The 54,948-nt window shown below is 60.7% G+C and carries 59 protein-coding genes and 1 pseudogene (2 of these 60 only partly in view); 31 read left to right on the top strand and 29 right to left on the bottom strand.

Annotation, left to right across the window (positions count from 1 at the left end; all coding sequences use genetic code 11):
• Window positions 1–605, bottom strand: partial view of an ATP-binding protein gene (locus tag J2X71_RS23800; RefSeq protein WP_310385667.1) — the beginning only. Its footprint begins 2,782 nt before the window's first position; 605 of the gene's 3,387 nt are visible here — the first part of the coding sequence; the start codon lies at window positions 603–605; its stop codon lies beyond the left edge, outside the window.
• A gap of 179 nt (window positions 606–784) precedes the next feature.
• On the opposite strand from J2X71_RS23800, the gene J2X71_RS23795 reads away from it, so the two are divergent.
• The 19 genes and pseudogenes from J2X71_RS23795 (at window position 785) to J2X71_RS23705 (ending at window position 18,778) form a co-directional block, all read left to right on the top strand.
• On the top strand, window positions 785–2,689 hold the full coding sequence (locus tag J2X71_RS23795; protein WP_310385665.1) for a phosphatase PAP2 family protein: 1,905 nt from the start codon (window positions 785–787) through the stop codon (window positions 2,687–2,689).
• 165 nt (window positions 2,690–2,854) lie between these two features.
• Window positions 2,855–4,147, top strand: coding sequence for an urea ABC transporter substrate-binding protein (gene urtA / locus J2X71_RS23790; RefSeq protein WP_310385664.1), 1,293 nt, complete (start codon window positions 2,855–2,857; stop codon window positions 4,145–4,147).
• A gap of 194 nt (window positions 4,148–4,341) precedes the next feature.
• Window positions 4,342–5,961 (top strand): urea ABC transporter permease subunit UrtB, encoded by a 1,620-nt coding sequence (urtB, locus tag J2X71_RS23785; protein WP_310385662.1) that lies wholly within the window; start codon window positions 4,342–4,344, stop codon window positions 5,959–5,961.
• A pseudogene (gene urtC, locus J2X71_RS23780) lies at window positions 5,958–7,049 on the top strand (urea ABC transporter permease subunit UrtC); the annotation flags it as partial. The gene urtB and the pseudogene urtC, both read left to right, overlap by 4 nt.
• A 76-nt stretch (window positions 7,050–7,125) precedes the next feature.
• Window positions 7,126–7,881, top strand: a complete 756-nt coding sequence (gene urtD / locus J2X71_RS23775) for an urea ABC transporter ATP-binding protein UrtD (RefSeq protein ID WP_113185400.1) — start codon at window positions 7,126–7,128, stop codon at window positions 7,879–7,881.
• Between the two features lies 1 nt (window position 7,882).
• A complete protein-coding gene (gene urtE, locus J2X71_RS23770; protein WP_007816041.1) occupies window positions 7,883–8,578 on the top strand; it encodes an urea ABC transporter ATP-binding subunit UrtE in 696 nt (231 codons plus the stop codon).
• A gap of 176 nt (window positions 8,579–8,754) precedes the next feature.
• Window positions 8,755–9,579: an urease accessory protein UreD gene (locus J2X71_RS23765; RefSeq protein ID WP_310385658.1), complete on the top strand. Its 825-nt coding sequence runs from the start codon at window positions 8,755–8,757 to the stop codon at window positions 9,577–9,579.
• 20 nt (window positions 9,580–9,599) lie between these two features.
• Window positions 9,600–9,902, top strand: coding sequence for an urease subunit gamma (locus tag J2X71_RS23760; protein WP_310385656.1), 303 nt, complete (start codon window positions 9,600–9,602; stop codon window positions 9,900–9,902).
• Window positions 9,903–9,912: 10 nt separating this feature from the next.
• Window positions 9,913–10,164, top strand: a complete 252-nt coding sequence (locus J2X71_RS23755) for a DUF1272 domain-containing protein (protein WP_113321645.1) — start codon at window positions 9,913–9,915, stop codon at window positions 10,162–10,164.
• 10 nt (window positions 10,165–10,174) lie between these two features.
• Window positions 10,175–10,480, top strand: a complete 306-nt coding sequence (locus J2X71_RS23750; protein ID WP_113321646.1) for an urease subunit beta — start codon at window positions 10,175–10,177, stop codon at window positions 10,478–10,480.
• A 27-nt stretch (window positions 10,481–10,507) separates the two neighbouring features.
• On the top strand, window positions 10,508–10,918 hold the full coding sequence (locus J2X71_RS23745; RefSeq protein WP_310385651.1) for a lysozyme inhibitor LprI family protein: 411 nt from the start codon (window positions 10,508–10,510) through the stop codon (window positions 10,916–10,918).
• A gap of 16 nt (window positions 10,919–10,934) precedes the next feature.
• Window positions 10,935–11,558 carry a Urease operon accessory protein gene (locus J2X71_RS23740; protein WP_310386180.1) on the top strand — a complete coding sequence of 208 codons (624 nt, stop codon included), beginning with the start codon at window positions 10,935–10,937 and terminating at the stop codon, window positions 11,556–11,558.
• Window positions 11,559–11,561: 3 nt separating this feature from the next.
• Complete coding sequence (gene ureC / locus J2X71_RS23735) at window positions 11,562–13,274, top strand: urease subunit alpha (protein WP_310385649.1); 1,713 nt, start codon at window positions 11,562–11,564, stop codon at window positions 13,272–13,274.
• A gap of 21 nt (window positions 13,275–13,295) precedes the next feature.
• Window positions 13,296–13,970: a TIGR02117 family protein gene (locus J2X71_RS23730; RefSeq protein ID WP_310386179.1), complete on the top strand. Its 675-nt coding sequence runs from the start codon at window positions 13,296–13,298 to the stop codon at window positions 13,968–13,970.
• Between the two features lie 406 nt (window positions 13,971–14,376).
• Complete coding sequence (locus tag J2X71_RS23725) at window positions 14,377–15,240, top strand: GGDEF domain-containing protein (protein WP_113321649.1); 864 nt, start codon at window positions 14,377–14,379, stop codon at window positions 15,238–15,240.
• 85 nt (window positions 15,241–15,325) lie between these two features.
• Window positions 15,326–15,892, top strand: a complete 567-nt coding sequence (ureE, locus tag J2X71_RS23720) for an urease accessory protein UreE (protein ID WP_310385646.1) — start codon at window positions 15,326–15,328, stop codon at window positions 15,890–15,892.
• A gap of 6 nt (window positions 15,893–15,898) precedes the next feature.
• Entirely contained in the window at window positions 15,899–16,570 is a 672-nt protein-coding gene (locus tag J2X71_RS23715; protein WP_310385644.1) for an urease accessory protein UreF, read from the top strand.
• Between the two features lie 87 nt (window positions 16,571–16,657).
• Window positions 16,658–17,269 (top strand): urease accessory protein UreG, encoded by a 612-nt coding sequence (gene ureG / locus J2X71_RS23710; protein WP_007816053.1) that lies wholly within the window; start codon window positions 16,658–16,660, stop codon window positions 17,267–17,269.
• A 75-nt stretch (window positions 17,270–17,344) separates the two neighbouring features.
• Entirely contained in the window at window positions 17,345–18,778 is a 1,434-nt protein-coding gene (locus tag J2X71_RS23705) for a DUF6880 family protein (protein ID WP_310385640.1), read from the top strand.
• 2 nt (window positions 18,779–18,780) lie between these two features.
• Here the strand turns inward: J2X71_RS23705 and J2X71_RS23700 are convergent, their stop codons facing one another.
• Together J2X71_RS23700 and J2X71_RS23695 are read right to left on the bottom strand one after the other, a co-directional pair.
• Window positions 18,781–19,467: a Crp/Fnr family transcriptional regulator gene (locus J2X71_RS23700; RefSeq protein WP_310385638.1), complete on the bottom strand. Its 687-nt coding sequence runs from the start codon at window positions 19,465–19,467 to the stop codon at window positions 18,781–18,783.
• 111 nt (window positions 19,468–19,578) lie between these two features.
• Entirely contained in the window at window positions 19,579–19,776 is a 198-nt protein-coding gene (locus J2X71_RS23695) for a hypothetical protein (RefSeq protein ID WP_310385636.1), read from the bottom strand.
• Window positions 19,777–19,932: 156 nt separating this feature from the next.
• On the opposite strand from J2X71_RS23695, the gene J2X71_RS23690 reads away from it, so the two are divergent.
• Window positions 19,933–20,994, top strand: coding sequence for a LacI family DNA-binding transcriptional regulator (locus J2X71_RS23690; protein WP_310385633.1), 1,062 nt, complete (start codon window positions 19,933–19,935; stop codon window positions 20,992–20,994).
• A gap of 58 nt (window positions 20,995–21,052) precedes the next feature.
• Here the strand turns inward: J2X71_RS23690 and J2X71_RS23685 are convergent, their stop codons facing one another.
• The 6 genes from J2X71_RS23685 to J2X71_RS23660 all read right to left on the bottom strand — a co-directional run bounded on the left by J2X71_RS23685 (window position 21,053) and on the right by J2X71_RS23660 (window position 29,847).
• The gene (locus J2X71_RS23685; RefSeq protein ID WP_310385631.1) at window positions 21,053–24,373 is read right to left on the bottom strand and encodes an efflux RND transporter permease subunit; all 3,321 of its coding nucleotides are present in this window, start codon (window positions 24,371–24,373) and stop codon (window positions 21,053–21,055) included.
• Window positions 24,374–24,385: 12 nt separating this feature from the next.
• Entirely contained in the window at window positions 24,386–25,588 is a 1,203-nt protein-coding gene (locus tag J2X71_RS23680) for an efflux RND transporter periplasmic adaptor subunit (protein ID WP_310385630.1), read from the bottom strand.
• 411 nt (window positions 25,589–25,999) lie between these two features.
• The gene (locus J2X71_RS23675; RefSeq protein WP_113321658.1) at window positions 26,000–26,971 is read right to left on the bottom strand and encodes an ABC transporter substrate-binding protein; all 972 of its coding nucleotides are present in this window, start codon (window positions 26,969–26,971) and stop codon (window positions 26,000–26,002) included.
• Between the two features lie 54 nt (window positions 26,972–27,025).
• A complete protein-coding gene (locus J2X71_RS23670; RefSeq protein ID WP_310385628.1) occupies window positions 27,026–28,153 on the bottom strand; it encodes an ABC transporter permease in 1,128 nt (375 codons plus the stop codon).
• Window positions 28,150–29,034 carry an ABC transporter permease gene (locus J2X71_RS23665; RefSeq protein WP_310385626.1) on the bottom strand — a complete coding sequence of 295 codons (885 nt, stop codon included), beginning with the start codon at window positions 29,032–29,034 and terminating at the stop codon, window positions 28,150–28,152. Before J2X71_RS23665 ends, J2X71_RS23670 begins: the two co-directional genes overlap by 4 nt.
• 30 nt (window positions 29,035–29,064) lie before the next feature.
• Window positions 29,065–29,847 (bottom strand): ABC transporter ATP-binding protein, encoded by a 783-nt coding sequence (locus tag J2X71_RS23660; protein WP_113321661.1) that lies wholly within the window; start codon window positions 29,845–29,847, stop codon window positions 29,065–29,067.
• Window positions 29,848–29,941: 94 nt separating this feature from the next.
• Here J2X71_RS23660 and J2X71_RS23655 point away from each other — a divergent pair, with 94 nt between their 5' ends.
• The gene (locus J2X71_RS23655; protein ID WP_310385623.1) at window positions 29,942–30,355 is read left to right on the top strand and encodes a cupin domain-containing protein; all 414 of its coding nucleotides are present in this window, start codon (window positions 29,942–29,944) and stop codon (window positions 30,353–30,355) included.
• Window positions 30,356–30,357: 2 nt separating this feature from the next.
• Here J2X71_RS23655 and J2X71_RS23650 read toward each other — a convergent pair whose 3' ends face one another.
• Genes J2X71_RS23650 through J2X71_RS23635 form a run of 4 tightly spaced genes read right to left on the bottom strand, consistent with a single transcriptional unit; the run spans window position 30,358 to window position 33,723 of the window.
• A complete protein-coding gene (locus J2X71_RS23650) occupies window positions 30,358–30,735 on the bottom strand; it encodes a hypothetical protein (RefSeq protein WP_310386177.1) in 378 nt (125 codons plus the stop codon).
• 5 nt (window positions 30,736–30,740) lie between these two features.
• Complete coding sequence (hydA, locus tag J2X71_RS23645) at window positions 30,741–32,195, bottom strand: dihydropyrimidinase (RefSeq protein WP_310385622.1); 1,455 nt, start codon at window positions 32,193–32,195, stop codon at window positions 30,741–30,743.
• Window positions 32,192–32,473: a hypothetical protein gene (locus J2X71_RS23640; protein ID WP_310385621.1), complete on the bottom strand. Its 282-nt coding sequence runs from the start codon at window positions 32,471–32,473 to the stop codon at window positions 32,192–32,194. The genes hydA and J2X71_RS23640 overlap by 4 nt, the downstream gene beginning before the upstream one ends.
• Window positions 32,470–33,723: a Zn-dependent hydrolase gene (locus J2X71_RS23635; RefSeq protein WP_310385619.1), complete on the bottom strand. Its 1,254-nt coding sequence runs from the start codon at window positions 33,721–33,723 to the stop codon at window positions 32,470–32,472. The genes J2X71_RS23640 and J2X71_RS23635 overlap by 4 nt, the downstream gene beginning before the upstream one ends.
• A 300-nt stretch (window positions 33,724–34,023) precedes the next feature.
• Between J2X71_RS23635 and J2X71_RS23630 the strand changes: the two genes are divergently transcribed.
• Entirely contained in the window at window positions 34,024–34,674 is a 651-nt protein-coding gene (locus tag J2X71_RS23630) for a TetR family transcriptional regulator C-terminal domain-containing protein (protein ID WP_310385617.1), read from the top strand.
• Between the two features lie 29 nt (window positions 34,675–34,703).
• Here the strand turns inward: J2X71_RS23630 and J2X71_RS23625 are convergent, their stop codons facing one another.
• The 3 genes from J2X71_RS23625 to J2X71_RS23615 all read right to left on the bottom strand — a co-directional run bounded on the left by J2X71_RS23625 (window position 34,704) and on the right by J2X71_RS23615 (window position 38,478).
• Window positions 34,704–37,277 (bottom strand): HWE histidine kinase domain-containing protein, encoded by a 2,574-nt coding sequence (locus J2X71_RS23625; protein WP_310385615.1) that lies wholly within the window; start codon window positions 37,275–37,277, stop codon window positions 34,704–34,706.
• Window positions 37,277–37,810, bottom strand: coding sequence for a biliverdin-producing heme oxygenase (locus J2X71_RS23620; RefSeq protein WP_310385613.1), 534 nt, complete (start codon window positions 37,808–37,810; stop codon window positions 37,277–37,279). The genes J2X71_RS23625 and J2X71_RS23620 overlap by 1 nt, the downstream gene beginning before the upstream one ends.
• A 257-nt stretch (window positions 37,811–38,067) precedes the next feature.
• Complete coding sequence (locus J2X71_RS23615) at window positions 38,068–38,478, bottom strand: rhodanese-like domain-containing protein (RefSeq protein ID WP_310385611.1); 411 nt, start codon at window positions 38,476–38,478, stop codon at window positions 38,068–38,070.
• Between the two features lie 72 nt (window positions 38,479–38,550).
• On the opposite strand from J2X71_RS23615, the gene ftrA reads away from it, so the two are divergent.
• Window positions 38,551–39,552 carry a transcriptional regulator FtrA gene (gene ftrA, locus J2X71_RS23610; RefSeq protein ID WP_310386175.1) on the top strand — a complete coding sequence of 334 codons (1,002 nt, stop codon included), beginning with the start codon at window positions 38,551–38,553 and terminating at the stop codon, window positions 39,550–39,552.
• 64 nt (window positions 39,553–39,616) lie between these two features.
• On the opposite strand, the gene preA is transcribed toward ftrA, so the two are convergent.
• The 4 genes from preA to J2X71_RS23590 form a co-directional block, all read right to left on the bottom strand.
• On the bottom strand, window positions 39,617–40,930 hold the full coding sequence (gene preA / locus J2X71_RS23605) for an NAD-dependent dihydropyrimidine dehydrogenase subunit PreA (RefSeq protein WP_310385609.1): 1,314 nt from the start codon (window positions 40,928–40,930) through the stop codon (window positions 39,617–39,619).
• A 15-nt stretch (window positions 40,931–40,945) separates the two neighbouring features.
• A complete protein-coding gene (locus tag J2X71_RS23600; RefSeq protein WP_310385606.1) occupies window positions 40,946–42,307 on the bottom strand; it encodes an NAD(P)-dependent oxidoreductase in 1,362 nt (453 codons plus the stop codon).
• A 457-nt stretch (window positions 42,308–42,764) separates the two neighbouring features.
• Window positions 42,765–43,760, bottom strand: coding sequence for a sensor histidine kinase (locus tag J2X71_RS23595; RefSeq protein WP_310386173.1), 996 nt, complete (start codon window positions 43,758–43,760; stop codon window positions 42,765–42,767).
• 193 nt (window positions 43,761–43,953) lie between these two features.
• Complete coding sequence (locus tag J2X71_RS23590) at window positions 43,954–44,748, bottom strand: response regulator (RefSeq protein WP_113185377.1); 795 nt, start codon at window positions 44,746–44,748, stop codon at window positions 43,954–43,956.
• Between the two features lie 274 nt (window positions 44,749–45,022).
• Between J2X71_RS23590 and J2X71_RS23585 the strand changes: the two genes are divergently transcribed.
• Both J2X71_RS23585 and J2X71_RS23580 read left to right on the top strand, forming a co-directional pair.
• Window positions 45,023–45,229 (top strand): NepR family anti-sigma factor, encoded by a 207-nt coding sequence (locus J2X71_RS23585; RefSeq protein WP_007815242.1) that lies wholly within the window; start codon window positions 45,023–45,025, stop codon window positions 45,227–45,229.
• Window positions 45,230–45,239: 10 nt separating this feature from the next.
• Window positions 45,240–45,794, top strand: coding sequence for an RNA polymerase sigma factor (locus tag J2X71_RS23580; protein WP_007815244.1), 555 nt, complete (start codon window positions 45,240–45,242; stop codon window positions 45,792–45,794).
• A gap of 225 nt (window positions 45,795–46,019) precedes the next feature.
• Here J2X71_RS23580 and J2X71_RS23575 read toward each other — a convergent pair whose 3' ends face one another.
• The 7 genes from J2X71_RS23575 to hemP all read right to left on the bottom strand — a co-directional run bounded on the left by J2X71_RS23575 (window position 46,020) and on the right by hemP (window position 51,021).
• Window positions 46,020–46,421: a hypothetical protein gene (locus J2X71_RS23575; RefSeq protein ID WP_113321672.1), complete on the bottom strand. Its 402-nt coding sequence runs from the start codon at window positions 46,419–46,421 to the stop codon at window positions 46,020–46,022.
• Between the two features lie 8 nt (window positions 46,422–46,429).
• Window positions 46,430–46,774 carry a hypothetical protein gene (locus J2X71_RS23570; RefSeq protein WP_310385601.1) on the bottom strand — a complete coding sequence of 115 codons (345 nt, stop codon included), beginning with the start codon at window positions 46,772–46,774 and terminating at the stop codon, window positions 46,430–46,432.
• Window positions 46,775–46,908: 134 nt separating this feature from the next.
• Window positions 46,909–47,703 carry a heme ABC transporter ATP-binding protein gene (locus J2X71_RS23565; protein WP_310385599.1) on the bottom strand — a complete coding sequence of 265 codons (795 nt, stop codon included), beginning with the start codon at window positions 47,701–47,703 and terminating at the stop codon, window positions 46,909–46,911.
• Between the two features lie 9 nt (window positions 47,704–47,712).
• Entirely contained in the window at window positions 47,713–48,822 is a 1,110-nt protein-coding gene (locus J2X71_RS23560; RefSeq protein WP_310385597.1) for an iron ABC transporter permease, read from the bottom strand.
• 2 nt (window positions 48,823–48,824) lie between these two features.
• A complete protein-coding gene (locus J2X71_RS23555; RefSeq protein ID WP_310385595.1) occupies window positions 48,825–49,754 on the bottom strand; it encodes a hemin ABC transporter substrate-binding protein in 930 nt (309 codons plus the stop codon).
• Between the two features lie 11 nt (window positions 49,755–49,765).
• On the bottom strand, window positions 49,766–50,815 hold the full coding sequence (locus tag J2X71_RS23550) for a ChuX/HutX family heme-like substrate-binding protein (RefSeq protein WP_310385593.1): 1,050 nt from the start codon (window positions 50,813–50,815) through the stop codon (window positions 49,766–49,768).
• 20 nt (window positions 50,816–50,835) lie between these two features.
• On the bottom strand, window positions 50,836–51,021 hold the full coding sequence (gene hemP, locus J2X71_RS23545) for a hemin uptake protein HemP (RefSeq protein ID WP_037104648.1): 186 nt from the start codon (window positions 51,019–51,021) through the stop codon (window positions 50,836–50,838).
• Between the two features lie 180 nt (window positions 51,022–51,201).
• On the opposite strand from hemP, the gene J2X71_RS23540 reads away from it, so the two are divergent.
• The 6 genes from J2X71_RS23540 to J2X71_RS23515 all read left to right on the top strand — a co-directional run bounded on the left by J2X71_RS23540 (window position 51,202) and on the right by J2X71_RS23515 (window position 54,528).
• A complete protein-coding gene (locus J2X71_RS23540) occupies window positions 51,202–51,633 on the top strand; it encodes a hypothetical protein (RefSeq protein WP_310386171.1) in 432 nt (143 codons plus the stop codon).
• Between the two features lie 55 nt (window positions 51,634–51,688).
• Window positions 51,689–53,056 (top strand): TonB family protein, encoded by a 1,368-nt coding sequence (locus J2X71_RS23535; protein WP_310385591.1) that lies wholly within the window; start codon window positions 51,689–51,691, stop codon window positions 53,054–53,056.
• 108 nt (window positions 53,057–53,164) lie between these two features.
• The gene (locus J2X71_RS23530; protein WP_310385590.1) at window positions 53,165–53,572 is read left to right on the top strand and encodes a DUF2325 domain-containing protein; all 408 of its coding nucleotides are present in this window, start codon (window positions 53,165–53,167) and stop codon (window positions 53,570–53,572) included.
• Window positions 53,569–53,841 (top strand): hypothetical protein, encoded by a 273-nt coding sequence (locus J2X71_RS23525; RefSeq protein WP_310385588.1) that lies wholly within the window; start codon window positions 53,569–53,571, stop codon window positions 53,839–53,841. The genes J2X71_RS23530 and J2X71_RS23525 overlap by 4 nt, the downstream gene beginning before the upstream one ends.
• Window positions 53,842–53,851: 10 nt before the next feature.
• On the top strand, window positions 53,852–54,166 hold the full coding sequence (locus tag J2X71_RS23520; RefSeq protein ID WP_113321676.1) for an antibiotic biosynthesis monooxygenase: 315 nt from the start codon (window positions 53,852–53,854) through the stop codon (window positions 54,164–54,166).
• Entirely contained in the window at window positions 54,163–54,528 is a 366-nt protein-coding gene (locus tag J2X71_RS23515; RefSeq protein ID WP_310385585.1) for a VOC family protein, read from the top strand. The genes J2X71_RS23520 and J2X71_RS23515 overlap by 4 nt, the downstream gene beginning before the upstream one ends.
• Window positions 54,529–54,531: 3 nt before the next feature.
• Here J2X71_RS23515 and J2X71_RS23510 read toward each other — a convergent pair whose 3' ends face one another.
• Window positions 54,532–54,903 carry a DUF423 domain-containing protein gene (locus J2X71_RS23510; RefSeq protein WP_007815276.1) on the bottom strand — a complete coding sequence of 124 codons (372 nt, stop codon included), beginning with the start codon at window positions 54,901–54,903 and terminating at the stop codon, window positions 54,532–54,534.
• A 2-nt stretch (window positions 54,904–54,905) separates the two neighbouring features.
• Window positions 54,906–54,948 carry the 3' end of a group II truncated hemoglobin gene (locus tag J2X71_RS23505; protein WP_310385583.1) on the bottom strand. It continues 359 nt past the right edge of the window, so 43 of the gene's 402 nt are visible here — the last part of the coding sequence; the start codon falls outside the window, past its right edge; the stop codon is at window positions 54,906–54,908.

Raw genomic sequence — 54,948 nt, 5'->3', positions numbered from 1 at the left:
TCGAATTGGCCCCAGTCCAGAAAGGCGATGAAGATGAAGGGCAGGATATTCAGGATGATCCAGAAAGGCTGGGTCATCAGCTGGAATTTGCTGATCAGCCGCACGCCGTGGGTGACGAGCGGGATCACCATCACGGCGCTGATGATGTAGCCGATCCAGAGTGGAATGCCGAGCGTCAGCTCCAGCGCACCCGACATGATCGAGGCCTCGATCGCAAACAGCATGAAGGTGAAGCTGGCGTAGATCAGCGAGGTGATGGTCGAGCCGATATAACCGAAGCTTGCACCGCGCGTCAGCAGGTCGATATCGACGCCGTGGCGAATGGCGTATCGGCTGATCGGCAGGCCGATCGCCAGCATGGCGACCGAGGCAACGATGATGGCATAGAAGGCATTGGTGGTGCCGTAGGACAGTGTGATAGCGCCGCCGATCGCCTCCAGCGCCAGGAAGGAGATAGCGCCGATCGCCGTCTGCGAGATGCGCTGGGAGGAGAAACGCCGGGCGCTCTTTGCGGTGAAGCGCAGCGCGTAATCTTCAAGCGTCTGGTTGGCGACCCAGCGATTATATTCGCGTCTCACCGGAATGATGCGTTGGCGCGCTGTCATGCCCTCTTTCCGGCGTTCCGGTCAGCTTATCGTCTCCCGAGCCACTTTTGGCGGGATGGACGGGAAAGGCAAGAGGCGGAACGCCGGCAGATTCACAGAACGGCAATATTTTTGAAACCGGTCTGTCACATAAGGGCTCTAACTCTCGCGCCGTCCGTTCAACCATTTCGGGTATCACCATGTCTGTTCCAAGCCTTTGCCGCCTGAGCACCGCGCTCGTCTGCCTTCTTTCGCTCGTGCCATCGCTTGCCGCCGCCGAGCAGGCCACGGCGGCGAAAGCGCCTTATGTGGAGGCTGGAAACACCAACAAGCGTGGCGACGCCTGCTTCTCGACGGTGGACACCAATGCCGCCGTCCATCTTCTCTCCGGCTTCCTCGAAGTCTGGACGCCGCGCACGCCGTTCGTCGACGCCGGTGTAGAGGCCCCGGCCAAGGACAATTGCCCTGCGGTTGCCAAGACGGATTGGGACGGCATTCCCTCAAGCAAGACAGACGGCCAAGTCGTCAACAAGCTCGTCCATGACGCGAACATTGCCTATGTCGTCAAGGCGACGCGAGCACGGACGGCCGATCAGGCGGTTGCTGCTTATCTCGACGATCGGCGGGGCAAGAATGCCAGCATTGTCGATGGCCTCGGCCCGCTGACGGATGCCTGGAAGGCGGGCTCCAAGCAGACCACTACGATCACCGCAGTCGCGGCCGATGCGACGACGGTGAAATACGACGACAAGGGCAACAATCGCGGCGCCGGCAGCAAGCCGGACACGGAAAACAAGACCGATGCCAATCCGGACATGGGCCTTGCCATCGATTTCATCAATGCCGCGAGCGGTGATGGCTCGACGGAGCCGGCCAAGCGCTATTTCAAATATGCCCGTCCCTATCGTTGGAGCCAGGACGTCTCGGTCGTCCCGACGCTCGAGCCCGCCAAGAACGGCAAGCCGGTCGAGGACGGCGGCTTCCCGAGCGGGCATACGGCGGAAGCCTGGCGCGATGCGCTCGCCATGGCCTATCTCGTGCCGCAGCGTTTTCAGGAAATGATCACGCGCGCCAGCGAATTGGGCGAAGACCGTATCCTTGCCGGCATGCATTCCCCCCTCGACGTGATGGGCGGCCGCATGCTCGGCACCGCCGTGGTCGTCTACAATCTGAACAAGGCCGACAATTCAGTGCTGAAGAGCGATGCTTACGCCCAAGCGCAGTCATGGCTCATTGCCAAGTCGGGCGTTGCGGATGCGGGCGCGCTCGAAGTCGCGGCCCATGCAGCGCCGCCCGCCGCAGACCGTTTCGCCGATCATGACGCCAACCGTGCTTACGTGCTGCAGCGCCTGAGCTATGGCCTGCCTACCATCCATGGGACCGACCAGCCGGCGCGCGTGCCGCAGGGCGCCGAAGCGCTTCTCGAAACGCGTCTGCCCTATCTCGACGGCGAGCAGCGCCGCGACGTGCTTGGCACGACGGAGATCGCCTCGGGCTATCCGCTGCTCGATGATGCTGAAGGTTATGGCCGCCTCAACCTGTTTGCCGCGGCAGACGGCTATGGCGCCTTCGATCAGGACGTGACCGTGACGATGGATGCCGCAAAGGGCGGCTTCAATGCGATCGATACCTGGCGCAACGATATCGGCGGCAAGGGCAAACTGGCGAAGCGTGGCAGCGGCATTCTCGGCCTTTCCGGCGCCAACAGTTATGCCGGCGGCACGGTGCTGGAAGAAGGCGTGCTGGTGGCAGGCTCGCCCTCGGCCTTCGGCACCGGCGGACTGTCCGTGAACGGCGGTTCTCTCGTCCTGGCAGCCGATAAGCCGCTGACCGTAGGCGGTGATTACCAGCAGCTCGCCAATGCCGTGGCGAAACCGACGCTCGGTGCTGACGGCGCGGGCACGCTGGTCATCGCGGGCAAGGCGGCACTCTCCGGCGACCTCGACGTCACACTTGCCTCGGGCTACGCCCCGGCGCCCGGAACGAAGATCGAGATCCTGAAGGCGGGAGCCATCACCGGCATCTTCGACAGGTTCACCATCTCCGGCCACAAGGCGACCCTTTCCTATGGCCCGACATCCGTCACCTTGACGATCGGCGGATAATATCGAACTGACAGGGCATCCTCTCCGTGGGATGCCCTGTTTGCCCCTGCCGCCTACGTCATTTTGCGTATGTGTTTTTGCGCTGCAGCACCCGATAGTCCCCTCGGCAACAGTTAATTTCCGTTTCCGGCCTGTTGCGGAACAAGAAGAGGGGAGTTCAACCAGATGAATCTCAGGTCCACTATCACGGGTGCAGCGCTCGGCGCGGTCATGGCCGCATCGGCCGCCTTCCATGGCGCGGTTGCTGCCGACGACACGATCAAGGTCGGCGTGCTGCATTCGCTTTCCGGCACGATGGCGATTTCCGAAACGACGCTGAAAGACGCCATGCTGATGCTCATCGATGAGCAGAACAAGAAGGGCGGTCTCCTCGGCAAGAAGCTCGAAGCCGTCGTCGTCGACCCGGCTTCCGACTGGCCGCTGTTTGCCGAAAAGGCACGCGAACTGATCGAAAAGGACAAGGTTGCGGCCGTCTTCGGTTGCTGGACCTCGTCTTCGCGCAAGTCGGTCCTGCCGGTTTTCGAAGAGCTGAACTCGCTGCTTTTCTACCCGGTCCAGTACGAGGGTGAAGAATCCTCGCGCAACATCTTCTATACGGGTGCCGCTCCGAACCAGCAGGCAATTCCGGCCGTCGACTACCTGATGAACACCGAAGGCGTTAAGCGCTTCGTGCTCGAAGGCACCGACTACGTCTATCCGCGCACGACCAACAAGATCCTGGAAGCCTATCTCGAATCCAAGGGCATTCCGAAGGAAGACATTCTGATCAACTATACGCCGTTCGGCTTCTCCGACTGGCAGACGGAAGTCTCGAAGATCAAGGAATTCGGCGCTGCCGGCAAGAAGACCGCCGTCGTCTCCACCATCAACGGTGATGCTAACGTTCCCTTCTACAAGGAACTTGGCAACCAGGGCGTCAAGGCAACCGACATTCCGGTCGTCGCCTTCTCGGTCGGCGAAGAAGAGCTTGCCGGTCTCGACACCAAGCCGCTCGTCGGCCATCTGGCAGCCTGGAACTACTTCGAATCGGTCGATACGCCGATCAACAAGAAGTTCATCAAGGAATGGCACGCCTACACCAAGAACGACAAGCGCGTGACCAACGACCCGATGGAAGCTGCCTATATCGGCTTCAACGCTTGGGTTAAGGCTGTTCAGGCCGCCGGCACGACCGATACGGATGCGGTCCTCGACCACATTATCGGTGTTTCCGTTCCGAACCTTTCCGGCGGCACCGCGACCGTCATGCCGAACCACCACATCACCAAGCCGGTGCTGATCGGTGAAATCCAGGCAAACGGCCAGTTCGAAATCGTCCAGCAGACCCCTGAGGTCGTCGGCGACGAATGGTCCGACTTCCTGCCGGACTCCAAGGATCTGATCTCCGATTGGCGCAAGCCGATGAACTGCGGCAACTTCAACGTTGCCACCGGCAAGTGCGGCGGCAAGGGTTCCTGAGTTAGCCGATCCGACACGAGCCAGAAGAACTTCCGTCCGGATTTCAAATCCGGGCGGAAGCTCCGTCCCCAGCGGGTTGGCGAACAGGCCGGCGCTGGAGCAATTCCAGAAAGACTGCGCAGCGTTTGCGTCCGGAATTGCGAAAACAGGGGGATAGAGCATTTCGAAATGCTCTAGTTTAGGCGGGAAAGCCGATGTATCGCGCCATCAAGATCTTTCTTTTGACCATTTGCCTGACGCTCACGGGGCTGACGACCGGCCTCAAGGCCCAGGACGACGTTCATGCCCTTGTTGATGCACTTGGCGTCGGCGGTTTTCCAGAGCGTGAAGCGGCCATCAAGGCGCTCGTCGCTTCCAAGGATGCGCATGTCAGCCAGATATTGCAGCAGCTGAGCGACGGCCTGCTTTACGTCAATTCCGATGAGGGTGGTCCCGTGCTCCTGCAGGGCGGCACCGATGACGAGCCGACCTATTCCGATCCGCTCACCGGCGAGGCTGTGGCCGACATCGATCCCGACACGATGTCCAAGGTCAGGGTCAACAATTCGGTGCGCACGCTCATTGCCACCCAGATGAGCCAGCTGACGCTGCTGAGCCCCGATCGCGGCGCTCGCCTTGCGGCTGCCCAGGGCCTTCTGAAAGATGCCGATCCCGCCAATCTCGATCTGCTGAATTCCGCTCTGGCCGATGAAAAAGACGCCGATATCAAGAGCACCATGGAAGCGGCTCGCGCCGTGATGGTGTTGAAGAGCGATATGAGCGCCGACGAGAAGAGGGCTGCCATCGATACGGTTGCCGCCCGCGGCGGCCGCGATGCGCTGACTATTCTGACCACGGCGCTGGCAACCGCGCCCGATGATCTCAAACCTGCCATTCAGGCGCATATCAGCACCATCAACCGTAGTCTGGCTCTCTGGAATATCGTTCAGAATGTCTGGTACGGGCTGTCGCTCGGCTCGGTGCTGCTGCTTGCGGCCATCGGCCTTGCCATCACCTTCGGCGTCATGGGCGTCATCAACATGGCGCATGGCGAGATGGTGATGATCGGCGCCTACACCACCTATGTCGTGCAGGAATATATCACCGCGAATTTTCCCGGCATGGCGGATTATTCGCTGGCCTTTGCCGTGCCTGCTGCCTTCGTCTTCACCGGTTTCGTCGGCCTTATCATCGAACGCGTCGTCATCCGCTATCTTTACGGCCGGCCGCTGGAAACGCTGCTGGCTACCTGGGGCGTCTCGCTGATCCTGCAGCAGGCAGTGCGCACTGTCTTCGGCCCGACCAACCGCGAAGTCCGCAACCCGAGCTGGATGTCGGGGGCTTTCGAGTTCGGTGGTCTGTCGATCACCTGGAACCGGCTCTGGATCATCGTCTTCTCGATGGCGGTCTTCGTGGCGCTGCTGATGCTCCTGAAGCGCTCCGTCTTCGGCCTGCAGATGCGCGCCGTCACCCAGAACCGGCGCATGGCCTCGTCAATGGGTATCCGCACCGGCTGGGTCGATGCCTTCACCTTCGCGCTCGGCTCCGGCATTGCCGGCATGGCGGGCGTGGCGCTCTCGCAGATCGATAACGTCTCGCCGAACCTCGGCCAGAGCTACATCATCGACAGTTTCATGGTCGTGGTCTTCGGTGGTGTCGGAAATCTCTGGGGCACGCTGGTCGGCGCATTGTCGCTTGGTGTCGTCAACAAGTTCCTCGAGCCCTTTGCCGGCGCCGTGCTCGGCAAGATCCTGGTGCTCGTCCTCATCATTCTCTTCATCCAGAAGCGTCCACGCGGGCTCTTCGCACTCAAAGGAAGGGCGGTGGAAGCATGATTACGGCCTTCCTTCTCCGGTCTCTCGATCGCCGGATCTCCATTGCCATCGCCATCCTGCTGGTGATCGCGGTTCTGGTGCCGGTGCTCAATCTGGCGACTTCGGCGGACAATCCGCTGCATGTACCAACGTATATCATGGCGCTGTTCGGCAAATACCTGACCTACGCGCTGCTGGCGCTGGCGCTCGATCTCGTCTGGGGTTTCTGCGGCATCCTTTCGCTCGGCCACGGCGCGTTCTTCGCGCTCGGTGGTTATGCGATGGGTATGTATCTGATGCGCCAGATCGGTTCGCGCGGCGTCTATGGCGACCCTGTTCTGCCCGATTTCATGGTCTTCCTGAACTGGAAGGAACTGCCCTGGTTCTGGTACGGTTTCGATCAGTTCTGGTTTGCCGCGCTGATGGTGGTGCTGGTGCCCGGCCTGCTTGCCTTCGTCTTCGGCTGGTTCGCCTTCCGCTCGCGCGTCAACGGCGTGTACCTGTCGATCATCACCCAGGCCATGACTTATGCGCTGCTGCTCGCCTTCTTCCGCAACGATATGGGCTTCGGCGGCAATAACGGCATGACCGATTTCAAGGATATCCTTGGCTTCAATGTGCAGGCCGATGGTACGCGTGCGACGCTCTTTGCTGCAACCGCGATCTTCCTGGCGCTCTCGCTGATGATTGCCTCGGCGATCGTGCGTTCGAAATTCGGCAAGGTGCTGGTTGGCGTGCGCGATGCGGAAAGTCGCACGCGCTTCCTCGGTTATCGCGTCGAGCATTTCAAGCTCTTCACCTTCGTCGTTTCGGCGATGATGGCGGGTATTGCCGGCGCGCTTTATGTGCCGCAGGTCGGCATCATCAATCCCGGTGAATTCGCACCGGCCAACTCCATCGAAGTCGTCATCTGGACGGCCGTCGGCGGCCGCGCGACGCTGATCGGACCGATCATCGGCGCCATCCTCGTCAATGGCGGCAAGACGATCTTCACCGGCCTCTTTCCCGATTACTGGCTGTTCGCGCTCGGCGGCCTCTTCGTGCTCGTCACGCTGCTGCTGCCCAAGGGCATCGTCGGCACGATCGCCCAGTATCTCGGCAAGCGGAAACCGGTTTCGAATGGCGTGCCGCCGGCGGCTGTCGAAGAAGGCGTCGACGCGAAAATCCAGGCTGCGGAGTAGACCCATGATCCCCGACGTCAAACCCAACAGCGTGCTCTATCTCAACGGTGTCTCGGTCTCCTTCGATGGCTTCAAGGCACTGAATTCGCTCTCCATCGTCATCGAACCCGGTGAACTGAGAGCAATCATCGGCCCTAATGGTGCCGGCAAGACGACGATGATGGATATCATCACCGGCAAGACCCGCCCCGACGAGGGTGAGGTTTTCTTCAACGGCACGATCGATCTCACCAAGAAGGATGAGGCCGATATCGCCCAGCTCGGCATCGGCCGGAAATTTCAGAAGCCCACGGTCTTCGAAAGCCATACGGTCTGGGACAATCTGGAGCTGGCGCTGAACCGCCGGCGCACGGTGTTTTCAACGCTGTTTTATCGCCTCTCCGGTGAGGACAAGGCGCGTATTGAGGAAATCCTGGAAACGGTGCGGCTGACGCATCGCCGCGACGAATTCGCCGCCAATCTCTCGCATGGCCAGAAGCAGTGGCTGGAGATCGGCATGCTGTTGGCGCAGGAGCCGAAACTTTTGCTCGTCGATGAACCGGTGGCGGGCATGACCGATGCCGAAACGGCGGAAACGGCGATCCTGCTCAAGGATATCGCCAAGACACGTTCGGTCGTCGTCGTCGAGCACGACATGGGTTTCATCCGCGATCTTGGTGTCAAGGTAACCTGCCTGGCGGAAGGTTCGGTATTGGCCGAAGGATCCATCGATTTCGTCAGCAACGATCCGAAGGTGATCGAAAACTATCTGGGGCGCTAATATGCTGACCGTTGAAAACGCAAATCTTCACTATGGTGCTGCGCAGGCGCTGCGCGGTATCTCGATCAAGGCCGAGATGGGCAAGATCACCTGCGTGCTCGGACGCAATGGCGTGGGCAAGAGCTCGCTGTTGCGCGCCGTGACCGGCCAGCACCCCATATCGGCGGGAACCATCACCTTCAACGATGCGAAGCTGAACGGCCTGCCGCCTTTTGCCCGCGCCAAGCAGGGCATCGGCTATGTGCCGCAGGGGCGTGAAATCTTCCCGCTCCTGACAGTCAAGGAAAATCTCGAGACCGGCTTTGCTCCGCTTGGCCGCCGCGACCGTAACATCCCAGACGATATCTTCAGTCTCTTCCCTGTGCTGAAGTCGATGTTGTCCCGTCGCGGCGGCGATCTCTCGGGCGGGCAGCAACAGCAGCTGGCGATCGGTCGCGCCATGGTCACGCGGCCGAAGATCCTCGTGCTCGACGAGCCGACGGAGGGTATCCAGCCGTCGATCATCAAGGATATCGGCCGGGCAATCCGCTACCTGCGCGATTCCACCGGCATGGCGATCCTGCTCGTCGAGCAATATCTCGATTTTTGCCGCGAGCTTGCCGACTATGTCTACATCATGGATCGCGGCGAGATCGTTCACGAGGGCCTTGCCGAGACGCTGGATACGCCGGAAGCACGTCGCCATCTGACCGTATGACCTCTTTGGCGATCGCGCTGGCAGATGCCGCATTTTGCGGCAAATGCCTTCCGCGTCATCCTTATAGCCCGTGGGGGCACGGGCTTTCGGAAAGCGGCACGGGACTTGCTTTGTTGCAGTCAACAGACACATTCAACGCAAGTTGCCAGACAGGATGGCATCTGCACGGGGGTGGCATGACAGGCGCGGCGGCGGGCATCACAAGACCGCAGAGAGCGGAAGGACGCGGGCATCTTGCTGCCAAGGTGCAGGATGGGCGTACGCGAATCCGTGAGCTTTATCAGGAAGGTGCAGCGAAGATCCGCCTGCCGGATACGTTCGATGCCTCGATGGAGGCTGTTCTCATCAATACGGCCGGCGGGCTGACCGGCGGCGACCGGATGAACTGGAGCGTCTCGGCTGGGGCAGGGACGCGCATCGATGTGACGACGCAGGCCTGCGAGAAGATCTACAAGGCATCGGCCGGAACGGCAGAGGTGACGACGCAGATCGAGGTTGGGCCGGGCGCCCGCGTCGACTGGCTGCCGCAGGAGACCATTCTTTTCGACCGCGCTTCATTGTTTCGCCGTCTGGATGTTGATCTCGACGACAGCGCGGAGTTCCTGGCCGTCGAGGCTATCCTGCTCGGGCGCAAGGCGATGGGCGAGACGATGGAGACGGGGCTGTTTCGCGATCGCTGGCGTATCCGCCGGTCGGGCCGGCTGATCCATGCCGAGGAGTTGCGCCTTTCCGATGCCGTGGCGCTGCTTGCGGCAGAGCAGGCGGTGCTCGGCGGGCAGGTGGCTTTTGCGACGGTGCTTTATGCCGGACCGATGTCGGAAGCCTATCTCACCAAAGTACGGCCGCTCGTGGACGGGCATATGGGCGGGGCAAGCGCCTGGAGCGATAAGATCGTCGTGCGCCTTGCCGCAGCCGATGGCTTTGCGCTGAGAAAAATCCTCATCCCGGTCATTTCCGCCTTGCGCAATGGAGCGCCTGTGCCGAAAGTCTGGAATCTATGAGTTCAACAAGCGGATAGACGATGAACCTCACCCCGAGAGAAAAAGACAAGCTGTTGATTTCCATGGCCGCCATGGTGGCCCGCCGGCGGATGGAGCGCGGCGTCAAGCTGAACTATCCGGAAGCTATCGCCCTCATCAGCGATTTTGTCGTCGAGGGTGCGCGTGATGGCCGCCCGGTTGCCGAGTTGATGGAGGCCGGCGCCCATGTGATCAGCCGCGACCAGGTGATGGAAGGCATTGCAGAGATGATCCATGACGTGCAGGTCGAGGCGACATTCCCCGATGGCACGAAGCTGGTGACCGTGCACGAACCGATCCGCTGAGGATTACGCCATGCTGGAGCTTCGACCCAATTGCGAATGCTGCGACAAGGATCTGCCGCCTGAGAGCGCGGAAGCGATGATCTGCACATTCGAATGCACGTTCTGTGCGGATTGCGTTGAAAATGTCCTCAAGGGTGAGTGCCCGAATTGCGGCGGCAATCTCGTTATCAGGCCGATCCGGCCTGCGGCAAAACTTGCGAACAATCCGGCCTCCACGAAACGTGTTCTGAAGGCCGAGGGCTGCGCGCCCAAGGCGGCTTAAGGAGAGATAGATGATCCCTGGCGAAATCATTGCTGCGAGCGGCGAGATCGAGCTCAATGCCGGCGCACCGACTGTGATGCTCGAGGTTTCCAATACCGGCGACCGCCCGGTGCAGGTTGGCAGCCATTATCATTTTGCCGAGACCAATGCCGGCCTGTCCTTCGATCGCGACAAGGCCCATGGCATGCGGCTCGATATTCCCGCCGGCACGGCCGTGCGTTTTGAGCCGGGCCAGACCCGCTCGGTGACTCTCATTCCTCTGTCCGGCAAACGTGAAGTCTACGGCTTCCGCCAGCTCGTCATGGGCCGGCTCTAATTAAAAGAAAATGACGGGAGGAAATTCATGCGCTTGAAGATCGGGCTCATCGGTGGAGCGTTTATGCTGCTTGCCGCCGGTGCTGCCCATGCCGAGGACGTGGACTGCGACAATGCGCAGACACAATCCGATATGACGAGCTGCGCGGAGGCGCGCTATGAAGAGGCCGACAAGGCGCTCAATGCCCAGTACAAGCAGACGCGTGCCGCCATGGTGGCGATCGACGGCGATCTCGAGGGTGACATGAAGGGTGCCGAACAGGCGCTTCTCAAGGCACAACGCGCCTGGATCAGTTATCGCGACGCTCAATGTGAGAATTACGGCTTTCAGGCGCGCGGCGGCACGATGGAGCCGATGCTGGTGGCGGGCTGCCTTGCTGACCTGACGGATCTCAGGACCAAGGAGCTCAAAGAACTCGCCAATGGAATGGGCCAGTAAGGTGGGCAGGACGATCATGATCGTGGGCAACGGCGAAGTGGGAGAAGGAGGGGCTGAGATCATCGACGCCGCCGACTTTGTCATCCGCTTCAACGAATGCCGCTCCTATGGTGCTGGCGGCACGCGCACCGATGTGGTTGCTGTGTGCAATACCGGCCGACCCGCCAAGGCCATGCTCGGCTCGGAAAGCTGGCGCATACATCCCGGTGTTGTCGAAGCCTCGGAAATCTGGAGTGTGCGCAATCCCGAAAAATTCGCGGCGATGCGCGCACCTCTTGCGGCTTCGCATCCGGAGCTCGATGATTTCTGCGACGATTACACCAACCAATTCAGCGCTTTCTGTGCTGAAGCTGGCAAGGTGCATCGGATCGTTGACAAACAGGTTCACGAAGCCGTCGATCAGGCGCTGTCTGCCTTCTCGCCGGCGCCTTACATCGTGCCGAGCAGTGGCATGATCGTCATCGGCGAAGTGCTCGACAGATTTCCCAACGACGAGGTGACGCTCGGAGGCTTCGGCCATGTGGGCTGGGAATGGCATCCCTTCGCCGCCGAGAAGCAGCTCGTCGACTCCCATATTGCGGCCGGCCGTCTCAGACGGCTTGCCGGAAAACCATTCGTCTCTTCCTCCCAAGGAGCCTGATAGATGCCCTACAAGATCTCCCGCAAGGCTTACGCCGGCATGTTCGGTCCGACCACCGGCGACAAGGTCCGCCTTGCCGATACGGAGCTTTTCATCGAGATCGAAAAGGATTTTACCACCTATGGCGAAGAGGTGAAGTTCGGCGGTGGGAAAGTCATCCGTGACGGCATGGGCCAGAGCCAGGTGACGCGGGCAGATGGCGCGGTCGATACCGTCATCACCAATGCCGTCATCATCGACCATGCCGGTATCTACAAGGCCGATATCGGCTTGAAGGACGGTCGTATCGCGGCGATCGGCAAGGCCGGCAATCCGGATATGCAGCCGGGCGTCAATATCATCGTCGGTCCGGGCACGGAAGCGATTGCCGGCGAAGGCAAGATCATCACGGCCGGCGGCATGGACAGCCATATCCATTTCATCGCGCCGCAGCAGATCGAGGAAGCGCTGATGAGCGGCCTGACCTGCATGCTCGGCGGCGGCACGGGGCCGGCGCACGGGACACTTGCGACGACCTGCACGCCTGGCCCTTGGCATATTGCGCGCATGATCGAGGCAGCCGATGCTTTCCCGATGAACCTCGCTTTTGCCGGCAAGGGCAATGCGTCGCTTCCGGGTGCATTGCAGGAAATGGTGCTCGCCGGCGCCACCTCGCTGAAGCTGCACGAGGACTGGGGCACGACGCCCGGCGCCATCGACTGCTGCCTGTCGGTTGCCGACGAATATGATGTGCAGGTGATGATCCATACGGATACGCTGAACGAGAGCGGCTTCGTCGAGGATACGATCGGCGCCATCAAGGGCCGCACCATTCATGCCTTCCATACGGAAGGGGCCGGCGGCGGTCACGCACCCGACATCATCAAGATCTGCGGCCAACCGAACGTCATTCCTTCGTCCACCAATCCAACGCGGCCCTATACGGTCAACACCATCGCCGAGCACCTGGACATGCTGATGGTCTGCCATCACCTGTCGTCGTCGATCCCCGAAGATATCGCCTTTGCCGAAAGCCGTATCCGCAAGGAGACAATCGCGGCCGAAGACATCCTGCACGATATCGGCGCTTTCTCGATCATCTCGTCGGATAGCCAGGCCATGGGCCGTGTCGGCGAAGTGCTGATCCGTACCTGGCAGACGGCCGACAAGATGAAGCGCCAGCGCGGCCGCCTGAAAGACGAGAAGGGCGACAACGACAATTTCCGTGTCCGCCGCTATGTCGCCAAATACACGATCAATCCGGCGATCGCCCATGGCCTGTCCCATGAGATCGGCTCCATCGAAGTTGGCAAACGCGCCGACCTCGTTCTATGGAACCCGGCCTTCTTCGGCGTGAAGCCGGACATGGTGTTGCTCGGTGGCTCGATTGTCGCTGCACCGATGGGCGATCCGAATGCCTCGATCCCGACGCCACAGCCGGTGCATTACCGTCCGATGTTTGCCTCCTTCGGCAAGAGCCTGACGAACTCCTCGGTCACCTTCGTTTCTCAGGCTTCGCTCGACGCCGGTCTCAAGGGCCGCCTCGGCGTCGCCAAGAATCTCGTTGCAGTGAAGAATACCCGTGGCGGCATCTCCAAGGCGTCGATGATCCACAACGACCTGACACCTGATATCGAGGTCGATCCGGAGACCTATGAGGTGCGGGCGAATGGCGAATTGCTGACCTGCGAGCCGGCGACGGTGCTGCCGATGGCGCAGCGTTATTTCCTGTTCTGAGCCCCATCTTTCATGCGCGGTTTGAAGCTGACAGCGCGATGGCTTATAGGGGCGATCGCGCTGTTTTTGTTGTTGGTGGCCGGTGGCACCTTCATTCCAAGGCCTATGCTTGGGGCAGCCGAGGCTTCTCCCGATATGACGTCCTCGCAACGCATTCTGCTGCTTTCCGGCCCGATCCATACGGATATTGCGATCCCGCTCGACGATCGGCTTCGGGGTTCGTTTTCATTCCTTGAGGATGCCGGCATTCCGGTGAGCGATCCTGCCGCACAATGGCTGATTTTCGGATGGGGCGGTCGCTCATTCTATCTGGAGACACCGACCTGGGCCGATCTGAAGCCGATGCCGGTATTTCGGGCGCTGACGATCGACGGATCGGTGATGCATGTGGATGTTGCCGGAGGCATCTCCGAAACCCATCCGGCCGTGACGGTTCTCAATGTCGATGGTGGGCGCTTCGAGCAATTGCTCGGCTTCATCAATGACAGTTTCATCCGGGAAAATGGAGCGGTCGTGCCGGTCGGCGACAGGGGATATGGCGACTACGACAGGTTCTTCGAGGCGAGGGGGTATTTCAATGCGCTGTTTGGTTGCAATACATGGACTGCCGCTGCGCTACGGACAGGCGGCTTGCGAACGGGTTTCTGGAACCCGTTGCCGCAGACGCTGGTGCTTTCGCTTAGTCTCTATAATTGAAGTATAGAGGATCTTCTGCAGCTTGGCGCTGCTGACGGCGCGGCGTTATTTTCCGTTTTAACCCTTGTGTTTTAGAGACACTATTCCCCATTGTTGCCCTTAAAGTGAAATCTGAGCATCATTCCCCGACTGGTTGTGAAAATCGGTGGATAGACTGTGATTTTTAATCCATAGTTCATTCTGGAACAGGCGCCGATTGTCCCCTGTAAAATCCGTTTGAAATCAAGTTTTTAGATGTGTTTCCCATCGTGGACATGCCTGTCCCGAAAAGTTGCACTCCCTGCTAGAAAAAACAGAACGGCTGAATCCCTGAAATCACTCGAATTTTAGCGATTGGATTAAGACCCCCGCAGCAATTGCAACCCTATCAATGGCCTGAAGACGCTAGGCAGGAAGGCCGATTCTCATGGAAAACTGGATATCGCTTCAGGCTGAGCTAGGCAGTTTCGAGCATCGCAAGACCGTTTATACTTTTGCGCTGAAGATGAGTTTTCTGGCGGTTATTCTGTCCGGCTTCATCATCGTGATCACGCTGCCTCCGCTCAACTTCATGGGGGTGCTGCCGATTACCCTCGGGCATGCCATGATCTTTGCCATCATCCTCTCCTGGTTGATCGGCGGAATGGTGTCCGGCGTGCTGTCGCTGGTGGCGGGTTTCGCCATTCATGACCTGACCGTCTCCCGTGCCAAATTCGAAAAGCTCAGCCGGACCGACACGCTGTCGGGGCTTCTGAACCGGCGTGCTTTCACCGATGCCCTGGAGAGGGTAGAGGGGGATGCCTGTCTCGCCATTTTCGACGTCGACCGTTTCAAGGCGATCAACGACCGTTTCGGCCATGGCTGTGGTGATGCCGTCATTACTGCCGTCTCAGCCATGCTTTCTGCGGCTTTCGATGGCGCGTCGGTCGTGGCGCGGCTCGGCGGCGAGGAGTTCGGTGTTGTCGTTCAAGGCGGGACGCGGGAGGAGCGGGTGGCGCGCATTGAAGGGGTGAGGGCACAGATTGCCGCGCGGCCGATTCCGGCGGATGGGCATGACGTCACCATCACGATATCAGGGGGTATTGCCGATCTCCACGAGGGACGCGACAAGGAGGCGGTCTATGCCTCCGCCGACAAGGCGCTCTATCTCGCCAAGGCGCTCGGCCGTAATCGTGTCGTCCATGAGCGGGAAGGGCTGAACCACGCCTGGCATGGCCTCGTCGAAAACGGCCTTGGCGTGCAGGGTGTCGGACCTGACGAGGGGAGCCTGCTGCAGGCATATGGAATCTAGGCTAGCGCGTTACGAAACGTGCATTGGTGCTTGCATCGCGAAGGGCTATTTTGCATGGTCTAGGTCCCAGTTTAATGGATATGTCATGCAGCGCGTCACATCTTACCTTCCCGCCGGCACCCCTTCCTCCCATCCGACCGCACAGGTCAAGCTGCCGCACGATCTGCGGCACCTGCGCCGCAAGCTCCTGCATCTGGAGAACGGCGAGATGGTGATGCTCGATCTCAAGGATCCGGTGCTTTTCGCCAATGGTGACATGCTGGTGCGCGAGGATGGCGAGCTGATCGAAATCCTTGCCGCCGACGAGAAACTGTTTGAAGTGCGCGGCCGTGACCGCGCGCATCTGATCGAACTTGCCTGGCATCTCGGCAACCGTCATCTCTCGGCGCAGATCGAGGAGGATCGCATCGTGATCCTGCGCGATCACGTCATCCGCACCATGTTGCAGGGGCTGGGCGCGATGGTGCTCGATATTAACGAGCCCTTCCAGCCTGCCCGTGGCGCCTATCATTCTCACGGCGGACATTCGCACGGGCATGACCATGATCACGGGCATCACGACCACGAGCATCATGACCATGGGCACGATCATCACGACCATGATCACGAGCATGGTGATAACCACGGCCACCACCATCACAAGCACGATTGACGCCTGATGGCTGAGGATCGCGAGCTGCAGGCTTTGCTGCGCCTGACGGCATGGCTTTCGCCGGCTTTTCCCATCGGTTCCTTCGCCTATTCAGGCGGGCTGGAGCGGGCGGTGGCGGATGGACTCGTCGGCGATGCGGATATGCTGCGGCGCTGGCTTCAGACGCTGATCGGCAACGGTTCGGTCTGGAACGATGCTGTGCTCTTTGCCGAAAGCCATCGTGGTCATGACAAAGGCGATCGCCTTGCCGAGCTGGCCGAACTGGCGGCGGCGCTTGCCGGCTCGCGCGAGCGGCATCAGGAGACGATGCTGCTTGGCGAAGCCTTCCTGATGGCTGCGCAGGCCTGGCCCGATGACGTGTTCAGCCGATTGCCGAAGAAGACGGCCTATCCGGTGGCCGTCGGTGCGGTGACGGGCGCGCACGGGATAGCAATCGAGAAAGCGCTGGCTGCCTTCCTGCATGCCTATCTCTCCCAGGCGGTCTCCTCCGGTATCCGGCTCGGTGTCACGGGACAGAAGGACGGCGTTGCCGTTCTCGCCGGGCTGGAGGAGCATGTGATGGATATTGCCGCGCGTGCTGCCTGCTCCACTCTCGAGGATCTCGGTTCCGCGACGGTTCAGGCCGACATTGCCGCGCTTCGCCACGAGACGCAGCAGACGCGGCTGTTCCGCTCCTGAGCAGGACTTATGCTGATATCTGCGTCATTTGACGGTGGCGGGAAAGCAGCGCTTCGCTATCATCTGACTTCGATAGGAGTAAGACACATGAAATCAAGAAATGGACCTCTGCGCGTCGGTATCGGCGGGCCGGTCGGCTCGGGCAAGACGGCGCTGACCGAAAAGCTCTGCAAGGCGATGCGCGACGACTATTCCGTCGCCGTCGTGACCAACGACATCTATACGACCGAGGATGCCGAGGCGCTGGTGCGCATGCAGGCGCTCCCGTCCGAGCGGATCGTTGGTGTGGAGACTGGTGGCTGCCCGCATACGGCCATCCGCGAGGATGCGACGATCAATCTGCAGGCGATTGCAGGTCTTAACGAGCGCATCCCCGATCTCGATGTTGTTTTCATCGAATCCGGTGGTGACAATCTGGCGGCGACGTTCTCGCCTGATCTCGCCGACATCACCATCTATGTGATCTCCGTCTGCCAGGGTGAGGAAATCCCGCGAAAGGGCGGGCCGGGTATCACAAGGTCCGATCTGCTTGTCATCAACAAGAAGGATCTGGCGCCTTATGTCGGGGCTGACCTCGATGTGATGGACCGGGATGCGACGCGCATGCGTGCGACCCGCCCCTTCGTCTTCTCCGACATGAAACGCGGCGACGGCATCGGTTCGATCGTCGACTTCCTGCGGGTGCAGGGTGGTCTCTAGATTATTTCGTCGTCCCGATCTTGGACCGGAATGCTCTGCACGGTAACGTTGACGCAAATCAGCTAGCGAAGAGCAATGGCGGCGAAGACGACTCTCAATGCGAAGAACCTGGAAGCGCTCGGCACGCAACGGCTTGCCGAGCTGCTGATCGAAATCAGCACCGGCAGCGCCGCTCACAAGCAACGGCTTCGCATGGAGCTCGCCGGCAACGAGAGCAGCGCCGAGATGGCGCGTCAAATACGCAAACGGCTCGTCAGTATCGCTCGCGCTCGCACCTACATAGACTGGCACAAGGTAAGGAAGCTCAAGGCCGATCTTGAAACGCAACGCAAGGCGATCGTCGATATCGTTGCCGCAGACGATCCGAAAGAAGGCTTAGAACTGATCTGGCAATTTCTGGCGCTTGGCGATTCGATCTTCGAGCGATCCGACGATGGCAGCGGTTCGCTCATGGAGAGTTTTCACCAAGCTCGCACGGATGCCGGTGTTATCGCCAAGATGGCAGGTATCGATACCAAGACCCTTGCCGACAAGATCTTCGCAGCCGCCCAAGGGAATGCTTATGGCCAGTACGACGAATTGATCACGGCAATGGTCGCGGCGCTCGGCAACGATGGTCTCGAACATCTGAAAGCCTTGTTCGTGGAGTGGTCGAACGAGCCTCTCGCAAAGCCCGCAGCCGCTGACCGTCGGCTCATCGGCTTGGGTTCCCATGGCCCGATCTATGAGGACGAAGTCTGCAGGCAGCGCCGCGAACTAACCGTGCATATCGCTCTGCAAGAGATCGCCGACGCTCAGGGCGATGTCGATGCGTATATCGCCCAGCAGCCTGAAAAGACCCGCAGGTTCCCTCAGGTGGCTGCAGACATTGCCGACCGTCTGCTTTTGGCAGGACGTGCTGACGAGGCACTCGAGACGCTGGACCGAGCTGATATCGGAGGCCGGGCTGAAAATCCCGTCGAGTGGCAATTGGCCCGTATCGCGACGCTCGAAGCTTTGGGGCGCGCTGACGAGGCTCAGGCCGATCGATGGACGTGGTTCGAGCAATCGCTGAACGACGTGCACCTACGCGCGTTCCTGAAGCGATTGCCAGATTTCGATGACATCGAGGCCGAGGAAAAGGCGTTCGCCTATGCCCAGGCTTTCCCTGACGTCCACACGTCGCTCGTTTTTTTCCTGGGCTGGCCGGCACTTGCCGAGGCCGCAAAACTTATCGTCAGGCGGAAGGCGGAGCTCGACGGTGACCTCTATGAATTGATGACGCCGGCTGCTGAAGCACTGGCCGACAAACATCCGATCGCGGCCACGATCGTCTTGCGTTCAATGATCGATTTTACGCTCGATAGCGGGCGATCCAGTCGCTACAAGCATGCGGCACGGCATCTGGCGGAATGCGCGTCTCTCGCCCCCCATATCGTCGATTTCAGCAGCGCTGGCTCCCACGATGCCTATGTCGCGCAGTTGAAGCGACAACATGGCAAGAGACATGGCTTCTGGGGTCTGACCTAGCTTCATATCCTTCTCAGTGAATTGATGTCGTTGATGGCGATGAAACGGCCGCGCACGGTCACGCCTGCGGATTTGAGCGTCGAGAAAGCGCGGGACAGCGCCTCTGGCGCCAGACCCAGCTTGCGGGCGAGCAGATTCTTCGGGAAGGGTAGCCGCAGCGACGCCATGGCCGGCCCTTCCTCCACGCAATGCGAAAGAAGGTAGTGTGCCACGCGCTGCGGCGCCGTCTGCATCCGGTCGTTGGCGAGGCATTCCATCGTCGACAGCAGATGCAGCGACAGGCTGCGCATGATCGCAGTGCCGATCTGCGGGTGTTCAGCCAAGAGGGCGCGTACCTTGCCGATGTGGAAGCGGGCAAGCATCGTGTTGTCCATCGACTGGGCGCCGTAGCGATAGATGCCGCCTGCCTGGATCAGACACTCGGCGAAGCTGTCGCCGGGCTCGCAGATGCGGATGTCTGCCTCACGCCCTTCTCCGTTCAGGCGAAAGAGCCGGACGTAGCCCTCCAGCACGCTGTAGAAATAAACGCCTGGCTCGCCTTCCTGAAAGAGAATGTCGTGCGAAGCGGACGTGATTACGGTGGAGCAGGCGCGCAGCGCCTCGGCTTCCACGCTGTCCAGCTCTGCAAATATTCCGGCTCTGGAAAGCAGCACCCGCTCGCGGCTGCTCGGCATCAGCATCCTGTTCATGTTCCGGCCTCCGGCAGCGGCCAATGCCGCCAATATCCCCTTGATGATGCCAGAATAGGGGAAGCGAAGCGCGCGGGAATTGATTTTGGTCAAACGCCTCAGGAGAGCCTCTTATCGAAGCCGGCGATCGATCGGGATGGTGAAAGACCAGGCGCCCGGGCCTTTGCGATTGCTGATGAACCGACGCATGAACGGCATGAGGACAAACAGGCGCGTGCCGCGTTCGACCTCCTCGGCAGGTTGGTTGTTACGCGGGTTTCCCCAGCGGTCTTCATAGATATCCTTGAATAGCGAACTGATCGGGATCATCGCTCTATTCTCCGCCAGATTGAATCGATTCAAAATCCTAATGGATTTATTGAACCGATTCAATCTTCTTCCTCATCCGTAACGCTGTCAAGTTTATTTTGAACCGATACAATCTTTTGCTAGACTGAGCCGAATTCGCACCTGCAAGGAGTAGCTTTGGGCAAAGGGCATGTGAGACTGGCTGATGTCGCCAAGGCGGCAGGCGTATCGCAGGGCACGGCATCGAACGTATTCAGCCGTCCAGACGTGGTTCGGGAGGAGGTTCGAGAGCGGGTGCTCAATGTCGCACGCGAGCTCGGTTATGGTGGGCCTGATGTCAAGGGCAGGCTGCTCAGGGCAGGGCGGGTGAACGCGATCGGCGTCGCCGCCGTCGAACCGCTCACCTATTTCTTCGACGATCCCTGGGCGCGTTCGCTGATGACAGCGATCGGTGAAGTTTGCGATGCCAGCGGCACAGGCATTGCCGTCGTATCGGCGATGAACGAGGAGCGGCTTGCCTGGAACATCAACAGCGCGCTCGTCGACGGCTTCATTCTGCTTTGCGTGGAAGGCGGAGAGAGGCTGGTGGAACTCACCCGTCAGCGCCAGCTGCCGTTCATCGCGCTGGCGCTCGGTATCGAGGATGAGACGATCCCGGCGATCGGCATCGACAATGTCGCGGGCGGAGCTGCGGCTGCGCGGCATCTGCTGGAGCTCGGGCACCGGAATATCGCGATCCTATCGATCGGCGATGTCGATGGCCTTGTCGGGCTGGTTGCGCCCGCGCGTGTCGATCCTGAAATGGACGCGACCCCACGTGAGCGCATGCATGGCTACTGGCAGGCGTTGGCGGAATACGGTATCCCTCGCGAAGCCGTTCAGATCCAGGGAACGTTGCATGACAGACCAAGTACCATCATGGCTATGGAAGCCCTGTTCTCCTTTGCCAATCCACCGACGGCCATTCTGGCGATGTCGGACAAGGTTGCACTGTTTGCCATGCAGTGGCTCGCCGAGCGCGGGCTAAAAGTGCCGGAGGACGTATCCATTATCGGTTTCGACGGTGTGCCGGAAGCCGCAACCTCGCTGCCGCGCCTGACCACTGTCGCCCAGCCCTTTGCCGAAATCGCACGGCGCTCGGTGACGGCGATCCTCGAGAACGCGCTGCCGGAAGATCATGAGGCGCTCGATCTCGAACTTGTCGTGAGAGACAGCACGGCGCCGCCGCGTCCACGCTAAGGCTTAGAAAATAAAAAGGCCGGGTCGATGGCCGGCCTTTTCCTTCATGGCGTCAGGCTTATTCGGCCGCGAAGGGCGGCAGGCGCAGCACGTTGGTGTCGTTGCCAACCTTGCGCTTGCTTTCCGGTCTTTCGATCGCGGTCAGGCGTTCCTCCAGCGAGTCGATGTCGCTGCGGTTCTCGCGGGTGACGCGGGTGAGATCTTCGCTCGACATCGGCAGATCCTCCTTGTCCTTCTTGCCGACCAAGCGGCCGAAGATCCAGCCGAGCAGGCGGGAAAGATCGTCCATGATCAGGAAGAAGGAGGGCACGACGACGAGCGAGAGCACCGTCGAGACGATAATGCCGCCGATCACCGCGATCGCCATCGGCGCGCGGAATGAACCGCCTTCGCCGACGCCGAGCGCGGAAGGCAGCATGCCGGCCGACATGGCGATCGAGGTCATGATGATCGGCCGTGCGCGCTTGCGGCCGGCTTCAACCATGGCCTCGACACGAGCCATGCCCTGGTGGCGCATCTCGATCGCGAAATCGACGAGCAGGATGGCGTTCTTGGTGACGATACCCATCAGCATCAGAATGCCGATCATGACCGGCATCGACAGCGGATTGCTGGTGACGATCAGGCCCGCCGCCACGCCGCCGATGGCGAGCGGCAGGGAGAACAGGATGGTGAAGGGCTGGATTACGTCCTTGAAGAGCAGGATCAGCACCGTCAGCACCAGCAGGAGGCCCATCAGCATGGCGTTGACGAAGCTCTGCTGCATCTCCGTCTGCACCTTGGTATCGCCGCTTTCGGCAAGGTGCACGGTGGCCGGGATCTTTGCGTCGTTGACGATCTGGCGGAAGCGGGCCGAAGCCGTGTCGAGCGCCACGCCCTGTGGCAGGTCGGAGCCGATCGAGACGACGCGGTAGCGGTTGTTGCGCTTGATCGAGCTTACGCCTTCCGAATAATCGATATTGGCGACGCTTGCGAGCGGAACGGTGCCGCCGCTGGCGGTCTGGATCTTCAATGCCCGGATGGCCGCGAGATCACGGCGCATGTCGAGTGCTGCCTGAACCCGGATCGGGATCTGGCGATCGTCGAGCGAGATCTTGGCAAGGGCTGCGTCCACATCGCCGATGGTGGCGACACGGATCGTCTCGGAGATCTGCTGCGGCGTGATGCCGAGGCGGGCGGCTTCGTCCTTGCGCGGGTAGACCTGCAATTCCGGACGGGGCAGGGCGCCGTCGGCGCTGACATTCGCCAGCAGCGGATCGGCACGCAGCTTGGATTCCAGAATGCCGACCGCATCATTCAGGTCCTTCTCGTTCTTGGAGAGGAAGTTGAAGGACAGGTCGCGTTCGCCGCGGTCGTTGAGCTTGAGGATGTGGACGTCGGGAATGTCGCGCAGCTTGGCGAAGACTTCCTTTTCGATATCCCATTGCGGACGTTCGCGGCCGTGGACTTCCACCTTCGGCAGCATCGGGCCGATGACGGGAATATGGCCGAGCACATCATTGACCACCTTCTTGACCAGCGACTGGTCGAGCTTGTGGAGCGCAAGCGTGATCGTCGCACGGCGCAGTTCGAGATCGCCCTTCGGCGATGCGCCGCCGAGAACGAAGACGCTTTCGACGCCGTTGATGTCCTTGACCCTGTCATAGATCGCATCGGTCGTCTTCTCGGTGTCGTCGAGCCGGGCATTGGGCGGCAGTTCGACGGAGAGAACGATGCGCGAGGCGTCTTCCGGCGGCAGGAAGCTGCCGGGAACCTGCATCAGCAGGAAGACAGAACCGATCAGGAAACCGATCGCCGCAAGCAGCGTCGCGTAACGCGTGTACCAGTGCCCGGTCGTGCCCCGCACCAGGCGCGTATAGCCCTTCATCAGCAGGCTGTCATTGTCGTGATGGTCTTCCATGCCGTCTTCGGCACGCATCAAATAGGCGGCCATCATCGGGGTGATGAGGCGCGCCACCATCAGCGAGAAGAAAACAGAGAAGGCGACGGTCAGGCCGAACTGGATGAAGTACTGGCCCGGAATGCCCGGCATGAAGGAAACCGGCACGAAGACCGCGATGATGGTGAAGGTGGTGGCGATGACGGCAAGGCCGATTTCGTCAGCCGCCTCGATCGCCGCCCGATAGGGCGTCTTGCCCATCTTGATATGGCGGGCGATGTTTTCGATTTCTACGATCGCATCGTCGACGAGAATACCCGTCGCAAGCGTCAAGGCCAGGAAGCTGACAAGGTTCAGCGAGAAGCCCATCATGTCCATGACCCAGAAGGTCGGGATGGCGGAGAGCGGTAGCGCGATTGCCGAGATCAGGGTCGCACGCCAGTTCCTGAGAAACAGAAGGACGACGATGATGGCGAGGAGAGCACCTTCGAGCAGCGTATGGATGGCGGCTTCGTAGTTGCCGTAGGTGAAATAGACCGAATCGTCGATCAACTCGATCTTTACGTTCGGGTTTTCGCCCCGCACCTTGTCGAGGCTCTGCGCCACGGTTTCGGCGACGCTGACTTCGCTGGCGCCCTTCGAGCGGAAGACGCCGAAGGTAACGACAGGCGTATCATTGAAGCGCGAGAAGGATTTCGGCTCCTCGTAGGTGTCCTTGATGACGCCGAGATCGGACAGCTTGACGAAGCGACCGTTCGGCAGAGCAATCGTCGTGTCGGCAAGCTCGGCGACGTTGCGGGCATCGCCGAGAACGCGGATCGCCTGCTCGCTGCCGGCCACCTGGCCGCGGCCGGAGCCGAGATCGACATTGGTGCCGCGCAGCTGCTGGTTCACGCTCGCGGCAGTGATGCCATATGCATCGAGCTTGCCGGGGGTGAGTTCGATGCGCACTTCGCGCTCTGCGCCGCCGTAGCGGTCGACGCGGCCGATGCCGGACTGGCCCTGCAGTGAACGCTTGATCGTGTCGTCAACGAACCAGGAGAGTTCCTCCAGCGACAGGTCTGGCGAGGATACGGCGAAAGTCTGGATCGCCTGGCCTTCAACATCGACCTTGGAGACAATCGGTTCTTCGATGTTTGCCGGCAGATCGCTGCGGATACGGTCGATCGCGTCCTTGGTGTCCTGCACGGCCTGTTCGGTCGGCACTTCCATACGGAACATGACGTTGGTCTGCGAGCTGCCGTCGGTCACCGTCGACTGGATCTCGTCGATGCCGGTGATGGAGGCGACCGCATCTTCGATCTCCTTCGTCACCTGCATTTCGAGTTCGGCCGGCGAGGCGCCGCTCTGTGTCACGCTGATCGAAACGAGCGGCACGTCGATGTTTGGAAAGCGCGTGATCGGCAGCGAATTGAAGGACTGCATGCCGATGAACACCAGCAGGCAGAAGGCCAGGAGCGGCGCGATGGGATTTCGAATGGACCAGGCTGAAAAATTCATCGGATGGTCTCTTTAGTTGGAAGCCGGAGGCTGTTCACGCACCGGAGTGATATGGTCACCGTCGCGGACATAAGCGCCCGCCTTGGCCACGACCTCGTCGCCGGTCTTCAATCCATTGACGATCTCGACATAGGCACCGTCCTGGATGCCGGTCTCGACCTTGGCGTATTTCACCACGCCATCCTCGACCCTGCGGGCGGAGGAGCCTTCGTTGCTGGTGAGCACTGCCGTCAGGGGAAGCGATACGCCCTCCGTCTCGCGAACGATGATCTCGGCGCTGCCATACATGCCGGAACGCGCCTTGCTGTCATCGTCGATAGAGATATGGACGAGGCCGAGGCGGGTGACCGGATCGACGGTCGGCGACACCAGGCGCACGGCGCCGGAAAGCTTCTCGCGGCTGCCGGAAAGCGAAATCGTCGCCTTCTGGCCGGCCATGATCCTGACGATGTCGCTTTCGGCGACTTCGGCGACAAGTTCGACGTCGCCGTCGCGGATGACGGTGAATAGCGGATCGCCGTTGCCGGCGGCAATAGCGCCGACCTTGGCGTTCTTGGCCGAAATGATGCCCGCGACCGGTGTCTTCACATCGGTGCGCGCCAGTTTCAGGTCCGCGTCGGCGATCTGGCTGTCGAAGACCTTGAGATCGGCTTCGGCGACCTCGATCGCCTGCTCGGCGGAGGAGACGCGGGCATTGGCGGCGGCGGCAGTTGCATCGGCCTGCTCGACCTGGGCGGTCGAAACCGTACCCTTCTTGACCATTTCCTGTGCGCGGACCTGCTGCTGCCTTGCCTGCTCGGCATTGGCCTGAGCCTCGACGAGCTGGGCGCGTAGCTGGGCAAGGCTTGCCTCGCCCTTGGCTTTCGTCGCCATCATCTGGCTCTTCGTCAAGACCAGAGCGTCATCGTTCAGCGTCGCCAGCGTGCTTTCCGCCTGAACCTTGTCGCCGACATCGGCCTTCAGGGTGCGGATGGAGAGGCCTTCGACCTGCGGCTGGATATAGACTTCCTCGACGGGCTTGACCGTTCCCGTGCCGATGACACGGTCGACGAGGGTGCGGTTTACGGCCTTGGTGACAACGATTGCCGGCAGGTTCTGCAGAGCCTGGGCCTGCGGCTGGGTGGCCTTGGGTTCCTGCGCAAATACAGCCGAGGCCGCAAATGCAGCAACAAGAAAAGTGGAGGCGCGTAGTAATGCGTGCGGCTTGCGTGCCATGCGTCTTCGTCCAATCTTTTGACAGGATCAGCCGGACTCGCGCGTCGTCATGCAACTCGCGAACCGGGCAAATGCCGTCTTCCAAATCTCAGAGGTATTTACCCGCATCTCATCTGCCGGAACGCGTCATCCCTCTCCGGCAAATTCAGCTAGAACGTGGTATCGATTTGCTCCACGTGCAAGCCTGGCAGAAAATAATTCCCCATGAGATAATATTAATTACCATTGCGGGGCTCATCAATCACCTGAGGGTTATGTGAACATGACGATGATTGATCGGCTCTCATATGCTTGACGTTTGACGCCTGATAAATGCGACAGTTGCAAGGCGATTTTTTTCATTGAGTGCAAAAAAACAGAAACGCGCGGGAGATTCTCCCGCGCGCGTTGCATTTTGGTATCGCTATGCCGTTACTTGGCGGCAGCGTCAGTGATGTCGTGGGTCCAGGCGCCCGATGGCTCCTTGTTGATGATCTTCTGGTCGAGCAGGGCCTTCGCCGTACGATCATAGAGCGTGGTGTCGAGTTTGCCGGTGCCGTCACCGATCAGCTTGGCGACTTCGCCCATCATGCGCTTCTGGTGGTTTTCGTCCTGGCCGCCGGCGTCGACGACAATCCCGGCTGCTTCATCCGGGTTCTCCATGGCGTATTTCCAGCCCTTCATGGAGGCGCGGACGAACTTGACCATCTTTTCCTTGAAGGCCGGATCCTTCAGCTTTTCTTCCGAAGCATAGAGGCCGTCTTCCAAGAGGTCGTTGCCCATGGCGGTGTAGTTGAAGACGGTGAGATCTTCCGGCTTCAGGCCGGCATCGATCGCCTGCCAGTATTCGTTATAGGTCATGACGGAGATGCAATCGGCCTGCTTCTGCAACAGCGGCTGAACGTCGAAGCTCTGCTTGAGTACCGTCACACCATCAGGGCCGCCGTCGGTCTTGAGGCCGAGCTTGCTCATCCAGGCGAAGAAGGGATATTCGTTGCCGAAGAACCAGACGCCAAGTGTGTGGCCCTTGAAATCGGCTTCGGTCTTGACCGGGCCGTCCTTGCGGCAGATCATTTCCATGCCCGACTTTTGATAGGGCTGGGCGATGTTGACCAGCGGAACGCCCTTTTCGCGAGCAACCAGCGCACCACCCATCCAGTCGACGATCACATCGGCGCCGCCGCCGGCGATCACCTGCTCGGGAGCGATATCGGGGCCGCCTGGCTTGATATCGACGTCGAGGCCTTCTTCTTCATAGTAGCCCTTGTCCTTGGCGACGTAGTAGCCGGCGAATTGCGACTGGGTGACCCACTTCAACTGGAGCGCCACCTTGTCGGCTGCCATCGCGTGGGCGGCGGCAAGCGACATAGCGCTCGCCATCATTGCAACCATTAATTTTTTCATTTTCTTGTTCCCTCTGAAGTTATGCCCAGGCCCTAGTGCGGGGCCGGGGCACGTCTAACCACCACGGATAGACGGATGCCAGAACGTCACCGCCCTCTCGGCAAGGGCGACGACACCATAGAAGATCGAGCCTGCAAGCGCCGCGACGGCGATCTCGGCCCAGACCATGTCGACATTCATGCGGCCGATCTCCGTGGAGATGCGGAAGCCCATGCCGACGATCGGCGTTCCGAAGAATTCCGCAACGATGGCACCAATCAGAGCCAGCGTCGAGTTGATCTTCAGTGCATTGAAAATGAAGGGCATTGCGGCGGGAAGCCTGAGCTTGACCAGCGTCTGCCAGTAGTTCGATGCATAGGTGCGCATCAGGTCGCGCTCCATGTTGCCGGAGGCGGCAAGCCCCGCAACGGTGTTCACCAGCATCGGGAAGAAGGTCATGATGATGACGACGGCAGCCTTCGACGGCCAGTCGAAGCCGAACCACATGACCATGATTGGTGCCACGCCGATCATCGGCAGGGCCGAAACTAAATTGCCGATCGGCAGCAGGCCGCGGCGCAGAAAGGCGAAACGGTCGGCGAGGATGGCGACGACGAAGCCGCTGACGCAGCCGATGGCGTAACCGATCAGAACGGCCTTGAAGATCGTCTGCCTGATATCTTCGCCGAGAATCGGCAGGGAGCCTATGATGCGTGCGCCGATCGCGGACGGCGGCGGCAGCAGCACGAAAGGGACACCGGCGCCGCGCGTGATCGTTTCCCAGATGATGAGGATCCAGGCGCCGAAGATTGCCGGGATTAGCAGCCTTAGCAGCCACTGGCCGGACGGTGTTGTCGGCTTGAGTTCCGAAAGCTCGGTGACGCAGCGCCAGGCAAGCAGCCAGCAGGCGGCCAGCAGCAGGAAGAAGGAGGTGCCGGCGAAGCCTTCATTGCCCGAAAGCGTACCGAGCAGCAGCCATGCCGCCCCGTGAGCGCCCACGAAGAGGGCGGTTGCGACAAGCGATGTGGATAGGGGTGTGAAGGAGATCAGTGCCGCGACGATCGCAAGCAGAGCGATCAGGATGACAGTTCCTGCGGATGGAGGCTGTGTGGCACCGGCCCCAAAGACAGGCAACATGACCATTGCGCCTGCCACGCAGAGGAGGGCGATTAGGCCCTGCCAGGAAAGCACGACTTGCTTCATGCCGGCCTCCCGCCCATGGCGCGGTCAACGATCTTCGCGACGAGGCCAACGATCGCGACAAGGATTGCGGCAAGGACCGAGCCGGCGACCAGCGCTGCCCAGATATCGATCGTCTGGCTGTAATAGGAGCCGGCAAGCAGCTTGGAGCCGATACCGGCGACGGCGCCGGTCGGCAGCTCGCCGACGATAGCGCCGACGAGGCTTGCGGCGATCGCCACCTTCATCGAGGTGAAGAGGAAGGGGATGGAGGCGGGCACGCGCAGCTTCCAAAAGGTTTGTGCGGCCGTGGCATTATAGGTGCGCATCAGATCGAGATGCATGACCTCGGGCGAGCGCAGCCCCTTCACCATGCCGACCGTGACCGGGAAGAAGGAGAGGTAGGTGGAGATCAGCGCCTTCGGGATGAGGCCGGTAATATTGATCGAGCCGAGCACGACGATGACCATCGGTGCGATTGCCAGGATCGGCACGGTTTGGGATGCGATGATCCACGGCATCAGGCTGCGATCGAGCGCCTTGATATGGATGATGCCGACAGCGATCACGATGCCAAGCAGCGTACCGAGCGCAAAGCCGAGCGCGGTGGAAGAGAGGGTGACGCCTGCGTGGTAGACGAGGCTGCGATTGCTGGAGAGCTTTCGTAGGAAGGTGTTTTCGAAGACGTTCTGCGCCACCTGATGCGGCGCCGGCAGGATGGGCTTCGGCTGGGAGAGTGCCCTGCCGATGAATTCCGTCGTCGTCGAGGTGACGTTATTGCGCGTGTCCATATCGCGCTGGAACGGCGCGTTGAGGAAGACCGCGGCGACATACCAGACGGCGATCAGCACCAGCAGGATGGTGAGGACGGGGACGATCTTGTCCTTGAGGGTGTCGGGTTTCATGCGGCCTCCCTCGAAATTCCGCGTATGCGCTTACTCATAACTGTGCCCCGCCCTCAGCCCTTCGCGGACGCGGTGGGCGATTTCCAGGAATTCCGGTGTCTCGCGGATGTCGAGCGGTCGTTCCTTCGGCAGTGTCGAGTCGATAATATCGGTCACGCGGCCCGGGCGTGGCGACATGACGACGATCTTGGTGGAGAGGTAGACGGCTTCCGGAATGGAATGGGTGACGAAGCAGATCGTCTTGTTGGTGCGCGACCACAGTTTCAGAAGCGCCGCATTCAGGTGATCGCGGACGATTTCATCGAGGGCGCCGAAGGGTTCGTCCATCAAGAGCAGATCGGCGTCGAAGGCGAGCGCGCGGGCGATCGAGGCACGCTGCTGCATGCCGCCTGAGAGCTGCCAGGGAAATTTCTTCTCGAAGCCGGAGAGTTCGACGAGGTCGAGCGCCCCATCAATGCGCTTCTTCTGTTCCGGTTTCGAATAACCCATGATCTCCAGTGGCAGGGCGATGTTCTTCTCGATTGTGCGCCACGGATAAAGTGCCGGCGCCTGGAAGACGTAGCCATAGGCGCGGGCCTTGCGGGCCTCATCCGGTGTCATGCCGTTGATGGCGATGTCGCCGGAGGTCTTGCGCTCGAGATCGGCGATGACGCGCAAGAAGGTCGTCTTGCCGCAGCCGGAAGGGCCGATGAAGGAGACGAACTCGCCCCTGCGGATATCGAGATTGACATCAGCAAGCGCGTGCACCGCGCCGTCATTCGTCTGGTAGCTGAGACAGAGATCCTTGGCGGATACGACGGAGGGTGCTTGCATCAATAAACCAGTCTTGTTTTCGCCGCGCCGGCGCGATTTTCCATGATATCATTGCCGCCGGTCTTACCGACAGCACAGTCCTTGGAGGATGAGGATGGACGCAAAATCAAAGCCCACCTGCCACATTGTTCGCCCCAACCACACCTATGACGGCAAGCAGGGGCTCAGCTATTTCGAGGGTATTGCGGCCGAGACCGTGGGCGCGAAGGGCATCTGCATGCATCTTCTGACGATCCCGCCCGGCGTGCGCGCCAAGGCGCATCTGCATGAGGCGCATGAAACGGCGATCTACATGCTCTCCGGTGAGGCGCATACCTGGTATGGCGACCAGCTCGAGAACCACATTGTCGTGCATGCCGGCGAGCTTTTCTACATCCCGGCGGGCGTCCCGCATTTGCCGGCCAACTTGAGCAGCACGCCATGCACGGCGATCATTGCCCGCACCGATCCGAACGAGCAGGAAAGCGTGATCCTGCTGCCGGAGCTGGATGCGCGGGTGCCGGCGTGAGGCTATTTGCATAGCGGCAGCGGCCCCCACTTGATTGCGGCATCAGCCACGAACCCGATCGTATAGCCTTTAGGCCCTGATGTGATCTTGACGGTGTCGTCGTTGCTGCTCTCTTCGCCCTCCGCCTGGCAAGCGACCGTGGCGGTGAAGTCCTTGCCTTCGGTCTTCAGGACTTTCTTGATTTCGCAGTAAGAGGCCGCCGTGGTGATGCCCTCGGAAGTCAGCAGAAAGAAGTTGTCGGAACCTGTGCTTTCGCCGCTCTTGGCGTAGGCGCAGCCATCCTTGTTGCCGTAGCTGCCCTTGATGGGCAGCGTGTCGGCATTCGCCGCGGTGGAAAGCGCGGCCAGGGAAACGATCGTCAGAAGCAGATGGCCGCGCATGTGTGTCACACCCCGCTCGCCGGGATGCCCGTGCGTTCGACCTTGCGGGGAGCGGTGATCTCCTTCCAGGTCGACAGCGCCTTGCTGACGGCGGTGACCGGCTCGCGCTTGACGAATTCGCCATGGCCGGAGCGGGTTTTGACAGTCCCTTCCTCGATCGCCACGACGCCACGTGTCAGGGTATAGCGCGGCAGGCCGGTGACTTCCTTGCCTTCGAAGACGTTGTAATCGATCGCCGACTGCTGGCTCTTCGACGTAATGGTCTTGGAGCGCTTCGGATCCCAGACGACGAGATCGGCATCGGCGCCGACGAGGATCGCGCCCTTCTTCGGGTAGATGTTGAGGATCTTGGCAATGTTGGTCGAGGTGACGGCGACGAATTCGTTCATCGTCAGGCGACCCGTATTGACGCCATAGGTCCAGAGCATCGGCATGCGGTCTTCGAGGCCGCCGGTGCCGTTCGGGATCTTGGTGAAATCGCCAACGCCGAATCGCTTCTGCGCCGTGGTGAAGGCGCAATGGTCGGTCGCCACGACCTGCAGCGAACCGGAGGCAAGGCCGGCCCAGAGGCTGTCCTGATGCTGCTTGTTGCGGAAGGGCGGGGACATGACGCGGCGGGCGGCATGATCCCAATCCTTGTCGAAATATTCTGACTCGTCGAGGGTCAGGTGCTGGATCAGCGGCTCGCCATAGGCGCGGATGCCCTTCTGACGGGCGCGGCGGATCGCTTCATGCGCCTGTTCGCAAGAGGTGTGGACGATATAGACAGGGCAGCCGGCCATGTCGGCGATCATGATGGCGCGGTTGGTTGCCTCGCCCTCGACTTCGGCCGGGCGCGAATAGGCATGCGCCTCGGGCCCGTTATTGCCTTCGGACAGCAGCTTGGCGGAAAGGGAGGCGACGACATCGCCGTTTTCGGCATGGACGAGCGGCAGAGCGCCAAGCTCGGCGCAACGCTGGAAGGAGGCGAACATCTCGTCGTCATTCACCATCAGCGCGCCCTTATAGGCCATGAAGTGCTTGAAGGTGTTGATGCCCTTGTCCTCAACGATCGTCTTCATTTCGTTGAAGACCTGCTCGCCCCACCAGGTGATTGCCATGTGGAAGGAATAGTCGCAATTGGCACGGGTCGACTTGTTGTCCCACATGGTCAGCGCCTCGAGCAGCGACTGGCCGGGCGAGGGAAGGGCGAAATCGACGACCATGGTCGTGCCGCCGGAAAGGGCAGCGCGCGTGCCGCTCTCGAAATCGTCGGAGGAATAGGTGCCCATGAAGGGCATTTCCAGATGGGTATGCGGATCGATGCCGCCGGGCATGATGTAGCAGCCTGTCGCGTCGAGCGTTTCGGTGCCCGAAAGGTTCTGCCCAATCTCGACGATCTTGCCGCCGTCGATCTTGACGTCAGCCTTATAGGTGAGGTCGGCGGTGACGATGGTGCCGTTCTTGATGACTGTGCTCATTCTCCGAACTCCCTGTCGCTGCGCGGTGCCTGCGCAAGCTGGTTATCCAATGACTGGCGGTAGCGGATGCAGCCGCGCATAAATTGAGGCCAATCGGGCACGATCTGACCGCCGGTCGGCGTATCAGGCAGAAGCGCCCACAGATCGGGATGATGCCAACAGAGTTCATGGCCCGACGTATCGCGGTGAATGCGGATCGCGTGGCGCATGGCTCGTGCCGCCGATAACAGATCAGGGTGGCTCATGCTGTCCAGATCTGCGTCCGGATCCGTGATCACGACACTGTCTCCGCCGTCTCGACCACCGCATGGAACAGCACATCGGCGCCCGCCGTTGCCCATTCCTTGGAAATGTCTTCCGCTTCGTTGTGCGAGAGACCACCGACGCAGGGGCACATGACCATAGTGGCAGGGGCGACCTTGGCGGCCCAGCAGGCGTCATGGCCGGCGCCGGAGATGATGTTCATGTGGCTGTAGCCGAGGCGGTCGGCGGCGGAGCGGACCGAGGTGACGAGTTTCTCGTCGAAGGTGACGGGCTCGAAATGGCCGATCGCCTCGATGGAACAGCCCACTCCCAACGCGTCGCAGATCTTGGGCGCTTCGGCCTCGATCTTTGCCCGCATGCGGTCGAGCTTGGCCTTGTCGGGCGAGCGGATGTCGACGGTGAAGACGACCTTGCCCGGCAGCACGTTGCGGGAATTCGGCGAGAAGAAGACCTGGCCAACGCCGCCGACGGCGCCTGGCTGTTCGCCCATGGCGACACCCTGGACCATTTCCAGAATGCGCGACATCGCAAGGCCGGCATTGACGCGCATGTTCATCGGAGTTGAGCCGGTATGGGCTTCCTTGCCGGTCAGCGTGAATTCCAGCCACCACAGGCCCTGACAGTGGGTAACGACGCCGATCTGCTTGTTTTCGGCTTCGAGGATTGGGCCCTGCTCGATGTGATATTCGAAATAGGCGTGCATCTTGCGGGCGCCGACTTCCTCGTCGCCGACCCAGCCGATGCGCTTCAGCTCGTCACCGAAGAGATTGCCTTCGGGATCCTTGCGATTGTAGGCGAAGTCCAGGCTGTGCGCGCCGGCGAAGACGCCGGAGGCCAGCATGGCAGGCGCGAAGCGGGCGCCTTCCTCGTTGGTCCAGTTGGTGACGACAATGGGGTGCTTGGTCTTGATGCCGAGGTCGTTCATGGTTCTGACGACTTCGAGGGCGCCGAGCACGCCGAGCACGCCGTCATATTTGCCGCCGGTCGGCTGGGTATCGAGATGCGAGCCGACATAGACGGGAAGGGCGTTCGGATCGGTACCGGGGCGGGTCGCGAACATCGTGCCCATCTTGTCGACGCCGAGCGTCATGCCGGCGTCTTCGCACCATGTCTTGAAGAGGTTGCGGCCCTCGGCATCGGAATCCGTCAGCGTCTGGCGGTTGTTGCCGCCGGCAATTCCCGGGCCGATCTTCGCCATGTCCATGAGACTGTCCCAGAGACGGTCCCCATTGACGCGCATGTTTTCGCCTGGCGCTGCCACCATACTGAAAATCCTCACCTGTTTTGCGGCAGTCATGCAAGGTGCATGCCCGCCCTGTTCCCGTAGTCAAATTCCGCTGCTGCTTATTGTTCTGTCAGCGCCGGAAAATCGCCAGTTGCCTTTGTTTTTTATCTGGCGGATAATTTGACCGATTGGTAAACATTACAACTTCCATCGCTGCGCTCAAGACGAAAATCACGAAAAATACAGACAAAAATGCGGGCAATTGCGCATTAAAGCGGCAGGAGGGGCCGTTCTTCAAATCTTGAGCGAAGGAGTTGAATTTCAAGGGGAAAAGAGCGAATGGCCATACCGAGAGCGGCGAAGACACTTCGGCGGACACGCATCCAGGAGGAGAAGGAAGAGCAGATCCTGGAAGCGGCTCTGGATGTGTTTTCGGTCAGCGGCTTCCGCGGCTCCACCATCGACCAGATCGCCGAAGTGGCCGGCATGTCGAAGCCGAACCTGCTCTATTATTTCCGCACCAAGGAAGCCATGCACCGGGCGCTGATCGACCGGGTGCTCTTCAACTGGCTGGAGCCGCTGAGGGCCTTCGATGCGGAAGGCGATCCGGAAGCGGAGATCCGCAGCTATATCCGCCGCAAGCTGGAGATGGCGCGCGATTTCCCCCGCGAGAGCCGGCTATTCGCCAACGAGATGTTGCAAGGCGCGCCGCATGTTCTCGATATGCTGAAAGGACCGCTGAAAGAGCTGGTCGACGAAAAGGCGGCCGTGATCCGCACCTGGATCAAAAGCGGCAAGATCGCCCGCTGCGACCCCTACCATCTGATCTTTTCCATCTGGTCGACGACGCAGCACTATGCCGATTTCGACGTGCAGGTTCGCGCCGTGCTCGGCGAAGAGCATTCCGGCGACGGGCGTTTCGAGGATGCAGCGCGGTTCCTGGAGCAGCTTTTCATCAATGGTCTGCTACCGGATCATTCGGGTGCCTGATCGGGCGCAAAACCGCTGCGTGCTTTGCTTCAGGGCCTTGCCGGAATCGGTATGCGTGCGAGCAAGTCCGTCATCCCCTCTATCGTGTAGGGCTTCTGCAGAACCGGCGCATCCGAATGGCTGTGGGCCTGTGCTATTCCTTCGCCGTAACCGGTCGCAAAAACAAAGGGTACGTTGTTGGCAGCCAAACGGTCGGCAATGGCAAAACTGGTTTCGTCGCCGAGATTGACGTCGAGAAGTGCAAGATCGAAGGATTGGCAGGCAAGGTATTCCATCGCATCGGCAACGCTAGGTGCGGTTGCGACTTCCGCACCCAGACGACGCAGTATGTCTTCGCCGTCCATGGCGATGATGAGGTTATTTTCGACAAGCAGCACATTCAGGCCGGCAAGCGGTTGGTTATTTGCGGCGGCCGTCCGGGTGCGTTCGGCAATTTCCAGCGGAGCAGGAATCGAACCTTCGCTTGCGGCGGGCACCGCATTGACATGCTTGCCGGGGATGCAGAAATCGGCCTCCAGCCCATGCTCGATATAGCGGACCTCGGCCTTGCCGCCGAGATCGTAGGGGATCGAGCGACGGATGATCGTGGAGCCGAAGCCGTGACGCGTCGGTTCAACGACTGGCGGGCCGTCCTTTTCGCGCCAGCGGATATGGAGATTGCCTTCTTCATCCCGCTCCCAGCCGAGTTCGACAAAGCCCGATCCGGACAGGCTTCCATATTTGGCACTGTTCGTCACCAGTTCATGGAAGACCAGAGCCGTGGTCGAAAAGGCTTGCGGTTCCAGCAGTACATCGTCCCCGATCATCCGGATACGCTGGACATTTTTGCCGAGATAGGCGCCGGCTTCCGCCAGCAGCAGCTGCCGCAACGAAGCCGGCGCCCAGTGATCACGGGTGATCTGGTCGTGGGCTCTGGAGAGGGACTGAACGCGGCCATCGAGCTGCCGGACGTAATCCGGCAGGCCGATCGCTGATGATTGCGATTGCCGGATCAACCCGCCGATAAGGCCGAGAATATTGCGGACGCGATGGTTCAGCTCGGCAATCAGCAGTTCCTGCCGCTCGTTGGCGAGCTGGCGTGCCATGCTTGCTTCGTCGGTCAGGCGCAACACGACTTCGATGAGCGTGACGCGGACGGTTTCCGCAACGCGCCGCTCTGCTTCGGTAAAGGGTAGCGAGCGGCCCCGCACCAGCTCGGACCAGGCTTCAAAACTCTTGCGCGGGGTCAGGCGCGGTCCGTTCGGGCCATATTCGATCGGCTTATGCGGATCGCCGGCCCAACGGACGGTGCGCACGATCTCCTGGCGAAACAGCACGACGTAGTCACGCGGTGAACGGGAGATCGGAATGGCGAGCATGCCCGCGACGGCATCATCGATTTCGAGATCGGGATAGGTTTCTGCAAGCCGATCCACCGCATAAACCCGGCCGGCTGCATTACGATTGAGGTGTCGGACGAGGGCGGCAAAGCTCTTTTCATCCGGGCCGAGGCCGGCAATCGTCAGCCGCCCGTTGATCCAGACGCCGATACCGTCGGCTGGAATGACGTCTGCCAGGGCGTCGATCAGCCACGTCGGATCATCGAGCAGGCTGGCATTGTCGGCAACGGAAGTGAGGAGCCGGTCGGCGATGCGGCGTGCCTTGGTCTCGTAGTCGAGCGCCAGACGCCGTTCGCGGCTTTCGAGACGGGAGGCGAACATCTGGCCGAAGAGTTCGGCCGTCGAGCGGCTTTCGGCCGAGGGCAGTCGGGCGCCGTAGTGGTGGCATGCAAAGAGGCCCCAGAGCTTGCCATCGACGACGATGGAAATGGAGAGCGAGGCGCCGACACCCATATTCTTCAGATATTCGATGTGGATCGGCGAAACCGAACGCAGCACGGACATGGAGAGATCGAGCGGGCGGCCATGTTCGTCAAGTTCGGGCAGGATCGGCACCGGTGTCGCATTGATATCGGCGATAATGCGGAAGAGATTGCGCAGATAGAGTGCGCGGGCTTGAGCGGGAATATCGGACGCGGGGTAATGCAGGCCGAGGAACGAACCGATGCCCGGCCGGGCGGCTTCGGCCACGACCTCGCCAGAGCCGCTGTCGTCGAAGCGGTAGACCATGACCCGGTCGAAGCCGGTCAGGGCGCGGGCCTGGCGCGCGCCTTCGCGAAAAAAAGTCTCCAGGGTTTCGGTATGGTCGAGACGGGACATCATGCTGCGCATGGAGAGCGACGGCGCGTTGGATTTGCCCTCGTCAAAAGCCTCCCCCTCGATGATGATCTGGCCGTTGCTGACATGCACCGCGACGTCAAAGCGCGCCTCGCCGGCAATGAGCGCAATGCCGAAAATGCGCTCAACGATATCGGGGCCGCGGAGCGTGGCAAGCTTGTTGCGGAGCGCATGGAGCGCTTCAGGGGCAATGAACGACAAAATGGGCCGGCCGACGGCTTCGGTATGCGTTATGCCCAGAAATTCCGAAAGATTTGCCGACGCGCGGGTGACGATCCAGTCCAAGGAGACGGCCAGCAGGAAGCCGAAAGGCTGGACGGAGCCGAGGTGATGGATCGGTTCACGGTCGCAATTGGTGAGATCGACGGGGGCTGTGATCTGGTTCATCAAGCAGCTTCCAGTTCGAGCTGCGCAGCCCTCAGGAAGAGACAGAAGACATCGCGCGCAGCCGCAACTGCGCCTGCGATATCGTCAATGCCACTGGTATCGAGACGTTCCATGAAGGCTCGCATGGAGCCTTTCGGCCCTTGCGGACTGAGGTAGCGGCTCGGCAGATGAGCCGGTACTGCCTTTGCCAGCATGGCGCCACCGAGTTTGGAGCCTTCCAGCACGTAAACCGCCCCCCAGAGTGAGGCCTCATTGCGAAGCTCAGGCTGCGGAAGAGGCGACGTGGCGGAATCGCCGAGTTCGGCTATGTCGGCAAGAAGAAGTGACGTGCGCCGCCGTTCCGGCCAGTCCGGCAACAGCCGGGTAATACCGGACTGCTCCAGTGCGGCTTCGACCGAAGGAACAGCGCGGGCATGGGAACGCAAGAAAGCTCTATAATCGTTGATGTCGGAGAGGTTGAAGTTGCCGAAGAGGGCGTCCACCTCGGCATGGCAATCTGCTGTTTGTGCGCGAAGGGCACTACGAAGTGACATGCTGACCGTGTTCCAAGTAATGTCGCATAGGATGCTGCCCGGACGGGGCCGACGATACTAGCGATATACGGCAGCATCCGCTTATTTCCAGCGAAACATGTAGAAAAACATAGATTTCGGCGTGATTGGCAATCCAGTTTCTCTGGATCCGCCTATCATAGCGGATGCTACGCGGCCGCATATTGATTGCGGTCTGGAAAACATAGCTGGCAAAGGATGAAATTCCCTTCTCCCCGACGGAGAGAAGGGAGCAGAGATCAGGCGGCAGCGCTTGCTCCGCCTTCAAAGGCAAGACCTTCGTCTGCCCATCCGGTCAGGCCGCCAATCATCAGCTTTACGGAGAGACCGAGCCGGGAGAGACGCAGTGCGGCCTTATCTGCGCCGTTGCAATGCGGGCCGGCGCAATAGACCACGAACAGCGTATCATCAGGCCATTCGGACATGCGGTGCGCAGTCATCTTGCCATGCGGCAGGTTGAGGGCACCCGGAACATGTGAGTGGGCGAAGAGCTGTGGCGAGCGGACGTCGAGCAGTACGAAATCGACCTTGCCGGAGGCGAAGGCGGCGTGCACATCCGAGCAGTCAGTCTCGAAGGCGAGCTTGCGGGCGAAATGTTCGGCGGCGGTTTCGGGGGAAGCTGTAGGGATTTCGGAAACGGGGCTTGGCATGATCTTTTCCTTTCTTGCTTTGCTGTTGCCGCAGATCATCGCCGATGCTACGGATTGGCGAAATTGGCCATCGTGACTGACAGCGTAAAGATCATGTCAAAATCGGATCTACACCGGACGCAGGGACCGCATGTTGTGGCGCTCGCCTATGACGGGCTCTGCACCTTCGAATTCGGTATCGCCTATGAGGTCTTCGGCCTGTCGCGGCCGGAGATGGGCGAGCGCTGGTATCGCTTTTCCGTCGCCGGCATAGAGCCGGGTCCGCTGAGGGCCGCCGGCGGGCTGACGGTCGCTGTCGACCAGGGGCTTGAGCTGCTCGACGAGGCGGATCTGATCATCGCGCCGGGATGGCGGGCGATCGATGCGCCGGTGCCGGAGCCTCTGATCGCCGCTTTGAAGGCAGCCCATGAGCGGGGAGCACGCGTGATGTCGCTTTGCTCCGGCGTGGCAGTGCTTGCCGCGGCCGGCCTGCTGGCCGGGCGGCGGGCGACGACCCATTGGCGCTATGTCGCCTCGATTGCTGCGCGCTACCCTGACATCGCGCTCGATGCCGACGTGCTTTACATGGACGAAGGCAGCATCCTGACGGCGGCGGGCAGTGCGGCCGGCATCGATCTCTGCCTGCATGTGGTACGCGGCGATTTCGGTCCGGATGCCGCGAACAGCGTGGCGCGACGTCTCGTGGTTCCGCCGCATCGCGAGGGCGGGCAGGCACAGTTCATTGCGGCTCCCGTGCCGGAAGAGCGAGAGGGCATTCGCCTTGGCCCGCTGATCGAATGGATGCGCGAGAAGCTTTCCGAGGAGCAGCCGATCAGCCTGCTTGCCGGCAAGGCCGGCATGAGCATGCGCACCTTCCAGCGTCGCTTCGAGGCAACGACGGGCGACAATGTCGGTGAGTGGCTGCTGAAGGAGCGGTTGCGGCATGCTCGCGACCTTCTGGAGAAGGAGCTTGCGGTGTCGCTCGACGATATCGCCATCGCCAGCGGCTTCGGCACCTTGGCGACGATGCGCCATCATTTCCGCAATAGGCTCGGCACGAGCCCTAGCGCCTATAGGAAGTCATTCGGGGTTTGAAGGCTGACAGATAAAGAAAAAGCCGCCGTGGATGGGCGGCTTTTTCATCGGGCTTTCGGAGCGCTTACTCCGCAGCCTGGCGCGCCATCGGGTTGTTCGGGTGCGTCGTCCAGTTGGCGTAGTTCGGATCGACCACTTTACCGGTGCGCTTATCGAGGGCGCCGGCGGGAAGCTGCTCCATGGTGATGCAGTTTTCGACCGGGCAGACGCTGACGCAGAGATTGCAGCCGACACATTCCTCGTCCATCACCTCGAAATGGCGAACGCCGTCGACGAAGTTGGTGATTGCCTGGTGCGAGGTGTCCTCGCAGGCGATGTAGCAGCGGCCGCATTTGATGCAGGCGTCCTGATCGATCTTGGCCTTCGCTATGTAGTTGAGGTTGAGGTACTGCCAGTCGGTGACGTTGGGCACGGCGCGGCCGGTGATGTCGTCGAGGGTCTTGTGGCCCTTTTCGTCCATCCAGTCGGAAAGGCCCGTGATCATTTCCTGCACGATCTTGAAGCCGTAGGTCATGGCCGCCGTGCAGACCTGGACGTTGCCGGCGCCGAGGACGAGGAATTCGGCAGCGTCCCGCCAGGTGGTGATGCCGCCGATGCCCGAGATCGGCAGGCCGTAGGTTTCCGGGTCGCGAGCGATTTCGGCGACCATGTTGAGCGCGATCGGTTTCACCGCAGGGCCGCAATAGCCGCCGTGACTGCCCTTGCCCCCAACGGTCGGGTTTGGCGCGAAATTGTCGAGATCGACCGAGACGATCGAGTTGATCGTGTTGATCAGCGAGACGGCGTCCGTGCCGCCGGCCTTGGCGGCGCGGGCAGGGCGGCGGATATCGGTGATGTTGGGCGTCAGCTTGGTGATGACGGGCATGCGCGTGTATTGCTTGCACCAGCGCACGACCATTTCGATATATTCTGGCACCTGTCCAACGGCCGAGCCCATGCCGCGCTCGGACATGCCGTGCGGACAGCCGAAGTTCAGTTCGATACCGTCTGCTTCGGTCTCTTCCACCAGCGGCAGGATGGCTTTCCAGGCCTGTTCCTCGCAGGGCACCATGATCGAGGCGATGAGCGCCCGGTCGGGCCAATTCATCTTGACCTGCTTCATTTCGCGCAGGTTGGTCTGCAGGTCGCGGTCGGTGATGAGCTCGATATTGTTGAGGCCGAGCAGGCGACGGTCGGCACCCCAGATCGCGCCGTAGCGCGGACCATTGACGTTGACGACAGGCGGGCCTTCTTCACCTAGCGTCTTCCAGACGACGCCGCCCCAGCCGGCCTTGAAGGCGCGCTCGACATTGTAGGCCTTGTCGGTCGGCGGTGCGGAGGCGAGCCAGAAGGGGTTCGGGGACTTGATGCCGACGAAATTATTGCGGAGATCAGCCATTGTTCATTCTCCCCTTCAGGCGACGGCGACAGCCGGAGCGGCTGCGGCGGACAGGGTACGGTGAATGGATTCGGCCGCATCGCGGCCATGGGCGACGGCAGAGACGGTGAGGTCTTCACCACCGAAGACGCAGTCGCCGCCAGCCCAGACGCCATCAACCGATGTGCGGCCTTCGGCATCAACTGCGATGCGGCCGGATTCCATCCGCAGCGCGCCGAGACCTGAGGTCTCGAATGTCTGGCCGATTGCCTTGAAGATCTGGTCGGTGGCGATCACGCCGGTCTCACCGGTGCCCGAAAGGCGGCCATCGATGATAGCGGTATATTCCACCTCGATTGCCGCCACCTTGCCATCCTGCGAGAGGATGGATTTCGGCGCTAGCCAGTGGCGAATGATGACGCCCTTTGATGTCGCGAGATCCTGCTCGAATTCCGAGGCGTTCATATGTTCCTTGCCGCGGCGGTAGCAGATGGTCACTTCCTCGGCGCCGAGAAGCTTTGCCTGCACGGCGGCATCGATTGCCGTCATGCCGCCGCCGAGAACGACGACGCGGCGGCCAATGGCGATCTCGCCCTTGTCGCCGGCCTGGCGCAGGGCGGCAATGAAATCGACTGCATCATCGACACCAGGCAGGTTTTCATTGTCGACGCGCAATGCGTTGACGCCGGCAAGGCCGAGGCCGAGGAAGACGGCATCGTACTGGCCCTGCAGGTCGGAGAGCGAGAAATCGCGGCCGAGCTGCTGGTCGTGCTTCACCTCGATGCCGCCGATCGAGAGGACGTAGTCGACCTCTTTCTGCGCGAAGTCATCGACCGTCTTGTAGGTGGCGATGCCATATTCGTTGAGGCCGCCGGATTTCGGCTTGGTGTCGTAGATCACCACATCATGGCCTTTGACGGCGAGGCGGTGGGCTGCCGCAAGGCCGGCGGGACCGGCGCCGACGACGGCGATCTTCTTGCCGGTCGGTTCCGCACGCCGATAGAACTGCTTGTCGGCGGCCATTGCCGCATCCGTCGCATAGCGCTGCAGGCGGCCGATCTCGACAGGGCGCTCTTCGGCCGTGTTGCGCACACAGGCCTGTTCGCAGAGCTCTTCGGTGGGACAGACGCGGGCGCACATGCCGCCAAGGATGTTCTGGTCGAAGATCGTCTTCGCCGAGCCGATCGGATTGCCGGTCGAAATCTGGCGGATGAAGAGCGGAATATCGATGGAGGTGGGACAGGCCGTCATGCACGGCGCGTCATAGCAGAAATAACAGCGGTCGGCGGCGACCAGCGCTTCGTGGTTGTCGAGGCGCGGATGAAGATCGGAAAAATTAGCCTCGTACTCGGCGGACGAAAGCCGGCCGGCACGAATCCCAGTTTCCAGGCGTTCCATTGAAGTTCCCTCTTTATTGGTAACGACTAGTGAGGGAATCGTAACTCAGGTTCAAAAATTTATCAAACGGTAAAATTTTGGCAATTTTCTTTCGCCTGCGTCATGTAAGTAATTGATTTTGTTTGTCATGATAATTCTTTAGGCAGGCTCTGCCTTCCAATTGGGTGGATCTGGGTGGCAACCCAGTTCGGGTGTCCGAGAAAAAATTGACAAAAGGCCAAATTTTTTTCGAACCGAGGGAACCAAAGTTAATGAGCGTAGTTAATGCGATATCCGGATGATGACCGCATCGACCCAACATGCGCGCCCCCAACCCATCATTCGGACGAACTCACGGTCCCCTCCCGGTGAGTGGAGACAGCCGGTGCGCCGCCCTCGCACCGGCTGTTTTTCCGTCTTGGCCCGAGCAATTTCCGCACGCAGGCAATTCCGTCAAAACGTGCAGCGGTAAAACGTCTCAAGTGCGTTTCAGGATTTCGAATTCGGTTTCCGGAACCGTCAGGTGATATTCAATGCGGCCAGGTACGAGCGTCAATTCGGCCTTGCCGTTGACGGAGGAGGGCACGACACGCTCCAGCACCGTGCGGCCGAAGCTGTTTTCGCTGAATTCGTGTACGTCGGCGCTGTTTGGAAGCACTTCCACCCAGGTGAGCTCGATTGCCCGGCGGCCGGCAATCTTTGCCTCCCGGCAATTCAGCGTGACCGATGTCGCCCCGCTGGCGATTGCGCCATAGGAGGCGGAATTGACGATCAGTTCATGTAGCGCCAGACCGACATGCACGGCGGCGTTTGGTGTCAGATGGGCGTTGATGCCAAAGATCGGCATGGAGCCTGATGTTTCCGGCCAGTAGGGGGCGAACTGCTTTCCGGCGAGCTCGAACAGAAAGGCACCGCGCCAGCTGGAATCGGTGATCAGATCCTGCGAGTTGGAGAGCGACTGAAGACGGCCGCGGAATTTCATCAGGAAAGCATCGAGAGAAATGGTGTTGCGCGCGGTCTGCGTGGCGATACCCTGGATGATGGCAAGCAGGTTCTTGGAGCGGTGGGAAAGCTCGCGCAGCAGCGATTTCAGCACCTTTTCGCGATGCCGGCTTTCGGTAATCTCCGAGATGACGGAGAGCAGGCCGTAATTGCCGTGCGCGCCGGTGCGTTGAACGTTCAGTTCGAATGTCCTGACTTCGCCGTCGATTGCAACATCGACCTCGGCATTGCTGGAGGCGCCGGTCTCAAGCACCATCCGCTTCATCGCGGCAAGGGATTTGCCGTGTGCTTCGCCAAACAGCGAACCGTCATCACCACCGGCGACAAAACGCTTCTGGAAATAGGGGAGAAGGTTTTCGGCATAGATTATTGCAAGGCCCGCATCCTGATACAGGATAGAGATAGCGGCGCTGGCGAGCGCGCGCTCCATAATGGCCGCCTTGCCTTCGGTGGTGAAAGGCGTTCCGGACAGTGGTCCAGTCGTATTCACTCGGCCGCCTTTCCTCAGTCCCTTCGAAGATACGGAGGGATGTTACCCCTCCCGACAAAACTGCCGGTCATTCTAAAAGCAAGCGCTGCAAAAACCGTTAAAGCCGCCAATACGCTCCGGCAGAGCCGGAACGCATCGCTACCGGAATGGTTCCGGCGCGGCTGAAATTCATGTTTCAGGCCGCCACACGGGTCGTTTCATTGAAGAAAAGCGCCTGACTGATCAGAGCCTTGACCATGTCGGGGTTGAAGGGCTTGGTCACCAAGAAGGTTGGCTCCGGCCGCTCCCCAGTCAGCAATCTCTCGGGGAAGGCGGTGATGAAGATGACGGGCACACTCGATGTCTTCAGGATATCGTTGACGGCATCGATGCCCGAGCTGCCGTCGGCAAGCTGGATATCGGCCAGAACCATGCTTGGTTTGGTCTTGTTATAGAGTGCGACGGCTTCCGTATGGGTGCGGGCGATGCCGGTAACGCGGTGGCCGAGGCTCTCGACCATCTGCTCGATATCCATGGCGATCAGCGGTTCGTCCTCGATGATCATGATATCGGTGGCCACCTGGCGCGAGATCTCGTGCGAAGCCTTGTCGAGGAGCTCCATGGTTTCGTCATCGCTGATTTCGAGGATGTCGGCGATCTCGGAGACACGAAAATTCTCGACGGAGGCGAGCAGGAAAGCCTGCCGGGCAAGGGGCGAAACCTTCGAGAGGTTCAGCGTCGCGCGCTGTTCCCAGGCATAGGGAGAGGATGGTTCGGGAATCTCGACCGCAGTGGAACCAAACAGTTGCGTGAACAGTTTGTAGAGTGCGACGCGGTCATTCGCGGTATCCGGGAATATGGAGAGATCGGCGATGATCGCTTCCAGGACGGCGGCGACGTAAGCATCGCCAGAAGTCTGAGTGCCGGTAAGCGCGCGGGAATAGCGACGCAGATAAGGAAGGTGCGGCGCAATTCGAGTGGAAAGTGTCATTAAAAACTCCCGTCTACAGGCCATGAATAGCTGCAATGATCTGAAAACGCGGTCTTGATAAAAAAGTTCCTGATGGAAGGAACTTTTTTTGCAGCGCCGCATTATCCTAGCCGACAAATGAAGGGCGTCACGTTTTGACCCATGTGAGCGGAATGGATCTATTGCATCAAGGGTTTGAAAGAACCGGCTTGATCGATTGGATATACGTTCCATTTATCTTTCACAGCAGACTTTGCCTTTCATCCCGAGACAACAGGCAAGAAGTGATCAGTTGATGACGACAGCAAAGACAGAAGCACCGGACGAGCGCCAGCTGGAGTTGCGGGCGAGCGACATACTGGATCCGAACAATCAGATCGGCGTCAGGCTGCGGTCGCTCTATGCCGCCGCGCAGGAGGAAGCTATTCCCGACCGCTTTCTCGATCTGCTGGAAAAGCTCGACCAGGCCGAATTGATGGCTTCCGCCAAGATGGCCGAATAGGAATACCCGCATGGAAAAAGCGCAACCGAGCTTCAAGCGCGAACTCCTGGCGGCACTGCCAAGCCTTCGCGCTTTCGCCATATCCCTGATCGGCCGGCACGATCGCGCCGACGACCTGGTCCAGGACACCATCATGAAGGCCTGGGCCAAGCAGGACCATTTCGAGATGGGCACCAACATGAAGGCCTGGCTCTTCACGATCCTGCGCAACGAGCTTTACAGCCAGATGCGCAAGAGCGGGCGTGAGGTGCAGGACAGCGACGGTTTGTTTACCGAATCCATGGCTACGCACCCTTCCCAATACGGCGCACTCGACCTGCAGGACTTCAAGAAGGCGCTGGACCAGCTGCCGCCGGACCAGCGCGAAGCGATCATCCTCGTCGGCGCATCGGGCTTCTCTTACGAGGAAGCGGCGGAAATCTGCGGCTGCGCCGTCGGTACCATCAAGAGCCGTGTGAACCGCGCACGCCAGCGTCTGCAGGATCTCCTGCAGATATCAGGCGAGGCGGATTTCGGCCCGGATGCCACGTCGGCGCCGCTGACATCGAAGGCCTTTGCCTTCTGATCAACTTGTTTCCGTGGGAGGAAGGAAGGCCGGTTGCCCTACGGGGCGCCGACTTTTTATTTGGCGTCCCGGTCACCTGCCTGCCTGAGCTGGTCGCCGAAAACCGGGCACCACAGCGTCGATGCGATCATTCGCTGGAATGCAGTATCCCGCGCCCAAGGATTTGGGCGCGGGATATATTTGCGACAAAAGCAATGTCGGGAAAGTGAAAGGTGCTGCGGAACGTCAGTCGTCCCGCTTCGAACCCACGAGATTGGCGGCGACAAGAGCGGCCACTATGCCTGCAGTCAATAGCGGCTGGGAGCGGACAAGGCCGAGGCCGACGGTTGCCAGGGATTCAAGTGCGGCGCGACGTTCGCGGGCGCGGCGGGCTTCCTGGCGATTCATGATCGCCATGACGACGAAGACGATGATCGCGATCAGCAAGGCGCAGGCTGCCAGGAAAAGCGAAGCGCCGATCGGCCCATAGATGCCTGCCAGCCAGATCGCCCCAGCGGTCACGCCAAGCGCATAGGCGGTCAGAAGAAAAAGCAACGCAACGGCGATGAAGATGCCGTTGCGCTTGGTGCGTTCCACTGTGCGGTGAACGCTGGTGCCTACGAGCAGGCTCAGGATCGGGTAGAGCATCGAGCCTCCTAGCGGCGGGCGAGCATGGCGATAAGCAGGCCGAAGGCGGCAGCGGCACCGACTGTTGCCAGCGGGTGACGGCGGACCGTATTGCGTACTTCGCTTGCGCCGCGCAGGTAACTCTGCTGCAGTTCGTTCAGCAGATCCTCGCTGCGGCCGAGGATGTCCTCGTAGCTTGCGGATGCATGCGAGCGCAGTTTCTCGCCCTGACGGCGCGAGGTCTTGCCGAGAACCTGCGTCAATTCGGCGAGTTCTTCGCGGAGCGCCTCGATCTGATCTTCGATACTGGCTTCGAGATTGTGGAGAGCGCCGTTGCGGCGGCTGCGGCTGGATTGGAAGAGGGAATAGGCCATGACTGTCTCCATAGCTGGGCGCGGACAAGCACCGCCCGGTTTCACACAGGGTCAGCGCCACTGATGGCACGGAAGAGAGCGCCCGGCTTTGACCCAAATCATTGCGGACAACGCATTTGGGGTGGAAAGGTTCCTCAGTTGGCGGGAAGCGCGCTGTGCGCAAGCACGAAGGGCGTGCCGTCGACCGGCACCTGATTGACGCGCAACGGGCAGCCGAAGACGGATTGCATGGTTTCGTCCGTCAGTACCTCACACACATTGCCAGCGGCTGCCAGCCGGCCGGATTTCATCAACACGATCCTGTCGGCGAAGAGGGCCGTCAGGTTGAGATCGTGCATGACAGCGATCACCCCGCCGCCGCGTTCGCAGAAATCGCGCGCCAGCGTCATGATCGTCAGCTGATGACTAATGTCGAGACTGGAGACCGGCTCATCCAGCAGCAGCCAGCAGGGTTTGCCATTAACGACCGGCTCGGCGATCTGGCAGAGCACGCGGGCAAGCTGAACGCGCTGCTGCTCGCCGCCCGAGAGTTCCTGGTAGAAGCGCCCTTCGAAGCCGGTAAGATCGACGGCGGCAAGCGCTTTTGCGGCCGTCTCATCGGCCTGATCGGCGTGAAGGTTGAGGCCGGAGGTCAGACCCATGCGGACGATTTCCCGTACCGTGAAGGGAAAGGAGATGCTGCTTGCTTGCGGCAGGACCCCGCGAATGGAGGCAAGCTGCCACGGCTTCAGTGCGCGCACCTCTTCGCCGTTCAAACGAACGGAACCTTCATAGGCAAGCTCGCCGGAAACGGCTTTCATCGTCGTCGTCTTGCCGGAGCCGTTCGGGCCGGCAATGGCGGTCAGTTCGCCCGCCTTCGCAGTGAAGGCAACATCGCGAACGATGGTCTTGCCGGAGAGGTGCACGCAGACGCCGGAAACTTCGATCATCGAACAAACTCAAAGGGCAAGGCGCGAGCGCTGCCGCAACAGGATCCAGAGGAAGAAGGGCCCGCCGACTGCCGCCGTGATGATGCCGATCGGCAGTTCGGCCGGTGCCACGATTGTGCGGGCGAGTACGTCTGCGAAGATCAGCAGCGAGCCGCCGAGCAGGGCCGAGGCCGGCAGCAGGAAACGATGGTCCGGGCCGATCACCATACGCAAGATATGCGGCACGACGATGCCGACGAAGCCGATGCCGCCGCTGACGGCAACCGAAGCGCCGGTTGCAGCCGCAACGGTGACGATGGCGATATTCTTCAGCCGCTGGACCGGCACACCCATGTGAAAGGCTGCAGCCTCGCCGAGTGTGATGGCGTTCAAGCCGCGCGCCATGAAGGGCAGGGCGGCGAAGGACAGGAGGATGATGGGACCGGCTGCAGCGATCTTGATCCAGGTGGCGCCGGCAAGTGAGCCCATGCCCCAGAAGGTCAGATCACGCAGCTGCTGGTCGTTCGCCATATAGATCAGCACGCCCGTCAGCGCCCCGGCCAGGGCGCCAAGCGCGATACCGGCAAGCAGCATGGTGGCAACCGAGGTCTGGCCGTTGCTTGTGGCGACCCGGTAGAGCAGCAGCGTGGTGGCGAGACCGCCGCCGAAGGCTGCAAGCGGCAGGGCATAGATGCCGAGCGCCAGGTAGAAGGGCGCGGCAATGGTGCCGCCGAGCACGATCATCACGACAGCGCCGAGGCCGGCGCCCGAGGAGACGCCGACAAGGCCGGGATCGGCCAGCGGGTTGCGGAACAGGCCCTGCATGACGGCGCCGGAGACGGCGAGCGATCCGCCGATCAGGAAGCCGAGGATGGCGCGGGGCAGGCGGATATCGAAGATGATGATCCGGTCACGCATGCTGAGCGCTGTCTGCGAGCCCGCCATGTTTCTGACGACATCGAGGATGGAGGCGTCCGATGCCCCTGTCGTGATGGAGAAGAGCAGGGCGAAGACGGAAGCCGCGATAAGGAAGGCGATGCCCAGCAGAGCGAGCTCGGTTCTGTCGCCCGCCTGCCGGGGTCTGCGGAATGCCGCCGAAAAGGATCGCCTGTTTTCCATCATGGCTTCCGACACGGCCATCGTCAGCCTCCGTAGATCGCCGCGTTGAGTTCGCGAACAGCACTTGCCGTGCGCGGACCGAAGCCCAGGAGATGCAGGCCATCCATCCGGATGATCGCCTTGTTTTCACCGGCAGGCGTCAGCGCGATCGACGGCTGTGCCAGCAGATCCTCGTTCTTGGTGCCGGCGCCATCGCCGCGGTTCATCATCAGGATGACGTCGGGCTTGGCGCTGATGATCGCCTCATCGGTAAGCGGCTTGTAGCCTGGGAATTCGCCGACCGCATTGATGGCGCCGGCAAGCTTGATGACGCCGTCTGCGGCGGTGCCGGTGCCCGACGCCATGATACGGCCGTTCTGGGCGCTGAGGACGAAGAGAACGCGCTTGCGCTCGGCCTCGGGGCGTTTCGCGGCATCAGTGACGGCGGCATCGAGATCGGCGCCGACCTTTTCTTCAAGTGCCTTAGCCTTTTCCGGCACATTGAGCAGCGTACCGACGCGATCGATCTTGGCGATGATACCGTCGCGCGTATAGGCATTCGGAACGGTTTCGAAGGGCACGCTGGCATTCTTCAGGACGTTCAGCGCTTCCTGCGGTCCGGAGCCCTCGACGGCGATGATCGCCGTCGGGTTCATGGCAAGAATGCCTTCCGGCGAAAGGGCGCGCATGTAGCCGACATCAGGCAGCTTCAGGGCGGCTTCGGGAAACATGCTCGTGGTATCGCGGGCGATCAGCCTGTTTTCTTCTCCGAGCGCGTAGATGATCTCGGTGACGTCGCCGCCGACCGAAACCAGCCGCGAGGTGTCGAGCTTCTTTTCCTCAGCGTGCGCGGCGCGGACGAAAGCATAGTTCTCGCCGGCCGGTGCTGCCGGGATCAGTGGCAGGGTCATGACGGCCGCCGTCAGGGCCAGCTCCCAGAGGCGGATCCGGCGCAGGTTTCTAAGCATCTTCATCGTTGCGATCCTTATGCGGCGACGCTTGTGGCCCGCGGCAGGTTTTCCATGATGTCACGCCATCCGGCATTCTCGTCGGAGCCTTCCTTCCGCTTGCCGAAGAACTGGATGATCATGTTGCCGTTGGCGTCATAGGCTTCGAGCGAGGTGACGTGGCCGTCCTTGGTCGGCTTGCGTACGGCCCAGGTCTCGGCAATGTGGTCCTGGCGCAGATGTAGATGGAAGGTTTCGTCGAGGATGTTGATCCACGGACCCATCGGCTGGACGTTGAAGATCGGGCCGGAATGGATCTGCACGATGCCGTTATTGGCAACGAAGCACATGATCGGCAGGCCTGATTTGACGGAGGCATGCATCATCTCTGCCGTCGCCGTATTGTCGAGCTTCCAGGCATAGTCGTCGCCAACCCTGCGCACGGCGGCCTGGCGGCCGATCTTCAGGCGCTTCAGCATGCCGAAGAATTCATGCGTGTCGGTCATCTTGCTCCAGTTGTCGCGCAGCTCTTCGCGGCTGACATCGCCGTCTTCGTCGACATCCGGGGAAGCCTCCGCTTCGACGAGTTCTTGGCCCTGGTCCTCGAGCTTCAGCTCGGCGACGATGCGATGGTAGGCCTCGACATTGGATGCCGGGCGCAGATGGATCTTGTGGACGGCGTTGCCCGTCTTGTCGAAATACTGGAGGCTGAGGCGCTCCGTGTCGCCGTCCTTCTTGGTGACGGCAAAGGCGTGGACCCAGCGGCTTGGAAAGACGCGCAGATCGATGTTTTCGCCGAGTACGATGGCGTTGTGCTCGCCGACCTTGATGTTTTCGTAGACACCGATCTTCTCGTGTACGGCGCTTTCGTTGCGCGACAGGGCCATGACTTCACCGAGATCGGCGACACGTTCGAGCAGCTTGACGGCGCTGGCATCGATTCTGATAGCACTGACGCCGACTTCGGCTGCGACGAGGGCCGCCTCGGAGATCTTCAGCTGCGCGGCGATATCGCGCTCGCGCATCTTCGGATTTTCAGCGCGGAATGCGCGGATTTCGGATGGTGCCGGTCTGGTCTGCTCGGTCATGTTCTACCCTGCTATTGAGCTTATTTGTTGAGAATGAGTTTGCCCTGACGGGTGATCTTCAGGCGGTAGATCACGCCGTCGTGCCGAATCATGATCTCGTTTGCGCCGCGAAAAAGATCGCTGCCTTCGAGAACGCGGATCTCGGCCACCGCAGGTTCGTTCCGCGATGGTGCGAGCTTAAAGGTATCTGGCTTTTCAACCATCATTTCTGTTGGCTTATTCCGTGATTGCGGGGGTCAAGACCCCGGTTCCGGTGACAATTATCTTGACTCTCATACTCATAGTTTTTTAAAGACGCAATAATTGAAGACAAAAGCAGTCAAGTTTTTGATCCTGCTGTTTTGAAGCCGCTGGACGGCGGTCAATTTGCTTATGGAGAGGCGATGATGACGGGTCGGTTTGCTGCGTTTGCGGCTAGTGTGCTGTTTTCGGTGTCGGGTATTGCACAGACCTATGCGCAGGATGCGACTGCAGCCGCCAAACTTGTCGTCGAGCTCAATGTGCTGGCGCCCTCGCAGAAGGGCTGCATGATGACCTTCGTGGCCGAGAACAATCTGCAGACGCCGATCAACAAGATCTCCTTCGAACTCGCCTTCTTCAACGACAAGAATGCCGTCGACCGCATCACCGTGCTCGATTTCCGCGATCTGCCGCAGGGCAAGAAGCGCGTGCGCCAGTTCGATATGCCGAACGTCAAATGCGAGACGGTTACCCGCATCCTCATCAACGACACGCCTGTTTGTGACGGGCCGGCGGCGGGGGAATGCATGAAGGGTCTGGTGACCCGCTCGCAGATCTCAGTTCCTTTCGAAGGTTAAGACGAAAGCCGGGATGAAGCCCGGCGCGCATGTTCCAAGCTGTCCGAGGCGTAAAATGGCTATTTCAGCGAAGTCCAGATCGAGACACGTGCTCATCGAGGAGGCGAGCGCTGACGAGAGCCTGAACGACAACAATCCCGGCATGCATCCCGGCCACGAACTGTCCGACCTGCACAATGTGCAGCGTCAGCCGGCTGGCGAGCAGGTCATCCATTATGCGCGTTTTGCGCAGATCTCCTCTTTCCCCGATCATCCGGAAACCGCAGCGGCATCTTCCGTCACCCCGCCACCAATGGATGCTGCGGTGGAAAAGCAGGAAGACGAGAAGGCGCCCGTGCGGCGCCGGCTGACGGTGACCTGCATCTGCTCGCTGCTCTTTCATGCGGCGCTGGCGACTGCACTGATCGTTGCTTTCCCCAAGGCGCCCGAAGAGGCGATCGAGGAGGCTGGCGAAGCTGTCAGCGTCGTCATGTACGGCAACTCCGATGTCGATCAGACGGCTGCCGGCGAGACAGAAACGACCATCCAGCAAGAAATCATTCCTGAGGCCGTCCAACCCGACACGATCCATCCGACGCAGACGGCGCAAGTTCAGCCGGAGGCCGTGCAGCCGACGGAGGTCTCGCCTGTCGAGACGCATGATGCCGTTCAGCAGGCGCCGGCACCGGAAGTGACGCGCGTCTCGCCGGAAACGGCGACGGCCGCCGAGCCGGAAATTCTGGTTTCGGAGGTACCGGCCGAGGAATCCGTTGCGCAACCGATGTCGACGGTCGTTCCCGAACAGCAGGTGACGGTTGATGCGGTCTCTGCGGAGGTGCAACCCTCCGAGGTGCCACCGAGCGCGGTACAGCCGACCGAAGTTCAGCCATCAGAGACGCAGCCTGAGACCGCAGTGGCTGTCGAAGAGGTGAAGCCGGTGGAAGCCGCCGAAGTCCAGCCCGAGCCGGAGCAGCCGCGGGAGGCGATAACCCCGACGCCGAAGCCCAAGGTGACGACGCAGGAGAAGCCGAAGCCGGTTGAGAAGAAGCAAGCGCCGAAGAAGACGGCGGGTTCGCGAGGCGAGGGCCAGCAGGATTCCCAGCGGGGTGTTGCGGAAGGAACCTCAACCGCGCAATCGGACAGCAATTCGCAGGTTGCCAGCAACAACAACGGTGTCGGCACCGCAGCCGTTGCCAATTACAAGGGCAAAGTCAGAAGCCGTATCCGCCGGGCGATCAGGAAACCCCGTGGGGTCGAAGGCACCGTGGTCGTGACCTTTTCGGTGAGCGGCAATGGCGGGCTCGCGGGGGCTCGCGTTTCGCAGGGGTCCGGCGTTCCCGATATCGATCAACTTGCTCTCGATGCGGTCCGCCGCGCTGCGCCATTCAGCCCTCCGCCGGGTGGGCAGGCCATGACTTTGTCGGTTCCCATCCAGATTCAATAAATATGATAAAAACAATCAACTTTATACTTTACTCTAAAAATCAAGTTTAATAAGGTCCGTTCGCACAAGCATGAATCGTGTGACGATCAACGAGCGAACGGGTGGTAAATGGCTCGAAAGGCGAAGAAGGGGGCGAACCGGGAGATGCGTGTTCAGGCCGATCAGGAGACGAAGGAGATCTCCTCGGGCCGCTCCAAGCTGGATGGCCGCAGTTTCCTCTATGTCGGCGGTCGTGATTGCCAGGTGGCGCATCTTCGCCAGATCGCCAGCAATTTCGGTGCCGAGCTCATCCACCATGATGGCGGTCTTCGCGAAGCCGTTTCCCGCATCGATACGTTGCTTCCCTCGGTCGACTGCGTGTTCTGCCCCATCGACTGTATCAGCCACGATGCCTGCCTGCGTGTGAAGACCGGCTGCAAGAAGTTCAGCAAGGCATTCATCCCGTTGCGCAATGGCAGCAAGTCGAGCCTGGAGCGTGCGCTACAGACGATGAACGAACGAGACAATTCCCGATGAATGAAGAACGCCCTGATGGGTTCACGATGATCGGCCTGCATAAGCTCGCCGCTCACGGCGGCGACGGCATGGTGCCGGCGCTTTACGAGGTTTTCCTGGAAAATGCCGCGCGCCAGCGCAGCTATCCCAATGTGGTACTGTTCCCCGCCTGGGAGGCGCGCATGCCCGGTGAAGCGGCTTTAAAGCCCATTGGCGCGGATGCGGCCGATGGCAATAATATCGTCGTCTTTCCGCGTTATGCGGAGCGGGCGGACAAGAAAAAGGCATAGGGAGTTTTTGATGTATATCGCGATGAACCGCTTCAAGGTGGCCGCCGGCGCCGAAGGCGATTTCGAGACTGTCTGGCGCAATCGCGATTCCAGCCTTTCGGAGGTTCCGGGCTTCGTCGAATTCCGCCTGCTGCGTGGCAAGGCCAATGCGGAGGAGGGTTATACGCTGTTTTCCTCCCATACGCTCTGGCGCAGCGAAGAGGATTTTCTGAACTGGACGAAGTCGGAGAATTTCCGCGCCGCGCATCGCAATGCAGGCGACAACAAGGGCCTGTATAAGGGCCCGCCGGTGTTCGAGGGCTTCAACGTCGTTGACGGCATATGAGCGGTAATCCCGATCGTATCGAGGTTCTGCCGGTCCTGCCGTCGCTCGATATCGCAGAGACGCTCGCCTTCTATCGCGATCAGCTCGGCTTTGCCAAAATCGTGCACCAGACGCCGGATTATCTGATCCTCAGGCGCGGCGAGATGGAGCTGCATTTCTGGCTGACGGATGATCGAAGCCTGCCGGAAAAGACATCCGTCTACCTGCGCGGCGGCGGCATTGCCGCCCTTCATGCGGAATACCGTACGAAGGGCGTTTCACGCCTGTCGGATATGGAGGTGCGGCCGTGGAACATGGAGGAATTCTATATCCATGATCCGCACGGCAATCTCCTGCGCTTTGGCCGCATACCGCAGCCATAGAGTTTAACTCTTGACGCGGAAGAAGGCGCTCGCCGAAACTGCCAGCCAGCCCAGCATCATGGCCCAGCCGCCCGTCGGCGCGGCATAGGGAAAGAGGCTGGAGCCGGTAAAGCGCAGGGTGACGAGATCGCCCGCAAAGAGCAACGTCCCCACAATCATCAGCAAACCGGCCAGCCAGGCGCTTTTGATTTTGCCGGCACCCAGCGCCAGTGCCAGCAGGGCAGGGGCGTGGGCGAGGCACATGGCGGAGGCCGAGGTGGCCAGATGCGCATCACCACCGCCATGGGCGGCGAGGGCGGCCAGCGCCACGCCTGCAAGGCCGAACAGGCCGGCAAAGAGATAGAGCACCGGTTCCAGACGCGCGTTCAGGCTCATGACTATTCCTTGTTCTGCATGTGATGGGCGAGGCGCTCGACCGGC

It is taken from the genome of Rhizobium sp. 1399 (assembly GCF_031455475.1).
GTDB lineage: Bacteria > Pseudomonadota > Alphaproteobacteria > Rhizobiales > Rhizobiaceae > Rhizobium.
Note: the sequence above shows the minus strand (reverse complement) of the source record. Positions and strands in the feature narration are given on the sequence as shown.

Excerpts from the sequence above, each read along its gene's own strand:
- J2X71_RS23530 (WP_310385590.1), top strand. The coding sequence starts at position 53,165 with ATGGCTCGAAAGGCGAAGAAGGGGGCGAACCGGGAGATGCGTGTTCAG.
- J2X71_RS23590 (WP_113185377.1), bottom strand. The coding sequence starts at position 44,748 with ATGACACTTTCCACTCGAATTGCGCCGCACCTTCCTTATCTGCGTCGC.
- J2X71_RS23575 (WP_113321672.1), bottom strand. The coding sequence starts at position 46,421 with ATGCTCTACCCGATCCTGAGCCTGCTCGTAGGCACCAGCGTTCACCGC.
- preA (WP_310385609.1), bottom strand. The coding sequence starts at position 40,930 with ATGGCTGATCTCCGCAATAATTTCGTCGGCATCAAGTCCCCGAACCCC.
- J2X71_RS23510 (WP_007815276.1), bottom strand. The coding sequence starts at position 54,903 with ATGAGCCTGAACGCGCGTCTGGAACCGGTGCTCTATCTCTTTGCCGGC.
- J2X71_RS23525 (WP_310385588.1), top strand. The coding sequence starts at position 53,569 with ATGAATGAAGAACGCCCTGATGGGTTCACGATGATCGGCCTGCATAAG.
- J2X71_RS23560 (WP_310385597.1), bottom strand. The coding sequence starts at position 48,822 with ATGGCCGTGTCGGAAGCCATGATGGAAAACAGGCGATCCTTTTCGGCG.
- J2X71_RS23700 (WP_310385638.1), bottom strand. The coding sequence starts at position 19,467 with ATGAACAGGATGCTGATGCCGAGCAGCCGCGAGCGGGTGCTGCTTTCC.
- J2X71_RS23520 (WP_113321676.1), top strand. The coding sequence starts at position 53,852 with ATGTATATCGCGATGAACCGCTTCAAGGTGGCCGCCGGCGCCGAAGGC.
- J2X71_RS23745 (WP_310385651.1), top strand. The coding sequence starts at position 10,508 with ATGCGCTTGAAGATCGGGCTCATCGGTGGAGCGTTTATGCTGCTTGCC.
- urtE (WP_007816041.1), top strand. The coding sequence starts at position 7,883 with ATGCTGACCGTTGAAAACGCAAATCTTCACTATGGTGCTGCGCAGGCG.
- J2X71_RS23765 (WP_310385658.1), top strand. The coding sequence starts at position 8,755 with ATGACAGGCGCGGCGGCGGGCATCACAAGACCGCAGAGAGCGGAAGGA.
- urtB (WP_310385662.1), top strand. The coding sequence starts at position 4,342 with ATGTATCGCGCCATCAAGATCTTTCTTTTGACCATTTGCCTGACGCTC.
- J2X71_RS23550 (WP_310385593.1), bottom strand. The coding sequence starts at position 50,815 with ATGACCGAGCAGACCAGACCGGCACCATCCGAAATCCGCGCATTCCGC.
- urtA (WP_310385664.1), top strand. The coding sequence starts at position 2,855 with ATGAATCTCAGGTCCACTATCACGGGTGCAGCGCTCGGCGCGGTCATG.
- J2X71_RS23565 (WP_310385599.1), bottom strand. The coding sequence starts at position 47,703 with ATGATCGAAGTTTCCGGCGTCTGCGTGCACCTCTCCGGCAAGACCATC.
- hemP (WP_037104648.1), bottom strand. The coding sequence starts at position 51,021 with ATGATGGTTGAAAAGCCAGATACCTTTAAGCTCGCACCATCGCGGAAC.
- J2X71_RS23675 (WP_113321658.1), bottom strand. The coding sequence starts at position 26,971 with ATGAAAAAATTAATGGTTGCAATGATGGCGAGCGCTATGTCGCTTGCC.
- J2X71_RS23740 (WP_310386180.1), top strand. The coding sequence starts at position 10,935 with ATGATCGTGGGCAACGGCGAAGTGGGAGAAGGAGGGGCTGAGATCATC.
- J2X71_RS23585 (WP_007815242.1), top strand. The coding sequence starts at position 45,023 with ATGACGACAGCAAAGACAGAAGCACCGGACGAGCGCCAGCTGGAGTTG.
- J2X71_RS23695 (WP_310385636.1), bottom strand. The coding sequence starts at position 19,776 with ATGATCCCGATCAGTTCGCTATTCAAGGATATCTATGAAGACCGCTGG.
- J2X71_RS23620 (WP_310385613.1), bottom strand. The coding sequence starts at position 37,810 with ATGTCACTTCGTAGTGCCCTTCGCGCACAAACAGCAGATTGCCATGCC.
- J2X71_RS23635 (WP_310385619.1), bottom strand. The coding sequence starts at position 33,723 with ATGGTGGCAGCGCCAGGCGAAAACATGCGCGTCAATGGGGACCGTCTC.
- J2X71_RS23670 (WP_310385628.1), bottom strand. The coding sequence starts at position 28,153 with ATGAAGCAAGTCGTGCTTTCCTGGCAGGGCCTAATCGCCCTCCTCTGC.
- J2X71_RS23760 (WP_310385656.1), top strand. The coding sequence starts at position 9,600 with ATGAACCTCACCCCGAGAGAAAAAGACAAGCTGTTGATTTCCATGGCC.
- J2X71_RS23540 (WP_310386171.1), top strand. The coding sequence starts at position 51,202 with ATGACGGGTCGGTTTGCTGCGTTTGCGGCTAGTGTGCTGTTTTCGGTG.
- J2X71_RS23580 (WP_007815244.1), top strand. The coding sequence starts at position 45,240 with ATGGAAAAAGCGCAACCGAGCTTCAAGCGCGAACTCCTGGCGGCACTG.
- J2X71_RS23650 (WP_310386177.1), bottom strand. The coding sequence starts at position 30,735 with ATGCGCGGCCATCTGCTTCTGACGATCGTTTCCCTGGCCGCGCTTTCC.
- J2X71_RS23665 (WP_310385626.1), bottom strand. The coding sequence starts at position 29,034 with ATGAAACCCGACACCCTCAAGGACAAGATCGTCCCCGTCCTCACCATC.
- J2X71_RS23715 (WP_310385644.1), top strand. The coding sequence starts at position 15,899 with ATGGCTGAGGATCGCGAGCTGCAGGCTTTGCTGCGCCTGACGGCATGG.
- ureE (WP_310385646.1), top strand. The coding sequence starts at position 15,326 with ATGCAGCGCGTCACATCTTACCTTCCCGCCGGCACCCCTTCCTCCCAT.
- ureC (WP_310385649.1), top strand. The coding sequence starts at position 11,562 with ATGCCCTACAAGATCTCCCGCAAGGCTTACGCCGGCATGTTCGGTCCG.
- J2X71_RS23625 (WP_310385615.1), bottom strand. The coding sequence starts at position 37,277 with ATGAACCAGATCACAGCCCCCGTCGATCTCACCAATTGCGACCGTGAA.
- J2X71_RS23685 (WP_310385631.1), bottom strand. The coding sequence starts at position 24,373 with ATGAATTTTTCAGCCTGGTCCATTCGAAATCCCATCGCGCCGCTCCTG.
- J2X71_RS23555 (WP_310385595.1), bottom strand. The coding sequence starts at position 49,754 with ATGAAGATGCTTAGAAACCTGCGCCGGATCCGCCTCTGGGAGCTGGCC.
- J2X71_RS23615 (WP_310385611.1), bottom strand. The coding sequence starts at position 38,478 with ATGCCAAGCCCCGTTTCCGAAATCCCTACAGCTTCCCCCGAAACCGCC.
- J2X71_RS23660 (WP_113321661.1), bottom strand. The coding sequence starts at position 29,847 with ATGCAAGCACCCTCCGTCGTATCCGCCAAGGATCTCTGTCTCAGCTAC.
- J2X71_RS23795 (WP_310385665.1), top strand. The coding sequence starts at position 785 with ATGTCTGTTCCAAGCCTTTGCCGCCTGAGCACCGCGCTCGTCTGCCTT.
- J2X71_RS23680 (WP_310385630.1), bottom strand. The coding sequence starts at position 25,588 with ATGGCACGCAAGCCGCACGCATTACTACGCGCCTCCACTTTTCTTGTT.
- J2X71_RS23725 (WP_113321649.1), top strand. The coding sequence starts at position 14,377 with ATGGAAAACTGGATATCGCTTCAGGCTGAGCTAGGCAGTTTCGAGCAT.
- J2X71_RS23600 (WP_310385606.1), bottom strand. The coding sequence starts at position 42,307 with ATGGAACGCCTGGAAACTGGGATTCGTGCCGGCCGGCTTTCGTCCGCC.
- J2X71_RS23630 (WP_310385617.1), top strand. The coding sequence starts at position 34,024 with ATGGCCATACCGAGAGCGGCGAAGACACTTCGGCGGACACGCATCCAG.
- J2X71_RS23750 (WP_113321646.1), top strand. The coding sequence starts at position 10,175 with ATGATCCCTGGCGAAATCATTGCTGCGAGCGGCGAGATCGAGCTCAAT.
- urtD (WP_113185400.1), top strand. The coding sequence starts at position 7,126 with ATGATCCCCGACGTCAAACCCAACAGCGTGCTCTATCTCAACGGTGTC.
- J2X71_RS23755 (WP_113321645.1), top strand. The coding sequence starts at position 9,913 with ATGCTGGAGCTTCGACCCAATTGCGAATGCTGCGACAAGGATCTGCCG.
- J2X71_RS23570 (WP_310385601.1), bottom strand. The coding sequence starts at position 46,774 with ATGGCCTATTCCCTCTTCCAATCCAGCCGCAGCCGCCGCAACGGCGCT.
- hydA (WP_310385622.1), bottom strand. The coding sequence starts at position 32,195 with ATGAGCACAGTCATCAAGAACGGCACCATCGTCACCGCCGACCTCACC.
- J2X71_RS23535 (WP_310385591.1), top strand. The coding sequence starts at position 51,689 with ATGGCTATTTCAGCGAAGTCCAGATCGAGACACGTGCTCATCGAGGAG.
- ureG (WP_007816053.1), top strand. The coding sequence starts at position 16,658 with ATGAAATCAAGAAATGGACCTCTGCGCGTCGGTATCGGCGGGCCGGTC.
- J2X71_RS23655 (WP_310385623.1), top strand. The coding sequence starts at position 29,942 with ATGGACGCAAAATCAAAGCCCACCTGCCACATTGTTCGCCCCAACCAC.
- J2X71_RS23705 (WP_310385640.1), top strand. The coding sequence starts at position 17,345 with ATGGCGGCGAAGACGACTCTCAATGCGAAGAACCTGGAAGCGCTCGGC.
- J2X71_RS23515 (WP_310385585.1), top strand. The coding sequence starts at position 54,163 with ATGAGCGGTAATCCCGATCGTATCGAGGTTCTGCCGGTCCTGCCGTCG.